This is a genomic window from Streptomyces sp. NPDC096048 (genome assembly GCF_044763415.1).
Lineage (GTDB): Bacteria > Actinomycetota > Actinomycetes > Streptomycetales > Streptomycetaceae > Streptomyces.
Window position 1 is genome coordinate 171,889 of sequence record NZ_JBIWGG010000011.1, and the last position, 57,671, is coordinate 229,559.

The following is a 57,671-nucleotide window of genomic DNA, read 5'->3' on the forward strand; positions in this document are numbered from 1 at the left end:
CCGTTGGCCTTCAGCTCCTCGACCTCGCGGCCGATCACGGCGGCCCGGCGGGCGACCTCGGCGTCGTCCTTGCCGACGCAGGCGACGAGGGCGTTGGAGTAGGTCAGCGCGTCCGCCCCGCGGCCGGCCTGCTCGGCGGCGGCCCGGACCCGGCCGAACTGGCGCTCGGTGTCCTCGACCGAGGCGAACGGCATGTTGAACTCGTCGGCGTACTGGCCGGCCAGGCGCGGGGTGCGGGTGGCCCCGTGGCCGCCGATGAGCACGGGCACCTTCGGCTGCGCGGGCTTGGGCAGCGCGGGCGAGTCGGTGAGGTCGTAGAACTTGCCGTGGAAGTCGAAGGTCTTGCCGGTCTCGGTGGCCCACAGACCGGTGACGATGGCCAGTTGCTCCTCCAGGCGGCCGAGCTTCTCCTTCGGGAAGGGAATGCCGTACGCCTTGTGCTCCTCCTCGAACCAGCCGGCGCCCAGGCCCAGCTCGACCCGGCCGCCCGACATCTGGTCGACCTGCGCGACCTGGATGGCGAGGACGCCGGGCAGCCGGAAGGTGCCGGCGGTCATGAGGGTGCCGAGCCGGATGCGCTTGGTCTCACGGGCGAGGCCGGCCAGGGTGATCCAGGCGTCGGTGGGTCCGGGGAGGCCGTCCACGGAGCCCATGCGGAGATAGTGGTCGCTGCGGAAGAAGGCGTCGAAGCCGAGGTCCTCGGTGGCCTTGGCCACGGTGAGCAAGGTGTCGTATGTGGCCCCCTGCTGGGGCTCGGTGAAGATACGGAGATCCATGTCTCCATCCTGCCTGCTCGGCGGGGGAGCGTCGGACAGGCTCCGCCCGTCGGCCCGGCGCGTTCCCGGCCTCCGGCGGGTGAATTCGCGTCGACTCCGGCCCGGTGCGGGGTCGGTCCGGTGACCGGTCCGGACGGTGATCGTTTGCCGGGGCGGAGCCGGATCGCCCGGCGCCCGCGCCGGCCGTGTGCGCCGGTGCGTCACCGGTGCCGGGCTCCCCGTGGGGGCCTCGGGGCCGAGGAGGCCGTCATGTCCGAAGAGACCGTGCCGCAGGAGGGCGGGGCGGATGCCCGGCCGACGGGGCTGCTCCAGCGGATGGAGGAACTCATGGCGGCGCTGAACGCGGACCTGTCGGCTCTGGACGCCGACCTCCGGTCGGCCGGGGACCAGGGGCCGCCGTCGGGGGCGGGGGGTCGCGCCGACTGAGGCGGGCGGGCGCGCCGACTGAGGCGGGCGGGGGTGCGGTCGGCGGCTCGCGGTGTCCTGGCTAGCCGGCCTCCCGCTCCGGTAACTCCGCGTCGCGGTCCGCCAGTCTGCGCAGCATCTCCATGACCCGGTCCCTGGACTCGTCCGCCGCGTCGATCGCCTCCATGCACTGCCAGTACGTGGCCTCGTCGTCCGCGGCGCAGGCGACGCCGACGAGGGCTATGCCGGTCTCGCCCAGCAGGGTGCCGAGGCGCATCAGGGCCTGGCGGGCGTCGCCCAGTTCGGTGAGCTGGGCGGCGCGCAGCTCGCCCGGGGCCAGGTCGGGGGTGTGCAGCACCCCGCAGCCGCGGCCCGCCAGCTCGGTCAGTCCCAGTGCCTCGCCGCGCAGTTCGGGTGGTCCGGAGACCGCCAGCCGGCTGCCGATCGCCTGCGCCAGAGCCTGCACCTGCCACACCTCCGTCAGGATGTCCGGCACCTCGCCGCCGGCTGCCAGGGCGCGTCCACTCGTCACGATGAGCCGCACAGCGTCCATGCGCTGCCCCCGTCTGTTTCCGACGCGCTCAGGGCGCGTCCGCCCGAACTCCGTACTCCACTACCCAGAGTGAGGGCGTGTGGGACGAAAAGCCAGAGGAAGACCGAAATCTTCGGACAACAAATTGATTTCTGGCCCGTTCTCAACTGCGGAGAGTGATAACGGAGTGAGAGACTCCTCTCTCCCTCGCCTCTCGGCGCCGGTCAGCCCTCCCGGTCCTTCCGCACCGGGAACCGGAGCTCGTTCCGGTCGATCTTCGCCTCCAGCGCGGCCAGTGGATCGACGTCGAGCACCTCGCAGAACTGGAGCAGATACGCCAGCACGTCGGCGACCTCGTCCCGGACCCGGTGCGCGGTGTCCGGGTCGGCCATCACGCGGGCCGACTGCTCGGGCGTCAACCACTGGAAGATCTCGACGAGTTCGGAGGCCTCTACGCTGAGCGCGGCGACGAGGTTCTTGGGCGTGTGGTACGGCTGCCAGTGCCGCGCCGCCGCGAACTCGGCCAGCCTGCGCTGCAACGCCACGAGGTCCCGGGCGGGGTGAGGGTGATCGGTCACGGCACCAGGTCTACCACCGTGACGCCCTCCGCCCCGGCCGCCCAGGTGGCGTCGGCGACCGCCGCGACGAGGCGGATGTGCCCGCGGTCGCACATCCGGGCCGCCAGCCGGAGCAGTTCCGCACGCTGCCGCACGTCCAGGCCGCGGTCGAAGCCGTCGGCCAGGACGGTGAGCGTCTGCAACGCCGCGGGCACCTCGCCGGCCGGGTCGACCTCCAGCACGCCGGGGCCGGTGAACAGCACCAGGGCGAGGGCGAGGTAGCGCAGCTCGCCGTAGCCGAGGCGGGCGAGGCCGGTGCGGATGCCGTCGCCCCGGTCCAGCAGCGCGCGCACCACCCCGCCGGCGACGGGCTCGGCCAGGACGTCCGCGACGGGGCCCGCACATCCGGCGTGTACCGCCGCGACGAACTGCGCGTGCCGCCTCCCGCACTCGGCGCGGGTGCGCCACAGCACGTCGGCGAGGTTGTCGCAGCCGCCGAGCAGGCGCCCGGAGCCGGTGGGCACGGGCTCCCGCATCCGGCCGGGCCGCGGATCGCAGGCGAAGACGGAACGCAGGGCGACGACCATCTGCTCGGCCGCGGCCAGCACCCTGCGCTGCCCGTCCGTCTTGCCGGCCACCCGCAGCGGCAGCAGCGGGGTGCCGAGCCGGTCGTCCGGCAGCGGGGCGCGGGTCACGGGCGCGGACCCGGCCGTGTGCCAGGCCGCCTGCACGGCACGCCGGCCGGGGTCGCGCAGGGCCGTCTGCAGCAGGACGACGCCGTCCGCCGTCAACCGCTCCCCCACGATGCGCAGTTCCGGTTCGGCCTGTACGGCGACGTCCAGGTGCACCGGGCCCGCGGCGCCGTCGGCCGTGCAGCCGATGCGGAAGCCGCGCCGGTGCTGGGCGTCGGGCCGGGCCCGCTCGGGCACGCAGGCGACCGGGTCGGGGAACACCGCGCCGAGCTGGGCGCCACCCCCGAGCCGGGCCAGCGCCTCGTACGCCAGGAGCGCACTGGTCTTGCCGCAGCCGCTGGGCCCGGCGAGCACGGTGAGCGGCCCGAGCCGCAGTACGGCGCGCCGGTGCCCGGCGAACGCGGACAGCCGCAGCTCCGTGATGCGGGGCCGGTCCGGGTGGGGCGGGGCGGGAGTGGCGGACACCGTTGACGCAGTTGACGCGGCCATATGCGGACCGTAGAAGTCCGACGCATGGCGAACCGTTCCACCCGGAGGACGTTCCTACGATCGGGGGACGGGACCGTCAGGGCCGGGGCGCCCGTCACACCTGGGAGGTTCGGGAGGCGTCCGCGACGGCCGGCGCCGCGCGCCCCCGTCGCCCCGTCACCCCCCGGGGACCTCCGCCGCGTCCTCCATCAGCCCGTTCACCTCGGTCCCGGCCGGTGTCAGCAGGAAGATGTTGCGGTCGACGCGGTGCATACCGCTGGCCAGGCCGAAGACGACGCCCGTACTGAAGTCCAGTACCCGCTTGGCGACCTCGCTCTCGGCGCTGGTCAGGTCCAGCAGGACCGGAATGCCCGCCATCAGGATCTCGGCGACCTCGCGGGCGTCCGCGAACACATTGACCCGCAGAACGACGAAACGGCGACGCGTCTCCGTCTCCGCCTCCGGCATCGCCCGGTGGCCGACCGCGGACGGCCATGCGTCACGCCCGCGCAACGGAACGACCTGGGCGAGCCCTTCCCACTGTTCATCGGTGACGTCGTGGCTGTTCACCGGCTCCCCCGATCTCACTCGCCTTCATTGCCTGCACCAGCCAATTCTTACGCCAAGTCACCCGTTCGGCCCAACAGCGACACGGTTCGCGACGCTCCGTGTCCGGTGATTGCCGCCGCGACCACCGGGGTACTCAGCGACGGCCGCTCCGCACGCGCGGGCGCCCCCTAGCCGTGCCGACACCCGAAGGAGAGCTCATGGGTGCGCTGGACCTGCCCGGACCCGTCACTCGCGAGGGGGCGGCGCCGCCGGTCGACACCGTCTCACTCCGAGCCGCCCTGCGCGAACGGGTCGACGGTGAGATCCGATTCGACGCCGGGAGCCGGGCGGCGTACTCCACGGACGCCTCGAACTTCCGGCAGACGCCCATCGGCGTGGTCGTCCCGCGCACCCCCGAGGCCGGCGCGGAGGCGGTGGCCGTGGCCCGGGAGCACGGTGCGCCCGTGCTGTCGCGGGGCGGCGGGACGAGCCTGGCCGGGCAGTGCACCAACGCGGGCGTGGTGCTCGACTGGTCGAAGTACTGCACGCGCGTGGAGTCGGTGGACATCGACGCCCGCACCTGCGTCGTGCAGCCGGGGATCGTGCTGGACGACCTCAACCGGCAGCTCGCGCCGCACGGCCTGCGCTACGGGCCCGAGCCCGCCACCCACGCCAACTGCACCGTCGGCGGCATGATCGGCAACAACTCCTGCGGCGCCACCGCGCAGGCGCACGGCAAGGTCGTCGACAACATCGCCCGCCTGGAGGTGCTGCTCTACGACGGCACCCGCTTCTGGTGCGGCGAGACGAGCGACGAGGAGTACGCCGAGATCGAGCGCCAGGGGGATCTGCGGGCGACCGTCTACCGACGGCTGCGTGCCCTGCGCGACACCTACGCGGACGAGATCCGCCGCCGGTTCCCGGACATCCCGCGCCGGGTCTCCGGCTACAACCTGGACTCGCTGCTGCCGGAGTACGGCTTCGACGTCGCCGGGCTGCTGGTCGGCAGCGAGTCGACGCTGGTCACCGTCCTGCGGGCGGAGCTGGAACTGGTGCCGGTGGTGAAGGAACGCACCCTGGTGGTCCTCGGGTTCGACACCATCGACAAGGCCGCCGACGCGGTGCCCGACATCCTGCCGCACGAGCCGATCGCGCTGGAGGGCGTCGACGCCCGACTGGTCCGCGACGAGCGGATCAAGCACCTCAACGAGAAGGCACTCGCCGAGCTGCCCGACGGGAACGCCTACCTGCTGGCGCAGTTCGGCGGCGACACCGTCGAGGAGGCGGACGCGCGGGCCCACCGGATGCTCGACGGGGTGCACCGCTCCGAGCACGACGCGGACTGCGCGTTCCTGAACGATCCGGCGAGCGAGCGGGCCCTGTGGCAGGTCCGCGAGGCCGGTCTCGGCGCCACCGCGCACATCCCGGGCAAGCCCGACACGTTCGAGGGCTGGGAGGACTCGGCGGTCGCCCCGGAGAAGCTGGGCGACTATCTGCGGCGGCTGCGCGCGCTGTTCGAGGAGTTCGGCTATCTGAGCGAGACGGGACCCAGCCTGTACGGGCACTTCGGGCAGGGCTGCGTGCACACCCGGATTCCCTTCGACCTGTACACCGCGGACGGGGTGGCGACGTACCGGAGGTTCATGGAGCGGGCGGCGGACCTCGTCGTCGAGTTCGGCGGCTCGCTGTCCGGTGAGCACGGGGACGGGCAGAGCCGGGGTGAGCTGCTGCCGCGGATGTTCGGGGACGGTCTCGTCGAGGCGTTCGGGCGGCTGAAGGCCGTCTTCGACCCACTGGACCGGATGAACCCCGGAAAGGTCGTCGCGCCGTACGGACTGGACGAGAACCTGCGCCTGGGCGGCGACTGGGCCCCGTACGAGCCCCGCGACCTGCACTTCCGGTTCCCGCACGACGGCGGTTCGTTCTCCCAGGCGGCCAACCGGTGCGTGGGCGTCGGAAAGTGCCGGCAGCACACCAGTGACGGCACCGTGATGTGCCCGTCGTACCAGGTGACGCGGGAGGAGGAGCACTCCACCCGGGGCCGGGCCAGGCTGCTGTTCGAGATGCTCGACGGGCACGGCGACGGCGCCATCGAGGACGGCTGGCGCTCCGAGGCGGTCAAGGACGCCCTGGATCTGTGCCTGGCCTGCAAGGGGTGCAAGAAGGACTGTCCGGCGGACGTGGACATGGCCACCTACAAGGCGGAGTTCCTGTCCCACCACTACGAGGGCCGGCCGTGGCGCAGGCCGCGCTCGGACTGGTCGATGGGCTGGCTGCCGGCGCTCGCCCAGGTGGTGGGCCGCACTCGGCTGGCACCGGTCGTGAACGCGCTCACCCACGCCCCGCTGCTGTCGAAGGCCGCCGTGCTGGTCGCGGGGGTGGCGGACCGTGAGGTGCCGCTGTTCGCGGAGCGGACGTTCGAGCAGTGGTTCGCGTGCCACGAGCCGGAGGGCGACGGGCGGCGCGGGACTGTGCTGCTGTGGCCGGACACCTTCACCAACCATTTCCACCCGCACATCGGACGGGCGGCGGTACGGGTGCTGGAGCAGGCCGGCTGGCGGGTGGAGCTGCCGGCCGAGCCGCTGTGCTGCGGGCTGACCTGGATCTCCACCGGGCAGCTCGGAATGGCGCGGAAGGTTCTCGGCCGGACCGTGCGGGGCCTGGCGGAGCACGTGCGGGCGGGCGGCCTGGTGGTGGCGCTGGAGCCGAGCTGCACGGCCGTGTTCCGGGCGGACGCGGGCGAGATGTTCCCCGGTGACCAGGACGTGCGCCGGCTGGCGGAGCAGACGGTGACGCTGTCCGAGCTGCTCACCGAGCACTCCCCGGGCTACGAGCCGCCGCAGGTGCCCGACCGGTCCGCGAAGGCACTGGCCCAGGTCCACTGCCACCAGCACGCGATCATGGGCTGGGAGGCCGACCGGGAACTGCTGCGCCGGGCCGGGGTGGACGCCGAGCGGCTGGACTCCGGCTGCTGCGGGCTGGCCGGCAACTTCGGCTTCGAGCGCGGCCACCTGGACGTCAGCGAGGCGTGCGCGGAGCGGGTGCTGCTGCCGCGGCTGCGGGAGGAGGACGAGGCGACCGTCGTACTCGCCGACGGCTTCAGCTGCCGGACGCAGATCCACGAGTTCGACAGCGGCGGCCACGAGGGCGTGCACCTGGCGGAGCTGCTGGCCTCGGCACTCCCCGGCGCCGCGGCCGACACGGACGTCCCCGGCAGCGCGTACGGCACCGCGCCGGGCGCCCGGCCGGTGGCCCCGGGGCGCATGGCCAAGGCCCTGGCCCTCGCGGGCACGGGGCTGGCCGCCGTCGGCGCGGCGGCGGCACTGGCGCGAGGCCTGCACCGTCGCTGAGTCCTCACGTGCCGGGCGCCGGGGCGCCCGGCCGCGGAGGTTCAGGCAGCCTGCTCCTGGCTGCTGGCCAGCGCCCAGATCACGAACACGTCGATCGCCATCATGATCACGGCCCAGACGGGTGCGTACGGCAGGAAGAGGAACTGGGCGATCAGGCTCAGCGAGGCCAGGAAGATGCCCGCGAAGCGTGCCCAGGCCATGCCCTTGAGCAGGCCGTAGCCGGTGACGAGGACCACCGCGCCCAGGATGACGTGGATGATGCCCCAACCGGTGAGACTGAATTCGTAGACGTAGCTGCCGACACGGGCGTAGACGTCGTCCTCGGCGATGGCCGCGATGCCCTGGAGGACGGCGAGGGCGCCGTTCAGCAGCATCAGTACGCCCGCGAAGACGACGCCGCCGGTCACCCAGCCGCTGGTGCGGTCCGTCGGCCGCGGGGCGCCGGTGCCGTGCGTCGGGCTGCCGGGAGAAGGTGCGGCGTGCTGGCTCATGAGCGGAGTCCTTTCCGGTGTTTCCCCGTACGGGCCTGCCCCCGCCGGCACCGCGTGACGCCGACAGGTCACTCCGAGCCTGCGGGTGTCCGCCCCGCGCGGCCATGCGGGTCCGCCGCACGGGTGAACCGGACCCGACCGCGCCGCGGCGCCCGGTCCCCGGAACGGAACGGTGCGCGTGCGGCCCTCCCCCGCCTCGCGTTTACTGAGGCGCACATGCGAACGCGCGCGACGGACCGTCGGACCAGGAGGGCCCGTGACCACTCAGCCCGCGCCGGCGAACGCGGTGCCGGCCCGGGCCGAGCAGTCCCTGCGGCGCACCCTGCTCAGCCCCGGCTACCTGCGGCTGTTGCTGCTGTGCGTGCTGCTGGGCGTTCCCATCGCGCTGGCCTGCTTCTTCTTCGTCGGCCTCCAGCACGAGTTCCAGCACTGGGTGTGGTCGTCACTGCCCGAGGCCGCCGGGTACGACGCCCCGCCCTGGTGGTGGCCGCTGCCCGCGCTGGTGCTCGCCGGGCTGATCCTGGCGCCGATCGTGACCCGGATGCCGGGCGGCGGCGGCCATCTGCCGGTGAACGGGCTGGGCGGCGCGCCCGTCGGCCCCCGCGCGCTGCCCGGCGCCGTCCTGGCGGCGCTCGCCACGCTGCCGCTCGGCGTGGTGCTGGGCCCCGAGGCCCCGCTGATGGCTGTCGGCAGCGGGCTCGCCCTGCTGGCGGTGCGGCGGGCGGGGGCGGCGGGGGACCCGAGGGCGAGCGCGATCCTGGCCACGGCCGGCTCCACCGCCGCGATCTCCACCATCCTCGGCGGGCCGGTCGTCGCGGCCGTCCTGCTCATCGAGGGGGCGGGGCTCGGCGGCGCCCAGCTGGTCGCCCTGCTGCTGCCCTGTCTGCTGGCCAGCGCGGCGGGCGCCCTGGTCTTCACCGGGTTCGGGGAGTGGACCGGCCTGAAGATCGGCGCGCTGGCCCTGCACGACGTGCCGCCGGGCGCCAACCCGGACGCGGGCGACTTCCTGTGGGGCGTCCCGACGGCGGCGCTGATCGCGGTGCTGATCACGCTGGCCCGCGAGCTGGGCCACCGGACCGTCTCCTGGACGCGGCACCGCACGGCCCTGCGTACCGTCGCCTGCGCCACGGCGGTCGGCGGCTGCCTCGCCGCGTACGCCCTGATCACCGGCCGTTCCCCGGCGGAGGCGGCGCTGTCCGGTCAGGCGACCCTCGCGCAGCTCGCCGCGCACCCGCACGCCTGGCCGGTGGGCGCGCTGGTCTCGCTCGTCGCCTGCAAGGGGCTGGCCTGGGGCATCGCGCTGGGCAGTCTGCGCGGCGGCCCGATCTTCCCGGCCGTGCTGCTGGGAACGGCGACGGCCATGGCCTGCTCCGGCCTGCCCGGCTTCGGCGCGACCCCGGCCCTCGCCCTCGGCATCTCCGCCGCGGCGGCCGCGGTGACCGGGCTGCCGCTGGCCAGCGCGGTGCTGGCGGTGCTGCTGGTGGGCGGGGACGCGTACGACCAGATGCCGCTGATCGTCACGGCGTCGGTGGTCGCCTTCGTCGTCACCCAGCTGGTACGCCGGACCGAACCGGGGGCGGAGGCGCAACCGCCGGAAGCGGCGCCGGGGACGGCACGGTGACGGAGCGCCGGGCCACCACCACGCGGACGGACGGCGCCCGATGGCGTACCGCCTGGCGCACGGCCCGGCCCTGGCTCACGCGGGCCGGCATCGCGGCGGGCACGGTCGTGGCCTACTTCCTCCTTCCCCTCGACCATCTGGGCCCCGGGCGTCCGGTACTGAGCTGGCTGCTGTTCGCCCTGGTGTTGACCTTCGTGGCCGTGCTGCTGCTCCGCCAGATCCGCCACGTCCTCGTCGACCGCCCGGAGACCCGGCCGGGTGTGGTCATCCCGCTGCTGATCATCCTGTCCGTGCACGCCTTCTCGGCCGCCTACTACGCCCTCGCCAAGCAGCCGGGCGAGTTCACCGGCCTGCGCACCCGCGTCGACGCGCTGTACTTCACCGTGGTGACGCTCGCCACCGTCGGCTACGGGGACATCACCCCGCGGGGTCAGGCCGCGCGGGTCGTGACGGTTCTGCAGATCGTCTACAGCTTCGTCTTCCTCACCGCCGCCGCGACCGCGCTGACCACACGCGCGCGCGACATGGTGGTCCGGCGGACCGAGCGGGACCGGCGCGGCTGACGGGGCCGTGCCGAGGCCCACCGGCCCGGAGGCCCGCTTGTCACTGCCCCGGTGGGAGCACTACTGTCGCCACGCCTTGGTGAACGGGAAATCCGGTGTGATGCCGGTGCGGCCCTCGCCACTGTGAATCGGGAAGTCCGGCTCCGGCCCTCGCGGGCAGCCACTGGATCCTTGCGATCCGGGAAGGCGGAGCACGGGCGGTGGTACCCGTAAGCCAGGAGACCGGCCAAGGCGCGTCGTCCATCCACGAGGTGCTGGAGAGGGTCTGCTGAGCCATGCACATAGCCGAGGGCTTTCTGCCACCGGCGCACGCGATCGCCTGGGGTGTCGCGTCCGCGCCGTTCGTCGTCCACGGAGTACGGTCACTCACCCGTGAGGTCAGGGAGCACCCGGAGAGCACCTTGCTCCTCGGCGCCTCCGGAGCCTTCACGTTCGTTCTGTCGGCCCTGAAGCTGCCGTCCGTCACCGGCAGTTGTTCGCACCCGACCGGCACCGGTCTGGGCGCGATCCTCTTCCGTCCGCCGATCATGGCGGTGCTGGGCACCATCACCCTGCTCTTCCAGGCGCTGCTGCTGGCGCACGGCGGGCTGACCACACTCGGCGCCAACGTCTTCTCGATGGCGATCGTGGGACCCTGGGCCGGCTACGCCGTCTACCGGCTGCTGCGCCGCTACGACGTGCCGCTGATGGTCGCGGTGTTCTTCGGGGCGTTCGTCGCCGACCTGTCGACCTACTGCGTCACCAGCGTGCAACTGGCGCTGGCGTTCCCGGACCCGAGCAGCGGGTTCCTGGGCGCGCTCGGCAAGTTCGGGTCCATCTTCGCCGTCACGCAGATCCCGCTCGCGGTGAGCGAGGGCCTGCTCACGGTCATCGTGATGCGGCTGCTGGTGCAGTCCAGCAAGGGCGAACTGACCCGGCTGGGCGTGCTGCTGACCAAGGCCGGCAAGAGCAGCACCGACGAGCCGGAGGCGGTGGCCCGATGAGCCGCGACACGAGGATCAACGCCCTGCTGCTGCTCGCCGTGGCCGCGCTCGCGGTGCTGCCGCTGGTGCTGGGTCTCGGCGACCACAAGGAGGAGCCGTTCGCCGGTGCGGACGTCGAGGCGGAGACGGCGATCACGGAGATCGAGCCGGACTACGAGCCGTGGTTCTCGCCGCTGTACGAGCCGCCGTCCGGGGAGATCGAGTCGGCGCTGTTCGCCGTGCAGGCCGCGATCGGCGCGGGCGTACTCGCCTACTACTTCGGGCTGCGCCGGGGCCGGCGGCAGGGCGAGGAGCGGGCCGCGGCGGCGCCGCGGGGCGTCCCCGAAGGGGACTGAGTGCTGCCGATCGACGCGGCGGCGCACAGCAGTCGCTGGCGCCGCCGCCATCCCGTGGACAAGGCCGTGCTCGGGCTGGGGCTGACCGTCCTCGCGATCTCGCTGCCGCCCTGGCCGGGCGCGGCGCTGGTGCTGGTGACGGCGCTCGCCGTGCTGCTCGGCCCGGCGGGTGTGCCCGGGCGCCGGCTGTGGCGGGCGTACCGCGTGCCGCTGGGCTTCTGCGTGACCGGGGCGCTGCCGCTGCTGGTGCAGGTCGGGGGCCCGGACGGGTTCCTGACGGCGGCGGACGGCGGCCCGGTGCTCGCCGGTGAGCTGCTGCTGCGTACCTCGGCGGCCTCCCTCGGGGTGCTGCTCTTCGCGTTCACCACGCCGATGTCCGACCTGCTGCCCCGCCTGGTGCGGGCCGGCGTGCCCGCGCCGGTGGTCGACGTGGCGCTGGTGACGTACCGCATGAGCTTCCTGCTGCTGGACTCCGTGCGCCGGGTGCGGGAGGCGCAGGCGGCGCGGCTGGGCCACACCACCCGGGCCGCCGCCTGGCGTTCGCTCGGCGGACTCGGCGCCACGGCGTTCGTACGGGCCTTCGACCGGGCGGCACGGCTCCAGTCGGGGCTCGCCGGGCGCGGCTACGACGGCACCCTGCGCGTCCTGGTGCCCGAGGCCCGCGTGTCCGTGCCGTTCACGGCGGCGAGCGTCGCGCTGCTGGCGGCGCTGGCCGCCCTCACCCTCGTACTGGAAAGGCCGCTGTCGTGAGCGAGACGATCGAGAGGGGGGAGGCGGCCGCGTCGTCCCTGGTCGCCCTGCGGGGCGTGTCCTTCGCGTACGAGGAGGGCCCGGACGTGCTCACCGGTCTGGACTTCGCGGTGCGCGAGGGGCGTGCGCTCGCGCTGCTGGGCCGCAACGGCAGCGGCAAGACCACGCTGATGCGGCTGCTCAGCGGCGGACTCCGGCCGCGCGCGGGGACGTTGACGGTGGACGGGGAGCCGGTGACGTACGGCCGCAGGGGGCTGACCCGGCTGCGGACCACGGTGCAACTGGTGGTGCAGGACCCGGACGACCAGCTGTTCGCGGCGTCGGTGTCCCAGGACGTGTCCTTCGGGCCGTTGAACCTGGGCCTGTCCGGCGCGGAGGTCCGCTCCCGGGTCGAGGAGTCGCTCACCGCGCTGGACATCGCGGCGCTCGCCGACCGGCCCACCCACCTGCTGTCCTACGGGCAGCGCAAGCGGACCGCGATCGCCGGGGCCGTCGCGATGCGCCCCCGGGTGCTGATCCTCGACGAACCGACCGCCGGGCTGGACCCGGACGGCCAGGAGCGGCTGCTCACCACCCTGGACCGGCTCCGCGCGGCCGGCACCACCGTGGTGATGGCCACCCACGACGTCGACCTGGCCCTGCGCTGGTCCGACGACGCCGCCCTGCTCACCCCGGCCGGCGTGCACACCGGCCCGACGGCCCCGACGCTGGCCCGCGCCGAGCTGCTGCGGCAGGCCGGGCTGCGGCTGCCGTGGGGCGTCGCGGCGGCCCGGCTGCTGCGCGCACAGGGCCTGCTGACGGACTCGGCGACGGGCCCCCGTACGGCGGAGGAGCTGGCCGCCCTGACCGACTGACGGGGGTGGGAGGCGGGGCGACTCGACCGCTACGGCATGCTCGTCGCCCTCGCCCAGTACGGGGGCTTCGGACAGCGTGATCGTCGCCCGGCTCGGCGCGGCGCCGGGGGCACACATGCCGTACGGGCGGCTCCCGTACGGGGACGCGAGCCGCGGCTCACTCGTCCGCGACGCCCTCCGCGGTCGCCGTCGGGGCCACGTCCGCGACCACCGCCCGGGCCCGCTCCTCCGGTACGCCGGCCGCGATGAGCTGGGCGGCCGCGACGCGGGTGCCGTCGTCCTCCAACGCGCCGGTGTTGACCTGCTCCAGCAGCGCGACCGTCATCGCCTCCAGGCCGGCGCTCAGTACGGCGGGCGGCAGGTGGCCGGGGAAGACGCCGTCCCGCTGCCCCCGCTCCAGGATGGCGGTGACCTCGGCGCGGGCCGGGGCCAGGATCTCGGACACCCGCTCCACGCCCAGGTCGTGCCGGGCCAGCGCCAGCAGCATGCGGTAGCGGTCGCCCACCGGCCACATCAGCAGCACGAAGTGCGCGAGCGCACGCTCGGCCGGCTCGTCGGGCCCGACCCGCTCCGCCCCGGCGGCCATCGCGCTGCGCAGCACCTCGGACGCCTCCTCGGCGAGGGCCTCCAGCAGCGCCGCGCGCCCCGGGAAGTGGCCGAAGAGGGTCCGCCGTACGACACCGGCGGCACGGGCCAGTTCCTCGAGGGTGGTGTCCGGGTTCCGCCCCAGTTCCCGGCGGGCCGTGGCCAGGATGCGCGCCCGGTTGGACCGCGCGTTGCGTCGCTGCGGCTCACGGGCAACGGACTTGGTCACGGGGAACCTCGGGGGCGGGAAGGCGGGGCTGCTGGGGCGTCCATTCTGGCACGGTGCCCCCGGCCCCGGCCCGACCGGTGGCGCACCCTCCCGAGCGTCAAAACGGCACTCTCGTGACCGACGGCCGCGCGGCCGGCGGCTCCGCTACCGGTCGCCCGCGCCCGGGTCGCCTCCGTCCGAACCGTCCGAACGGTCAGAGGCGTCCGGACCGTCCGGACCCCTGGACGCCCGCCGTGCGGCGGCGAGCGCGGCGAGCACCGTCCCCACCGCCACGACCAGCAGCCCGCGCACCCACACCTCGGCCTCGATCTGCGTGGCGAGCGCCACGCAGGACAGGGCGCCCAGCACGGGGAGGACGGTCGGGGCACGGAAGTGGTCGGCCTCGCCCTGGTCGCGGCGCAGCACGAGTACGGCCGTGTTGACCATGAGGAAGACCACGAGCAGCAGCAGGACCAGGGTGGACGCCAGGGTGGCGACACTGCCGGTCAGGGCGAGCAGCATCGACAGCAGGGTCGTGACCGCGATCGCGGCCCACGGCGTGCGGCGGCCGGGCAGCACCTTGGTCAGCGCGGCGGGCAACAGCCCGTCCCGGGCCATGCCGTAGGCCAGGCGGGAGGACATGATGCCGGTGAGCAGCGCGCCGTTCGCCACGGCGACGAGCGCGATGGCGCTGAACAGCCGGGTCGGGACGCCGCCGGCCGCCTCGACGACCTCCAGCAGCGGCCCGCTCGACCCGGCCAGCCGGGCGGTCGGCACGGCCACGGACGCGGCGAGACCCACCAGCACGTACACGGCGCCCGCGGTGGCGAGGGCCCCGAACAGGGCGCGTGGGTAGGAGCGCCGGGGGTCGCGGGTCTCCTCGGCGACGTTCACGGACGTCTCGAACCCGACGAAGGAGTAGTACGCCAGTACGGACCCGCTCAGTACGGCCGCCGCGGCCCCCTTCTCCGGCGTGCCGAGCTGCCCGAGCCGCGCCACGTCGCCGTCGCCGCGCAGCAGGAGCCAGGCGCCCAGGACGACGATGACGAGGAGGCCGCCGACCTCGACGACGGTGGCGGCGACGTTGGCGCGGGTCGACTCCTTGATGCCCCGCGCGTTGACCAGCGCGAGCAGGGCGAGGAACAGCACGGCGACCAGCCCGACCGGCAGCGTCACGAAGGCGGAGAGGTAGTCGCCCCCGAACCCGCGGGCGAGCGCGGCCACGGAGACGATGCCGGCGGCGAGCATGCAGAAGCCCGCGACGAAGCCGGCGAACGGCCCGAAGGCGCGGGTGGTGTAGTGGGAGGCGCCGCCCGCCCGCGGGTACTTCGTGGCCAGCTCGGCGTAGGAGGCGGCCGTCAGCATCGCCAGCAGCAGCGCGACGACCAGCGGCACCCACACCGCACCTCCGGCGTCGGCGGCCACCTGCCCCACCAGGACGTAGACCCCGGCACCGAGCACGTCGCCCAGGATGAAGAAGTACAGCAGCGGGGTGGTCAGCGCGCGCTTGAGCGCCGGGCTGCCCTGCCCGTCCGCAGGTCGTTGCTCTCCGAGTCTCGCCATGGCGTCCCAGGTTTCCCGCAGGACGGGAAACACGCCATGATCTCGCCGCTCACCGCGCCGGGAAAGCGCTCGGGTGGGTGGCATGTGCCACCCACCCGATGCGTCGACGCGCCGCCCTCAGCTCTGCGGACGGCTGCCGTGGTTCGCGCCGTTCTTGCGGCGGGCCTTCTTCTTACGACGTCGCTTCGAGGACATCGAACTCTCCTCTCCCTTGGCTTTCACGTACTATCCACCGGTTTGTCACCGCGATGGATCACAGAGCCCCTTTCCCGTCGACGCGGCGGCAAACACCCCGGCGCGAAATGCACACGGGTGGCTCACGTCACGGCTGTGGTGCCGGGGCATCCCAGGTGAACGGCGACAGGCTGCCGGCGGCACAGCGACTCGGCGTCTCCCGCACGACGACCTACCGCGAGATACGGGCCTACGGCGTCACGCCGCCCGCGCGCCGTGGGGTTTCGGCGGCCGGCCCGTCGCGCGGTGGCGGAGGTAGACGACTCTCGAGTTGAAGGTGCGGGTCTCGACGAGTTCGAGATCCACCCGGCGCTCGTGCCGGGGAAAGAACGGAATGCCACCGCCGACCAGCACCGGGTAGACCACGGCCCGGTACTCGTCGATCAGGCCCAGCGCGGCCGCCTCGGCGGCGAGGACCGCGCCACCGATCGCGATGTCGCCCTCCCCCGGTTCGGCCCGCAACCGCTCGATCTCCTCCGCCAGACCGCCGGAAGCCAGCCGGGCATTGCCCCGCACCGCCGACAGCGTGGTGGAGAACACCACCTTCGGGAGCGGGTTCCAGAGCGCGGCCCACTCGAGCCCGGAGTCGTCGAGCGACGGGTCCTGATCGGCGGTCTCCCAGTACAGCATCGTCTCGTACAGCCGTCGCCCCAACAGGTGGACGCCGACCTCGCGGATCTCGTCGATCCAAAAGCGGAAGACGTCGTCGTCCGGCGCCGTCCAGTCGAAGTCTCCGTCCGGCCCGACGATGTAGCCGTCCAGTGAGACGCTCATCGAATAGGTCACGCTGCGCATCGGAAGCCCTCCTCAGCCCTCCTCGGTGACGGGTCGACAGTACGACCGCCGAACACCGCGCGACCGTCGCGACTCGTGGGGTCCTCCGGGCCGAGTCACCTCACGGGATCATTCGTCGAGGAAGCCTCGGTACCAGTCCGCCGCCGCCGCCAGCCGTGCCAGCGGGCCGGGGCCGGGGTCGCACCCGGCCCGCCGCCAGATGGAGTCGCTCCGGTACCAGTGGTCCTGGGCCAGCAGGTGGAACTGGCGGGCGCTCAGGCCGCGCGGGTCGGCCGCGAAGAGTTCCAGGCACTCGTCCCAGGTGCGCGCTTCGCTCGGCCAGGGCGGGAGGATCTCGAGTTCCGCGAGGGCCTCCATGAGGTCGCCGACACGTACCGGCCGGGGATGGCTGGCGTGGACGACCTGGGGCCCGGGAAGCAGGGGTGCCAGCGTGGTGCGTGTGATCAGGCGGGCGAGATCCGACACGTCCACCAGAGAGAGCTCGGCGTCGCCCCCGGCCCAGCGGTAGGGGACGGATGCCAGGAGCCGGGCGAGCGCCGGAACCACCCAGCGGTCACCGGCACCGAGCACCAGTCCGGCGCGCAGGACGAGACCGCCGGCCTCGAGCGTGTGACGTTCGCCGGCGAGGCGCGTGGTGCTCGCGGCCGAGACCGGGGCGGGCACCAGGTCCTCGACATCCTGGCCGGAGTGCGGGCCTGCCCCGTAGACCGCCGAGGTGGAGAGGTGCACGAAGTGCCGGACGCCCGCGGCGGTCGCGTCCTGCACCAGGGCGGCCGTGCCCTCCTCGTTCACCTTCCCGCACTGCTCGGTCGTACCGGAGACGAGCGAGGCGAGGTGCACCACGACGTCGGCGTCGCGGCACACTCCGCGCAACGACGCGGGATCGGTGAGGTCCGCCGGCGTCCAGCGCACGCGGTCGTCGGCGGCGCCGGGCGGCCTGGTGCGCCCCACCAGGCGCAGCTCGACTCCGTCGTGCTCCAGGAGTTCTCCGACGGTCCGGCTCCCCACGAATCCGGTGGCGCCCGTCAGTACGACGCGTACCGGATTCACGAGTGCTGCCCCCTGCTCGCGAGTGCGCCGTCGAGGGTGAGGCGGGCATGGACGTCGGGCGGGGCGAGGGCAGGCAGGAGGTAGCGCCACAGGGCGGTGACGCGCTCGGTGAGATCGGCGCGCCCCGTGGTGATCTCGGACATCACCTGGGTGCCGGTGAACGCCCCCACCAGCGTCCGGGCGAAGTCCTTCTCGTCGACCTCCGGGCGCAGTTCACCCGCCTCTCGGGCGACACGTAGTTCCCTCTCGAACAGCTCGGCCCACCAGGCGTAGATCGAGTCGTCGTGGCGGGCCGGGCCACCCGGGTCCACCGCCAGCCGGACCCCGGCACGGAGCATCCGGTTGTGCTGCAACTCGACCGCCAGCATGCGCGTCACGTCCATCAACTGCTGGAGGCCCTGGGGTTCTTCGGGCAGGTTCAGGTCGGAAGCCTGTTCCAGCATCACGGCGCGGGCGAGGTCCTCCTTCGACCTGAAGTGGAAGTACATCGCGCCATGGGTCAGCCCCGCCTTCTCCAGGATGCGGGTGACGCCCGCGCCCGAGTAGCCCGCCTCGTCGAAGACTTCGGCCGCGGCGCAGATCAACGCTCTGCGGGTACGGACCGCGCGCTCCTGTGTGCTGCGAGTCACGTTCAAGATCACCAAGCTCTCTCGACAAGAAACAGATCAATCTCTATGTTATTTCGAGATCAGACATCGCTCAACTACCGCGGCGATGTGAACTCATACGGAGGAGAACGGATCACGTGCCCGCACGCGAAACTGTCGGCAACTGCATCGCTGAGCCCGTCAGGGGCCGGGTGCCACAGCACTACGTACACAAGACGAACGCCTCCGAGGTCTACCTGAGGAGCTGGACCGGGTTCGGCGAGGACCGCTTCCGGATAGAGGCGCTGTGGCCGGACGCCCACCCCTTCTACCGGGCGGCGGACAGTCTCGACCCGCTGCTCCTCTCCGAGACGATCCGGCAGACGTTCCCCCTGCTGTGCCACGCCGCGTACGGAGTGCCGCTCGGCGACCAGCTCATCTGGGAGCGGTTCTCCTACCTGATGCTCGAACCCGCCGACGCTCCCGCGCGCGGACGGGACGTCGACCTGCACGTGCGGTGCTACGACATCTCCTACCGCGGCAGCCGCCCCACCGCACTGTCGATGTGGGTGACCGTCACACGGGGCGGCGTCCCGGTCGCCCGGGCCGAGACCCGGTTCGCCGTGCTGGCCAAGCGGGTGTACCAGCGCCTTCGGGGCGCGTACGCGGACATCCCCATGGCGATGAGGAGTGCCGTGCCCGTGCCCCTCCCCGTCCCCGTACGTCCCGCGAGGTTCCACCGCGCGAGCATGGACGACGTGCTCCTGACAGCCCCGGACGCGGACGGAGCGCAGTGGCTGCGTGTCGCCACCGACCACCCCGTCTTCTTCGACCACCCGGTGGACCACGTGCCGGGGATGCTCCTGCTGGAAGCCGCGCACCAGGCGGCGATAGGCGCGAGCAGCGCCCCGGGCCCGGCGGGAACGGGCGCGCCGGGGGCCGAGATCGTCTCGCTGTCCTGCGCTTTCGAGCGGTACGTGGAGCTGAACTCGCCCTGCGCGCTGATCACCGAGGAGCTGCCCGCGGACGCGTCCGGGAACCGGCGGACGGCGGTGAAGGCCGTACAGAACGATCTGGTGGCCTTCACCGCCGAACTCACCACCACCGCGCCCTCGGCCCCTGCGATCCCCTCCCTCCGGCAGGCGCCCTGTGGGGCCGCGGGAGCGTCACGAGGCGGCGCCCTGTCATGACACGCCAGTTCGGGGGATCTGGCCGGCCGCCGCAGCACCCGTCCGCGACGCGCCTCTCCGACATCAGCCTGCGCCATCTGAACGCCTTCCTCGCCGTCGCCGACGCGCTGAGCTTCACGGACGCGGCCCACCGGCTCTCCAGCAACCAGCCCGCGCTGACCCGCTCCGTCCAGCGCCTCGAAGAGCACATGGGCCTGCGCCTGTTCCACCGCACGACCCGTCAGGTGTCGCTGACCCCGGCCGGCGAGAAGCTCCGCGAGGAACTCCTGCTCCTCCTGCCCCTGTTCGAGAAGGCCCTGCGGCCCGAGAGCACCGGCGCGCCCCTGCGCCTCGGGTTCTCCTGGCTGCTGCCGGACGTCTGGGTCCACGACGCGATCAACAGGTTCGAGGAGGAGACCCGGGTGCGCGTGGAGCTCAAGGGCCGGGACGACATCGGCGCCGGGATCGCGACCTCGGCGCTGGACGTGGCGATCCTGCGGGGACACGCGCACCGGGCGGGCATCCGCGCGACCAGGGTCAGCAGTGAGCAGTACGTGGCGGTGGTGCCCAACCGGCACCCCCTGGCCGCACGGAGCCGGCTGGACTGGAGTGAACTCGCCGAGCACACCGTGATCGTCAACGAGGCGGTGGGGCCCGTCACGGAGGGCGACTGGGGCGTGAGGCTGCCCCGGATCGCCCTGCGGTGCCACAACTTCGACGAGTGCATCGAGTCCGCGGCCGCCGGTAAGGGCCTGGGCGTGGTGCCGGAGCTGGCGCTGCGGCGGACGGTGCACCCCTCGGTCACCTTCGTTCCGCTGCGGGGCGGGCCCCGGGTTCCCGTCTCGCTGATCCAGCCGGTCCAGGGGAGCCACCCGCTGGCCGGACGGTTCGTCCGCATCGCCCAGGAGATCCTGGCGCCCGGCTACCGCCGGGACTTCACCCCGGGGCTGCGGCACGCCCGTCCCCTTCCCCACTGAGCCCCGGCACCCGCTGTGGGGGTGCCGACCCTCCGGTCGGCACCCCCACAGCCGCTCTCCCGGCGTACGGCTAGTGCCGCCCCGCCCGGGGGGAGCCACCGATCGTGCGGGGCCGTTCCAGGACGGCCGGGTTCACCGGGTACTCGGGCCGTTCACCCGACAGCACGCGCAGCACCGCCGACACCGCGTCCCGGCCGGCCCGCTCCTGGGCCTCCTGTGTCCCGGCGCCCAGGTGCGGGGTGGCCAGCACGTTCGGGAAGTCCAGGAGCGGGTTTCCCACCGCGGGTTCGATCTCGAAGACGTCGAGCGCCGCCCCTGCCAGACGCTCCTCCTTCAGGGCCACGGCCAGGGCCGTCTCGTCGACGATGCCGCCGCGTGCGGTGTTGACGAGCAGCGTCGACGGCTTGGCGAGGCGCAGTTCCCGGTCGCCGATGAGCCCGGTCGTGGCCGGGCTCTTGGGCAGGTGGACGGTGACGACGTCACTGCGGGCCATCAGCTCGTCGAGGTCGGTCAGCGTCACCCCCACGGACCGCGCGTGGCTCCGCGCAACGTAGGGGTCGTACGCGATCGCCTCGACCTCGAAGGCGGCCAGCCGGCGGGCGACCAGGGTGCCGACGTGGCCGAGCCCCACGATCCCCACGGTGCTGCCCGCCAGTTCGACGCCCTGATGACGGGCTCGTTCCCAGCGCCCGGCACGCAGCGCGGAGCCGGCCGGCACCACCTTCCTCATGAGGGTCAGGATGAGTCCGATCGTCAGCTCGGCGACACTGAGGACGTTGGACAGGGGCGCGTTGGCGACGAGGACGCCGTGCCGGGTGGCCGCCTCGACGTCGACGTTGTCGAGGCCGACGCCCGCCCGTGCGACGACCCGGAGCCGGGGTGCGGCGGCGAAGGCGGCCTCGTCGACCCGCGTGCCGCTGCGGATGAGCAGGGCGTCGGCCTCGCGTAGCGCCGTGTGCAGGGCGACCACGTCGCGGCCGTCGCACGTCCTGACCTCGCAGGCGTGCAGGTCCTTCAGTGTCTCGGGGTCCAGTGGATCGGCCACGACGACGACGGGCTTGCGCACAGGCTGTTTCCTTTCGTGCGGGCGAGGGGCGGAACCGACGAGCGGCGAGGGGCCTTTGCCGGTCGATGAGGTGTGCGGGCCTCCGCCGGCCGGGCGGGCGCGAGGGCCTCGCCGGCCGGGGACGGGCCGGCCGCGGCGGAGGGTGTCACGCGGTGGCGGGAGCGAACGTGCGGGGCAGGGCCTCGGACTCCCAGATGGCGTCGAGCGCGCGGGCGAATCCCGCGATCTCCTCGTCACCGTGATGGGGCGTGGGAGTGACCCGCAGCCGCTCGGAGCCCACCGCCACGCTCGGCGAGTTGATCGGCTGCACGTAGTAGCCGTGCTGGTCCAGCAGCCGCCGCGCCACGTTCTGGCACTTGACCGCGTCCCCGACCAGTACGGGCACGATGTGGGCCGCTTCCGAGACGACCGGGATGCCGTGGTCGCGCAGCAGCCCCTGCAGCAGAGCCGCCTTCCGGACCAACTGGGTGCGCTCGTGCTCGGAACGCTTGAGGTGGCGCACCGCGGCCAGCGCTCCGGCCGCCACGGCCGGCGGCAGCGACGTGGTGAAGATGAAGGCCCCGGCGAAGCTGCGGATGGCGTCCACGACGGACGCCGGTCCCGCCACGTAGCCGCCGGCGGTGCCGAACGCCTTGGCCAAGGTGCCCTGGACGACGTCGAACCGGTCGGCGATGCCGAGTTCGGCGGCCTTTCCGGCCCCGTGCGGGCCGTACATGCCGACGGCGTGCACCTCGTCGAGGTAGGTGAACGCGCCGTACTGCGCGGCGAGTTCCGCCACCCGCTCCAGCGGGGCGACGTCGCTCTCCATGGAGTAGACGCTCTCCAGCGCGATGATCTTGGGCAGCGAGGGGTCCGTACCGGCCAGCAGCTCCTCCAGGTGATCGATGTCGTTGTGCCGGAAGACGTGCTTCTCGGCACCGCTGTGCCGGATGCCGGCGATCATCGACGCGTGGTTGAGCTCGTCCGAGAGCACGACGCAGTCCGGCAGCCTGCTGCCGAGAACCGTGAGCGCGGCGTCGTTCGCCGCGTAGCCGGAGGGAAAGATCAGCGCCGACTCCATGCCGTGCAGATCGGCGAGTTCACGCTCCAGCCGCACGTGGTAGTGGTTGTTGCCGGAGATGTTGCGGGAGCCGCCGCTGCCCGCGCCCGTCTCGTCCACGGCCTTCTTCATGGCCTCCAGCACCAGGGGGTGCTGCCCCATTCCCAGGTAGTCGTTGCTGCACCAGACGCTGATCCTCCGGCCGTCCCCGGGGCCGAACTTCAGCGCCGCGGGGAAGGCGCCCGCCCGCCGTTCGATCTCCAGGAAGGTGCGGTACCCGCCCTGTTGTTTGAGGGCGTCTATCTGTGACGAGAAGAAGTCTACGTAGCCGAACATGAAATCTCCCGTGAAATATAGCGACGTCGATTACTTGTCGCGCCGCACCGAATCTAGAGGGGCTCGGACGCGCAGGGAAATACCGAATCCACGACCTCATGGGGTATCCGTATAACAAGAGGTCACAGCAGGGCCGGCGTCAGTTATTCACGAACCGCATAGGCGAGCGGGACTGCCATTTCTCTTTCATTCCGCAGGCTTCTAAAGTCTCTCGACATGAGTTCCCAGGACGACTTGAAGCCGCGCTCGGCAACGGTGGAGGACATCGCGGAGCTGGTACGTCTGCGGGCCTTGCTGCTCAGTTCGGGGACCGCGGTGTACGCGGCACGCGACGAGGCGGAGGACAAGGCGTGGAAGCGGGACTACCGCACCTGGCTCGGCCGGGTTCTCACGGCGGCCGACGACCAGGTGCACGTCGCCGTGCTCGGCGAGCCGGATGAGCTCCTCGCCTGCGCCGTCGCCGTGGTGGACCAGCGCGCCCCCACGGTGGCCTGTCCCAGCGGGCGTTCGGGCTGGGTGCAGGCCGTAGTGGTCGATCCGGCTGTGCGGAAGCAGGGCCTGGGGGGCCTGGTCATGGACCACGTGCTCGGCTGGCTGCGCGGGGCCGGCGCCGACGCGGTGGCCCTCCAGACGACAGCCGTCGGCGCACCGCTCTACCGGAAGCTGGGGTTCCAGCCATCCGGCGAGGAGCTTCTTTCACGCCCTCTCGGAGGAGGCCAGACATGAGAGTCCTGATCGTGGGTCTCGGCTATGCCGGTACCCGGTTCCTGAACGCGTTCTCCCGTACCGCCGCGGAGACCGAATTCGCCTATGTGGGCCGCAGCCCGAAGGAAACCTCGCTTCCCTATTACGGTTCCACAGCCCGGGCCCTCGCAGAATTCCGGCCCGACGTGGTGGTCGTGACGGTGCCGGACATGGCGCACGCCGAGATCCTCTCGGAACTGGACGGTTATCAGGGGTTCGTACTGGCGGAAAAGCCCTTGGCGCTGCCCGGCGAGGACCTGGGGCAGATCGAGTCCCACCTGCGCGCGGTCTCCGGGTTCTGCATGGACCTGGTGGAGCGGTATTCCGACGCCACCCGGGCCCTGCGCACCCATGTCCGGGAACGGGACCTGCGACTGGTGCGGGCGCACTTCACCTGGGGCAAGGACCGCATCAACGACCACCGTCCGACCAGCGGAGTGCAGAGCGAGGTGATCCACCCGCTGGACCTCGTCCAGTGGATCGCCGGCCGCGGCGCAGCGCTGACGCTGGATTCCGTGCTCGGCACCCGGTCGGACTTCTCCGTGTCGGGCGACGCCGTGCTCGACAGCGTCGCGCTGTCCGCACGGCTGGACGGTGGCAGGGTCACCGGATACAGCAGCTTCGTCAACATCACGCGCTCGCGTGCGATCGACTTCGTCTTCCGCGACCCGCAGGGGGAGTTGAGCTACGCCAGCGCCGTGTACGACACACCCGCCTGGGACGCCGACCGGCTGCGCGTGTGGCGCCGGACGTCCCTGGGCGACGAGGTGTTCCGAGAGGTCGACACCCGCGAGGAGCCCGTACCGGCCGAGGCCCGCACCATCGTGAAGCTGAGCCGCATGGCCGAGGACGTCACGGAGTTCGTGGTGCGGGGCCGGCCGCCCGCGTCGCCCTTTCCCGGACTGGCGGACGCACTCTCCCTCCAGCGCCTGCTGAACACGATGGACGCGCAGGTGGACGCGGCGGCCCCGGTCGCCTACTTCCCGGCAGGGCGCACGGTGCTCCAGGAAGCCGACCTGGAACGCCTGGGCTGACGGCTGACGAGGCCCGGCCGCCAACCGCCTCCGGCCCCCTCGAACACCTATCCTCGCCCCCCTCATCACCCCACGCAGAGAAACACCCACAGACAGACACAGGGAGACACCATGTGCGGAATAGCAGGCTGGGTCAGCTATGCCCAGGACGTACGCCTGGAACAGGGCACCCTGGAGGCGGTGACCCAGACCATGGCCTGCCGCGGCCCCGACGCAGGAGGCATGTGGACGGACCAGCACGCCGCCCTCGGACACCGCCGGCTGTCCATCATCGACCTGGACGGCGGCAGGCAGCCCATGGTCGCCGACGGCGACGGCCGCGAGCTGGCCTGCCTCACGTACAGCGGCGAGGTCTACAACTTCAAGGAGCTGCGCGCGGACCTGATCTCCCGGGGCCACGCGTTCCGTACGCGCAGCGACACCGAGGTGGTCGTGCGGGGCTACCTCGAATGGGGCGAGGGCATCGTCGACCGGCTCAACGGGATGTTCGCCTTCGCCCTGTGGGACCTGCGCACGCAGACACTGCTGCTGGTGCGCGACCGCATGGGCGTCAAGCCGCTCTACTACTTCCCCACTGCCGACGGCGTGGTGTTCGGGTCGGAGCCCAAGGCCCTTCTCGCCCACCCGTCGGTGCCCCGCCGGGTCGGCCAGGACGGTCTGCGCGAGGTCCTGGAGATGGTGAAGACCCCCGAGCAGGGGATCTTCAGCGGCATGAACGAGGTGCGTCCCGGCCAGTTGGTGCGGGTCGACCGCTCGGGCCTCACGAAGCGCACGTACTGGGCGCTGGAGGCCCGCGAGCACACCGACGACCTGGCGACCACGGTGGACACGGTCCGGGGTCTGCTCGAGGACATCGTCGAGCGCCAGACCGTCTCGGACGTGCCGCTGTGCTCACTGCTCTCGGGCGGCCTGGACTCCTCCGTGATCACCGCGCTGGCCTCGCGCACCCTCGCGGGCCGGGGCGAGGGCCCCGTCCGCTCCTTCTCGGTCGACTTCGAGGAGCACGGCGCCGACTTCGTCGTCGACCCGGTGCGCGGCTCCTCCGACACCCCGTTCGTGCACGACCTGGTCAAGCACGTGGGCGCCGACCACAGTGAGATCATCATGAACAGCGGCGAGCTGGCGGACCCCGCGCTGCGGGCCAAGGTCCTCCAGGCGCTGGACCTGCCGCCCGCGTACTGGGGCGACATGTGGCCCTCTCTGTACCGCCTCTTCCAGTCGGTCAGGGAACGCTCCACCGTCGCGCTCTCCGGCGAGTCCGCCGACGAGGTGTTCGGCGGCTACCGGTGGTTCTTCGACAACGAGGCGGTCGGCGCGGACACGTTCCCCTGGCTCACCTCCGCGACGGGTAAGTACTTCGACGGCAAGTCGCTGTTCGACCCCGGTCTCATCCAGAAGCTGGACATGCCGGGCTTCCTCAGGGACAGCTACGCCCAGGCGATCTCGGAGACCCCCGAGCTGACCGGCGAGGACGCCGTCAACCGCCGTATGCGGCAGATGAGTTACGTGAACCTCACCCGTTTCGTGCAGACCCTCCTGGACCGCAAGGACCGCATGAGCATGGCGGTCGGCCTGGAGGTGCGCGTCCCGTTCTGCGACCACCGGCTCGTCGAGTACGTCTTCAACACCCCCTGGGAGATGAAGTCGTTCGACGGACGCGAGAAGAGCCTGCTGCGCGCCGCCACCAAGGATCTCCTGCCCGAGTCGATCGTGCAGCGGGTGAAGAGCCCTTACCCGACCACCCAGGACCCGGCGTACGAACTCGGCCTGCGCGCCTCCCTCCACGAGGTGCTCGCCGACTCCTCGTCCCCCGTGCTCCCGCTGCTCGACAACGCCGCGGCCAAGGCCCTGCTGGACCGTCCGGTCGGGGACATGAGCGCGCAGTACGACCGTTCGGGTCTGGAGATGGCGCTGGGACTCAACTCCTGGCTCTCCGCCTACGACATCGAACTGGCCCTCTGACCCGAGCCTCCGCCTGCCGCACGGCACCCACAGCCCCGACGCCCGCCCCCCGCGCGAGCCCCCCGTCAGTCGCGGGGGCGGGCGTCGGCCGAGGTGTAGCCGCACTTCACGGCGAAGCCGAGGAGCTGGTCCAGCAGACCGGGAAACCGCGCCTCCAGCTCCTCCAGGCGCAGCGAGTTGTAGCAGCGCGTGCCCTCGGACCGCACCCGCAGCGTGCCCGCCTCGCGCAGCACCTTGAGGTGGTGGGTCATCGTCGACTTGGCCAGGGATCCGCCGAGTTCACCCGCGGTGCGCTCGGCGCCGTCCGCGAGCGCGACGGCGATGCCCAGACGGGTGGGGTCGCTCAGCGCGAACAGCACGTCGGGCAGGCAGACGTCTTCGATCTCCGGGTGGAAGTAGTGGCGCACCCCTCAAGAATCGCACAACCGCTCACCCCGCCTCCTGCTCCCGTCCCTGTCGCACGTGGCCGGAATCCATCGTTCCCGTTTGCCCTGCCGCGCCCGACCCCGCAATGTACCGATGTACCGGAAGTTTCGAACAATGGGGAATCAGTGAAACTCGTCTACCTGCTCGGCCTGGGCGCCTTCGCACTCGGGCTCGACGCCTACGTCACCGCGGGTCTGCTGCCCTCCATCGCGGCGGACTTCGACGCCAGCGTCTCCTCCACCGGCCAGATGGTCACCGCCTTCACCCTGGCGTACGCCATCGCCTCCCCGATCTTCGCCACCCTGCTCTCCGCCTCTCGCGTACGCACCGGACTGCTGGCCTCCCTGGCCGTCTTCTCCCTGGCCAACGCGGGCTCGGCGCTCGCCACCTCGCTCCCGGTGCTGCTGATCACCCGCGCCTTCGCGGGCGTCGGCGCGGGCCTCTACCTCGCGCTGGCCGCGGCGGCCGCCGCCTCGCTCGTCGAGCGCGAGCGCCGGGGCCGCGCCCTCGCCGTGATCATGGGAGGCATGAGCTCGGGCACCGTCCTCGGCGTGCCCGCCGGCGTCTACATCGCCCAGCACTCCAGCTGGCGCGCCACCCTGTGGCTGGTCACCGGCATCGGCGTCGTCTCGCTCGCCGGACTGCTGCTGCGCCTCCCGCAGCTCCCCGCCACCGAGACGGTGAGCCTGCGCCAGCGCGCCCAGGTGGTCACCGACCCCCGGGTCGCCTCGGTCGTCGGCGTCTCCCTGCTCGCCGCCGTCGCCAGCCTCGGCCTCTACACGTACTTCGTCCCGGTCATGGCCACCGGCGCGATGGGAAGCGTCGACAACATCACCCCGTACCTCTGGGCCTGGGGCATCGGCGGCGTACTCGGCAGCATCCTCATCGGATCCCTCGTCGACAAGGTCCGCCGGCCCGCCACCCTGGTCGTCGGCATCCTGGCGATCCTCACCCTCTCCCTGCTCGCCTTCCGGCTCACCGCCTCCATCACCCCGCTGCTCGCGCTGATCCCCATCGCCGTCTGGGGCGCGGTCGGCTGGGCACTCCAAGTCCCCCAGCAGAACGACCTCCTCGCGGCACGCGGGGAGCGCGGCGGCCCGGTCGCCGTCGCCCTCAACGAGTCCGCCCTCTACCTCGGCAGCGCCATCGGCTCCGGCCTCGGCGGTGCGGCCTTCGCCTTCGGCTGGAGCGGCTCCGTACTCCCGCTCTGGGCGGCGGGCTTCGCGGCGGCCGCGCTGCTCCTCCAGCTCACCGCCGTACGGGCCGCGGCGAAGCGGACCACGGCCTCCGCCGAACCGGGCACCGCGCTCGCGGCGACGTCCACGACGGACTGAGCACACCGACGCCTCCCCACGGCCGCTGAGCCCTGACCGGTTTCGCGGCCACCGAACGCGGTGGCCCCGTGGCCGGACCGCCCGATGAGCGAAGCGGTCGGCTGTCGGGTTCGTTCGAGCGCCGAGGGGTGGCGGCCCGGGCGGGGCGAGCGCCGGTCCCGGCCTACAGGTCGTGCACGGCGTTCGTCACGAGCTCGCGTGCGTACGCGGCGTCCAGCCGGCCGGGGCGGAAGAGGACGCGGTACATGATCGGCGCCACGACACGGTCGATCAGCAGTTCCGTCTCGGGCACCGGCTCCCCCCGCCGCACCGCACGGGCCAGCACGACGTCGATCTGCTCTGCGGCATACGCCGAACACTGACCGGCGTTGGTGCCGTCGGGGTCGCCGAGCAGGGCGTCCCGGATGTAGGCGCGCCCGGGCGGCGAGGCCATCTCGTCGAGGAACTGTTCCGCCCACGCGTCGAGATCGGCCCGCAGGCTTCCGAGATCGGCCGGATCCGTTTCCGGGCGCAGCCGTTCGACCGCCACGTCGGACAGGAGTTCCTGCAGGTCGCCCCAGCGACGGTAGATCGTGGAGGGGGTCACGCCGGCCCGAGTGGCCACCATCGGGACCGTGAGCGCGTCGCGGCCCGCCTCCGCTACGAGTTCACGTACCGCCGCGTGGACGGACTCCTGTACGCGTGCGCTGCGCCCGCCGGGGCGGGCCATGGGCTTGGGACTCATGCGATCCACCTTAATGCGAATTCGTAGCTTCTAAGCGGTGGGCGGCGTCGGCGACCCGCAGGGCCACGCGTCCGGGCGCCCGGGTACGGCGGACGCCCCCGCGGCAACGCGACCGCCCGTCGGCTGGAGTCCGGCTCCCCTCAGGCAGCGAGGGGAGCGAGCCGCCCCGCGCCGGCCACCGACTCCTCGTAGACCCGGCCCACTCGGAGCACCGTCGCGTCGTGGAAGGCGCGCGCCATCAGCTGCATACCGATCGGCAGTCCGGCGCGGTCGTGTCCGACCGGCAGGGTGAGGGCCGGGACGCCGGTGATGTTGGCGGGGGCACAGAGGCGGACGTAGCTGTCCGACACGGCCTCGGTCGTGCCATCGCCCCACTCGACGGCTTCCTGCCCCGCCTCGGCGGCGGTCATCGGCACCGTCGGCGCGGCGAGGACGTCGACCGCGTCGAACAGACGAGCCCAGGCGTCTCGCATCAGGGTGCGGGCCCGCTGGGCGCGGAGGTAGTCGCCCGCGGAGGTGAGTTCGCCGGCCTCCAGCAGGATGCGGACGTCCGCCGCGTACAGGTCGGGCGTGGCCCGCAGGGAACGCTCGTGGTAGGCGGTGGCCTCGGGGACCATCAGCCCCCACTGCACGGCCTGGATGTGGCGCGCCATCGGGATCTCGACGTCGACGAGCTCCGCCCCCAGCTCCGCCAGCCGCTCGATCGCGCCGCGTACGGACTCCTCGACCTCGGGCGTGACCCGGTCGAAGTAGTGGTTCCGCGGTACGCCGACCCTCAGTCCTCGCAGGTCGCCTCCCGGGAAGCGGTCCGGCGTGGGGCCGGACACGCTCGCCGGGTCGCGCGGGTCGTGGCCGGCGGTCGCCGACAGCACCAGCGCGGCGTCCTGGACGGTGCGGGTGAGCGGGCCCACGTGGTCCAGGGACCAGGACAGCGAGGTCACGCCTGTGCGGGGGACCAGGCCGTAGGTCGGCTTGAGGCCCACCACGCCGTTCAGGGCCGCGGGCACCCGGATGGAACCGCCCGTGTCCGTCCCCATGGCGAACGTCGCCCCGCCGGCGGCGACCGCTACCGCCGAGCCTCCGCTGGACCCTCCCGCGACCCGGCCGTGGTCCCAGGCGTTGCTCGTCTGCGGCGTGGTCAGTCCGTAGGCGAACTCGTGCGTGTGCGTCTTGCCCAGGAGGACGGCCCCGGCGGCGCCGAGCCGTTGGGCCACCTCGCTGTCGTGCTCCGCCAGGTGCCCTGCCCGGACGTGCGAGCTCGCCGTGGTGGGCAGCCCCGCCGCGTCGATCAGGTCCTTGAGCGCCATGGGGATCCCGTGCAGCGGCCCGCGCGGTCCGCTTCCGGAGATCTCCCGCTCGGCGCGGACCGCCGCGGCCAGGGCCGCGTCGGCGGCGACGGTGACGTAGGCGCCCAGCCGTCCTTCGACGGCGGCGATACGGGCGAGCACCGATTCGGTGAGTTCGACGGGGGACAGCCCACCTGCGCGCACCGCACGGGAGGCTTCGGTCAGCGACAGCTCAAACGGTTGCATCGGTGTTCCCCTGGCCGGCTCGGTAGGAGGACGCGGGAGGGGTCTCGCCGAAATCGAGCTCGCGCAACGTGCTGATCACGGAGTGGATGTGGTTGGCCGTCATGGCCACGTCCACGTGTCGGCCGTCCCCGAGGGGGAGCCCCGCCCGCAGCGCCCCTCGGGCTGCCTCTTGGGGGGTGAGTTCGCTGGTCATGGCTTCCTTCCGGATGTGTGCGGCGCGACGGGCGGGGGATGGCACAGAACCCCGGCCACCGCAAAAGCGAATCATTTGCTTTAGTCGACCGTAGGGCCTACGGTGACTTAAAGCAAACCAATCGCTTTTAGGCGGGAGGGGCCTTCATGCCAGGGAGGTGACCTGGACCGCGAGCGCGCCCAGCACCCGCGTGCCGCAGACCGCAGGGCATCGCGACCGGCCCGGCGCCGAGCAACCACACATCCGCCTCACCCGACACGCCCGCTCCGGACATCTCCGTCACGCGCGGCCCACCACAGGTAAGGAACATCGCCTTGTCCACCTCATCGCGGACGACCGAGCCCACCACTCCCCCCGCCCCTTCGTGGACGGTGGGCGACCACACCGTACGACGTGTCGACGAAGTGCTCCTGCCCGCCCGGACCGGTCCATGGCTGCTGCCCGGGGCAACCACCGACCTCGTGCGCCGGACTCCCTGGCTGAGCCCCGAATTCGCCGACGAACAAGGCGTCCTGCGCCTGGCGAGTCACAGCTTCGCCGTCGAGGTGGACGGCATGCGGGTACTGGTGGACACCGGCATCGGAAACGGGAAGCCGCGCGCCAACCCCGCCTGGCACAACCTGAACAGCGACTACGAAGCACGGCTACGGGCGGCGGGCTTCGCGCCGGAGAGCGTCGACGTCGTGGTCCTGACCCACCTCCACGCCGACCACGTCGGGTGGAACACGCGCGCCGAGGGCGACGCCTGGGTGCCCACCTTCCCGAACGCGCGCTATCTCACCTCACGCGCCGAGTGGGACTACTGGGCGGGTGTGGACATGGAGGAGGCGCGTCGGCAGATGTTCCGGGACTCGGTCCATCCCGTGCGGGAAGCAGGTCTGTTCGACCTCATCGATGTCGCGGACGAGGGCACGGACGTCGCGCCGGGCATCCGTCTGCTGCCCACCCCCGGCCACACACCGGGACAGGTGGCGGTGGAACTGAGCAGCCGTGGCGAGACCGCACTGGTCACCGGCGACAGCATCCACCACCCGGTCCAGCTGGCACATCCGGAGCTCAGCAGCTGTGTGGACATCGCTCCCGAACTCGCTGCCAGGACCCGCGACCAGGTGCTCGGCTCACTGGCCGGTACGTCGACTCTCCTGCTCGGCAGCCACTTCCCGCAGCCGACCGCCGGACACGTGCGACGCGAGGACGGCGGATACCGACTGGTCCCGGCTCCCTCGGGAGCCACGCCCATCGGCGGCTGAAGCGGACCGGAACGCCCGGGGACGTGCCGCGCACCGAGTCGCACCGAGTCCGTGCGGGTGACGTCCGGGCCGTCCGCGACCGGACGGCCCGGGAGCCGGAACCGTCGTCATCGACCCCGTCCGCGGAACCCCGCGAAGCCTGCGCGGTTGTCTGTGCGGAATCAAGACCGGTTGTGGTGTGGCGAGGTCAGGTAGTGCTGACGCAGCAGTTCCTTGCCGTAGTCGTTGCCGTTGGGGGTGCGGATGATCGAATGGACATGGAGCTGGGTAGGGTCGCCGCCCTGGGTGGCGCCGTACGCGCCGGCGAGCGGGCCGGGCCCCTGGCAGTCGACCTCGACCCAGACGACGGGGCTGTGCACACGGACGTAGAAGGCCGAGTCGTCGGCGATCCCGCCGGCCCAGGTGACATAGGTGTCGGCCACGTGCCGGGAGATCTCAGCCATCCTGGCCCTGGCCACGTCGGCCTTGGCGCGGCTGACGAACACCTCGACGATGGCGAGAAGCCTCTTCTTCTGCACGGTGGTCAGCTTGTCCCCGCGCAGGCCCTCGTACGCCTGCACCGCGTTGTCGGAGAACGCCCCCGCCTTCATCGACTCGTTCGAGGAGGCGATGGCGACCTTCCGCTGAGCCGCAGTGAGGGAGTTGATGAAGGCCAGACTCGCGGCGACCTCCTCATGGCAGACGGTGACCGTCTCGCCGTCGACCTTCATCGATGTCGGTTCCGAGCCCCAGAAGCAGGGGCTCATCACGACCTGGTCACCAAGGACGAAGTAGTTGATGACCAGGTGGTGGCCGTCGAACTGGAACCCCCAGGGTTCCGTGGCGGACGGGGTGCCCATGACGGTCCAGAAGTAGGCGTCCTCGTTGAAGGATTTCGTGTTGCCGATCGCCTCACCCGCCGCCTGGTTGATCCTGCGGATCCTCTCCGTGGTCTCCAGGCCGTCGGCGCTCAGCGCCGCCTTGAGCAGTGCGGAGCCGAGGGCCTTCTGGGCATCGCTGAGGTCTGCGAGGGAGACTCCCTGGCGTTCGTAGGAGTCGACGTTGCTCCACAGGCGCCACTCGGTCGAGTGGACGGTGAACTGGGTCGACGTCCTCTGATCGTCGGTGAGGCCGGCGAGGAACGCCTTGGCGGCGCTGATGACGGGAGCGGTGGCGACACCGGTCGAGTGGATCGTGAACAGGTCGTCGACCCGCCTGCCGTCGGTGGTCAGGCCGAAGAAGTCCTCGGTGACGGCCTGGTTGCCGGGACCTCCGGCACCTCCGGGAGCGCCGCTGGGGGCACCGCTGGGGGCGCCGGTGGCGCCGGTGCTGTCGTCGGCGAGGGCCGCCCAGGCTCCCGCGCCGCCCATCGTCGCCACAGCGGTGGCTCCGGAGGCGAAAAACACTTTGCGCATGAAGGTGCGGCGGCTCGCGTGGGCCCGGCGCCCGGCCTCCCGCTCGGGCTCGTGCGCCTCGGTCTTCCCCGCGTCGAGCTCGGTCATCGTCACTGACTCCCCTGGTCATGGCCCGGCCCCCTTGGCCGGTCGCCTGACGACGACAGTGGACGATCAGCCTGAGAGTGCGCTGTGTCGGAACCCGTGACCAGTGCGCGCAGCGGCCGTAGCGGCGCATCTGACCTGGCTTTCTGTGGTTGTACTTAGAGTGCGGAGAGCACGTGTTCGAGGTCGGGACTGCTCGGCGCGTGGAGGCCGTGGACGACCAGTTGGTCGGCGGGCCGGCGGGTCTGCGGGCCGGGCTCGGGGCCGAAGGCTTGTGACGGACCGGCGAGGGAGCGTCCGCGGGTTCGATGGTCAGGTTGACTCCGTCGCAGCCGTCGGGCCGCGAGGAAGAAGGGCAGGGCCTGGGTGGCGGCCTCCTCGGACTTCTCCTCCCGACCCGCACGGATGTCGATCAGGGCGATCCGGGCGGCCGCCGCTCCGTCACCAGTTCTTGTACCGCACGTCGCCGAGGTCGCAGAAGGTGCAGCCGGTGCTCAGGAAGTCCTCCGTGCGACGGAACTCCTCGTCGGCCAGGTGCCACCGCAGCCAGGCGGTGATGATGTGCTGGCCGTTGCGGGTGGCGAGGATGTGGTCGGTGCCGTCGAGGATGTTGAACCACACCGGCACATCGGTGTTGGTGTAGTCGCGCTCCATGTTCGCCGTGGCGAAGTCCTCGTCGCCGCCTATGTACAGGGCGGGATTGCGCAGGCTGTCCGGGCCGTTGCCGTCGAAGGAGCCACCGGCCACGTGGACGGTGGTTTCCAGCCGCTGCTCGTCGGCGACGTCGAACGTCCCGATGGACCCGCGGGAATGCCCCCCGAACGCGACCTCGTTGACGTCGAGGTCCTGGTACAGCGGGCTGCCCGGCCTGGCGTTCTCATCTTCCAGCCAGTCGAGGGCGTCGACCATGTAGTCGCCGTTGCTGGAGGAGACTTCGCTGTAGACGACGAACCCGTGCGAGGCCCACTGCCTCAGCATGTCCTCGTAGTCGGCGGGGTCGGACCCCGCGCCCGGGCCCCAGACGAGGATCGGGTGGTCCACACCGTTCTGGCCGGCGTTCGTCGGGTGCACCAGCCAGCCGTCGTCGCCGGGGCCGGCGGAGCTGTCGACGGTCACCGCGAACGGTCCGGGTCCGGTGACGTCGTCCACCGGGGGCAGCGACCCCGCCGGCGGGTCGGTCGGGCCCCCGTCGCCCCCGGCCTCGACGAGCACGTCGTCGACGGTCAGCGTCTCCAGAACGCTGCTGGCATCCAGCGAGAACCGCAGGCGCAGCGTGTGGTTCTCGACCGAGTCCGGGAGGCTGAACGACGCCGCGCCCGTGGCGGTACGCGCCGATTCCAGCGTGGTGAACGAGCCGCCGTCGACCGAGTAGGCCACGGAGAAGGACTCACCGAGATCCAGTCCGGACGCCGCCCGGGTGTAGGACACCCTCACGTCGCTGTACCCGCCCAGGTTGATCGCCGCGGAGGTGATGGACGGGTCGGACAGCAGCGATCCGCTCAACCGGGCACCATAGGTTCCGGTACTGACAGAACCGGAGGCGGTGAAGGTGCCGAGCCCGCCGGAGAAGTCCTCACCGTAGACCGGGGTGGCGGCGGAGGCGGGGGACGTGAGAGCGCCCGTCGAGCCCATGACCATGATGCCGAGGGCCACCGCGCCGAGCGCTCGCAGGCGCCCGCTGATGTGAGACATGTCTGAGATCACTCCTGACCGCGCCGATCGAGTGCGCCGGCGCATCGATGTGGCGGTCGCGCGAGTTGTGCCTGCTACCGATCGCCGAAGACCGCTCTTGAATCAGTCGCGGTCCATGTAAGCCGGACCTCGGGACGAGGGCATCGGTACAATCACCGGTGCGGGAGCCGCTCCGATGACGTCGCGGGTGGCGCTCCGGCAGAAGCGCTGGGCACCGCTCCCGCTGCGTGGAGGTGGCCGCCCGCCGCCCCTCCGCCTTCTGGCTCCAGCACGCACCGAGCCGGAACCCATACCGGGGCTCGAAGTACTGACTTGCCCTCACCCGGTGACCCGCTCGTCGCCCATTCGGCCCGCCCCGTCCACCTCACCCCGCATCCGCCGCGCACGTCGGACGACGTGCCGCACAGACCCGTCAGTTCGAGCGTGTGCTCGACACGGGCACCGGCGCGCCCCCGCCGCGCCTCACGTGTGCTTCGGCGAGCAGGAGGTAGCTACTGGCGGTCCAGGTGTAGGCGCGGTCCCGCAGGCCCGTTCCGGTCAGGGCGTCGAAGTTCTCGGCGAAGCCATGGTTCTCGCACAGGGCGCGGAAGCGGGCGCTGATCTCGTCCGCCAGCCGGTGCTGTCCGGTGCGGCGCAGCCCGTCCTCGATGAGGACCGTGGCCGGGGCCCAGATCGGGCCGCGCCAGTAGCCGTCGGAGAGGTAGTGCGGGGAGGTCGGCAGTTCGGTGGCCAGTCCGTACGGGGTCAGGTGGGCCTCGATGCGGGCGGCCAGCACACCGCTGACGTCATCGGGCAGGTGCTCGCCCAGCACGATGGGCATCAGGTCGAGGAGGCTGTCACTGTGCCAGGTGTTGCCGCTGTCAACTCCTCGGGCGACGAACCGATCGCCGCTCCAGAGCTGGTCGAGCATCGCCGCCTGCGTCGTCTCGGCGGCTCGCGTCCACCGGTGGGCATCCTCCGGAATATCCAAGTGAGTCGCGAGATCAGCCAGTTCGCGAAGCTGGAGCACGAAGAAGGCGGCCAGGTCCGCGGTGACGACCACGCGTTCGGGGTCGAAGGTGGTGGCGTTGTCCCAGCCGCTGTCGTTGCCGTGCTGGTAGTGGGGCAAAGCGGCCCCGGGTGCACGTCGTCCGGTGAGCCAGAAGTCCGTCCAGCGTGTCAGCCTGTCGTACGTCTCAGCCAGCTCCGCCGGGCCGGGCGGCATGCTCAGCCGACGTCGCAGGTGGCCGAACGCCCAACCGTGGATCGGCGGTTTGACGAAGTTGCGGAGAACCTCGGAGTGGGTGACCGAGTCGGGCAGTGCCCCGGCCCCGTCCTGGTGGTCGAAGGGCAGGTGATACTGGTCCCACGCCAGTTCGGGCTGTCCGGGTGCCAGAGCCAGGGCGTTGAAGCAGTGGTCCCAGCTCCAGACCTTGTCCATCCAGTGCTTGGACATGAGGACGCCGGGCCGGGTGACCAGCCCCGCAGGATGGACGGTCGCGGACCACACGACGTAGACGGCGAGTTCGGCGGCCGGGGTGGCGGACGACCGCCAGGGGGCCACCGTGTCGAGGAAGTCCGCGAAGGAACTCCGCGCGGCTTCGACGATCTCGTCGAAGGCTGCCGCCCGGGCGTACGCGGGGCGGGCGGTGTCGAGTTCCTCGATCGCGATCTCCCATGAGCCGTCCGCGTCGGCGGCGACGGTCAGGCCGCGGTCACGGCTGCCCAGGGCCTGGCTGCCGAAAGTATCGGTGACCGTGCCGGAGAGCACGGTGACGCGGTAGCGGCGGCCTGTCTCGTACGAGGTGAACACGTATGCGTCGGCGGACGCGTCGTGGAAGAAGTAGGTGCCGCTGAACGGGGTCAGCATCCGGGCCGCCGCGGAGACGCGCAATGGCAGCCCCGCACCGCGCAGGCGCACCGTGTCCGGTGACTCGTAGGCGAGATCGACACGGTCGGCGGCGCCGATCCAGCTCAGCAGGCTCGGCGTCGCCGCCACACGGGTCTCGGCCCGTTCCCCCGTCGCGGCGTCCAGCGGCACAAGGCGCAACACGGCGTGCATGCCGTTCTGGTGCGAGACGAGGTGGAGGTCCTCGGCCATGGTCCTCTGCGACAGCACCGGGGAGATGTCGAACCAGGAACCGTACGTGCTGAACGGGATGTCCTGGACGGAGAAGGCCGGACCGGGTCGGGCGGCGGTCATGAGATGTCACTCGTTTCTCGGGCAGGGGGCGCCGGCCGTCCGGCGGACGGGCACGGCCGTGGCGAGGGGGAAGGAGTGGTGAAGGAGGTCAGTCCTTGACGGCACCGGCTGTCACACCGGCGGCGACGTAGCGCTGGGCAAGGACGAGGATGACCGCGGCCGGCAGCGAGGCCACGACCGCGGTGGCCATGATGGCGTTCCACTCCTGGTTGTTGTTGCCGATGTAGTGGTAGATGCCGAGGGTGATCGGCTCGTGGGGGCCGCCGTTGACCAGAGTTCCGGCGAAGACGAAATCGGACCAGGACCACAGGAACGCGAACAGGGACACCGTGACGACGGCGTTGCGGCTCATCGGCACGACGATCGACCAGAAGGTACGCAGGGGCCCGGCGCCGTCCGTCTTCGCCGCCTGCATCAGCTCGCCGGGGATGCCGGACATGAACGCGGTGAAGATGAGCACCGCGAAGGGAACGGCCAGGGTCGAGTCGGCGACGATCAGGCCGGGGACGGACTGGAGCAGGCCGAGACTGAGGTAGATGGCGTAGAAGCCCATCGCCATGATGATGCCGGGAATCATCTGGGCGACCAGCAGGACGAAGCCGAGGACGCCGCCGCCGCGCGGGCGCAGCTTGGCCAGGGCGTAACCGGCCGGAGCGGACAGGGCCACGGTCAGGACGACGGTCCCCAGGCCGATGACGAGGCTGGTACCCAGATAGGGCAACTGCTCGGCGAGGACGGTGCGGTAGCCGTCCAGGGTGCCGTCGACGGGAAACAGGTCCGGTGGGCTCTTGCGCATGTTCTGGTCGCGTGTCAAGGAGACGTTCAGCATCCAGTAGACCGGGAAGAGCATGATCCCGGTCAGCAGCAGACCGACGGCCGTCTTTCCCCAGGTACGCCTGCCTCTTCCCCGGGTGGGCCTGGTGTCTCCCCGCGTGTGCGTGGTGTCTCCTCGCGTGTGCGTGGTGTTTCGGTTCATGACCATCCCTGCTTTCGCTGCACCCGGATATACACCAGTCCGAAGACCAGGGCGGCCACCACCAGCAGGTTGCCGACGGCCGCGCCCGGGCCGAAGGCAGGAAGCAGGTTGCCGAATCCGAGTTGGTAGGACCAGGTGGCGAAGGTGGTGGAGGACTCCGCAGGGCCGCCCTTGGTCATGATCCAGATGATGTCGAAGACCTTGAGCGTGTAGACCAGGCCCAGGAGCAGGGTGATCGCGGACACCGGGCGCAGCAGCGGGAAGGTGATGCTCCAGAACCGCCGCCAGGCACCCGCCCCGTCCAGGGCCGCGGCCTCGTACAGCCCTGCCGGAATGGACTGCAGGCCGCTGTAGAGCACAACGAGGTTGAACGGTACGCCGATCCAGATGTTCGCGATGATCACCGAGGTCAGCGACCAGCTCGGCGAGGTCAGCCAGTTCACCGGGGCGATGCCCATCCCGTGCAGAGCGGCGTTGACGATGCCGGAGTCGCTGTTGAGCATCCACGACCAGGTGGAGGCCGACACGATCAGGGGCAGCAGCCAGGGCACCAGGAACAGGGCCCGCAGCGTGGCGGAGAGCCGGAAGTGCTGGTGGAAGAAGACCGCGAGCGCCAGCCCGATGGCGTACTGGAAGGCCAGGCACACCACGGTGAAGAGGACGGTGTGGAGCAGGGCGGGGAGGAAGGTCGCGTCGGCGAGGACGGTCCTGTAGTTCTCCAGGCCCGTGAACGGGGCATCGCCCTGGACGAAGGAACGGACGGTGTAGTTGCGCAGGCTCAGGTCGATGTTGCGGTAAAGGGGGTAGGCGTAGAAGAAGATGAGGTAGAGGGTCACCGGGGCAAGGAAGGCCCAGGCGGCCCACTGCTGGGATCTGGGGCGGCGCCGGGTCCGGGACGGTGCGGCAGGGGCCGCCTCGCCGGCGCCGGTCTCGGACCCTGAGAGCGGCATTTGTGTCATGTGACTCATCAACAGTCCCTGACGTCCGGCTACTTGGCAGCGGACTGAGCGGCGGCAAGCGCGTCCTTCGGAGACTTCGAGCCACTGAGGGCGGACTGGACTGCCTTCCACAACTGCTCGGAGATCTTCGGGTACTTGGTGCCCAGATCACCGCTGGTGCGGCCCTTGGCCGCCTTGACCGCGTCCACCCACGGCTCGAGCTCCGGGTCGGCTGCCATCTGCTTGCCCTGCACCTCGGCGGTGGGGGCGACGTAGGAGAGGGTTGTGTCGGTGTCGTACAGGTTCTGCGTGCTGGTCAGACAGGCCGCGAGCTTCTGCGCGGTGGTGTAGCGACCGGCGTCGCCCTGCACCGGGAGGGTGACGAACTCTCCGCCGATCGGGGCCGCGGCGCTGCCGCCGTCGGAGCCCGGTATGGGCAGGACGCCGTAGTCGAATCCCGCCTTCTTGGCGTTGGCGAGCTGCCAGGTGCCGTTCTCGGCGAACGCGTAGTCGCCGGTCGCGAACTCCTGCCAGCTGGTGGTCTGGGTGTTGTTGAGCACGGAGTTGGGGGCGTAGCCCTTGCCCAGCCAGTCCGTCCACAGGGACAGCGCGGAGACGGCCGCGGAGGAGTCGATGTCGGTCAGTTCCGCGCCCGAGCCCCAGAACCACGGCAGGAACTGGAAGCTGCCCTCCTCCGTGCCGATCGCGGAGAAGGTGATGCCCTTCTTGCCCGCCTTCTTGACCTTCGCCAGCGCCGCCGTCATGGTCGGCCAGTCCTTGACCGAGGCGATGTCCACCCCGGCCTCCCGCAGGACCTCCTTGTTGTAGTACAGGGCAAGGGTGTTGGCGCCGATCGGAGTGCCGTAGGTCTTGCCTTTCAGCCGGCCGGCCTCGAGCAGGTTGGGGTCCACGCCCGAGGTGTCGAGCTTGTTCTCGTCAGTGGTCGTGAGGACGCCGGCCTCGGCCAGGGTCGACACCACCGGGTTGTCGACGATGAGGACGTCCGGGGAGTTGTCCTGCTGCGCGGCAAGGAGTGCCTTGTTCGCCAGGTCGCTGGTGTCGAAGCCGGTCCGCTTGATCTGCACATCTGCCTCGGCACCGCAGTCATCAAGGAGCTTGTCCCAGGCCGAGCCTTCGGCGAACTGCGGGTAGGGGTCCCAGACGGTGTACGTGCCGGCGTCGGCTTCCTTCGCCCCGGTGCCTCCCGAACCGCAGGCAGTGGCGCTGAGGGCGACGACCAGGGTGGTCGCGGCCGCGGTCGTCAGACGGCGCTTTCTGGCGGAGCTGTTCATCGCGGGTTCCTTTGTCTTGAGCATGCGGGTGCCGAGGGCGGTGAGCAGGTGGAGAACGCGGGCATGCCGAACGGCGCGGGTGACCGGTTCGGGTGTCCAGTGGTCTGACGCGTAGGGGGCGATCAGGGCGTACGGGGCCCAGTGTCCGCCGGGGGTGTGGCGCCGGCCGGCCCGGTGCTGGCCCGCAGGGACACCGGTGGTACGAGGAGGTGGTGCCGGGGCGGTGCGCCGGGGTTGTCGAGCCGCTCGACCAGGAGGTCGACGGCGAGACGGCCCAGCTCCGCCGCCGGTACGTCCGCAGCGGTGAGCTGCGGGGTCACCGTCTGGGCCCAGCGGCTGGCCACGACGCCGGTGACGGAGAAGTCACGCGGCACATGGCGGCCGGCCTCGACCAGCCCTCGGTAGAGGCCGCCGAGCGCGGCCTCGTTCAGGGTGACCAGGGCCGTGGTGGCCGGATCGTCGTGCAGGATCTGTTCCAGACACGTCTGGCCCGAAGCGGGGTCGTCCCCACAGCAGTACGTCCGGACCGTCAGCCCGCGTTCGGCCGCGGCCTTCGTGAAGCCGTCCAGGCCGCGGTGCGCGGACTCGTACCCGCTCCGCAGCAGGTGCTCGGGGCGGTTGACGAAGGCGACCCGGCGGTGCCCGAGATCCGCCAGATGGTGCACGCACGCCTCCACCAGCGCGGTGTGGTCGAGGCCCGCCCACCAGCCGCCCTCGGGACGCGCGGTACGGCCGATGGCGACGAACGGAAAGTCCACAGCGGCCAGATGGTCCACCCGGTCGTCCTCGAGACGGATCTCCATCAGGATCGCGCCGTCGACCCGCCGCTCCCCCAGCAACCGCTGGAAGGAGCGGTCGCTGTCCACGCCGCTGGGGGACAGCAGTACGTCGTAGTCGCAGGCCGCAGCGGCCTCCACCACACTGCCGATGAAGTCCAGTTGCATGCCCGTGTAGTGGTTCCCGGCCGGCGGGAAGACCAGCCCGAGCGTGCTGGTCCGCCCGTTGGCCAGGGCGCGGGCGCTGGCGCTGGGTTGGTAGCCCAGCTCGTCCACGACCTGCTGGATCCTCCTTCGGGTGTCCTCCGAGACCGGACGCTTGCCGCTCAGCGCGTAGGACACGGTGCTCCGCGAGACACCGGCCCGGCGGGCGATCTCACCGATGTTCACGGCGACTCCTTCGTCGAACCGGTTCGCATGAAGCGAAGTTAGGAATCGCCGGAGCGGCTGTCAATACTCGGGACGCAACTCACCAAACCCCATGAGGGATAAGGACAGTTCCTTGTGTCGGGGGGATTGCTGGCCGCTTTGCCCGGTGCTAGCTTCGCCGAACCGGTTCGATGAAGCGATCCCTCCGCCGAACCGACGGGGCAAGAAGCCCCCTGCGCGATCCACCTCCACCCCGGACCCGAACCCGGAACCCGAACCCGGAATCCGGAGCCTGGAACTGCCTTTCCGCTCCTCGGAGCGCAGCCGACCGAACGGGTTCGGCGTACTCCTCCCCAGGCTCTCCGCACGGAACGGCATGTGGACGAGCTGCCGACCGAGGAGGGCCGACCGGATCCCGGAACCCCTGACTGAAGGATCGAGGACGCAATCCATGCCATCCGCTGACAGATCCGCCCGGCGCCGAAGCTCGGCCGCCGTGGCCCTGGCTCTCGGCGCGGGCCTGCTGGCCACACCCGCCGCGCCGGCGCAGGCGGCCGACGTGCCCCGGCCCGCCGCTCACTACACCTTCGACCAGGACGACCTCGCCTCCGGAAAGATCAGCGACAGTTCCGGCCACGGTCTGACCGCGAGCCTGCTCAACGGATCCGGCGCGCAGTCCGTCACCGGCACCGGCGGAGGCAGGGCGCTGGCTCTGCCGGGCGGGGCGCCCGCCTCCGACGGTACGTACGTCCGCCTTCCTCGCGAAGTGGTCGGCGGAGCGGACGACCTGACGGTGTCCGCCCGCGTGAAGTGGGGCGGCGACACGTCGGCCTGGCAGCGGATCTTCGATCTGGGCAGCAACGACACCAAGTACCTCTTCGTCACCCCGTCCAACAGCAGCGGCCTGATGCAGACCTCGGTGACCACCGGTGGAGGAGGCGCGGAGGCGCAGAACCGCGGGTACGCGATGCTGCCCGCGGACGAGTGGCGGACGGTCACCGTCACCCTCGACTCCACCGCGGGCCGGGTCACCACCTATCTCGACGGTGTGGTGGTCTCCTCCGCCGCGACCAGCATCAAGGCCAGGGAGCTGCTGGGCACTTCGGCCACGACAGCCGGCTACATCGGCAAGTCCTTCTATCCGGACCCCCTGTTCAAGGGGGCCATCGACGACTTCACCGTGTGGCACGCGGCGCTCAGTGCCGAGCAGGTGGCCGGTACGGTCGGAACCCTGCCCACCCTCGAGGAGCTCTCGAAGACGTCCTTCGAGGTCCGTACGACGTCCGGCACCGCTCCCTCCCTCCCCGCCGCCGTCCGCTCCTCCTTCTCCGACGGCTACGACCGCGACACACCGGTCACCTGGGACGACGTACCGGCCGACAAGTACGCCCGGCCGGGAGCGTTCACCGTGGCGGGAACAGCGGCCGGGCGCGCCGTGGAGGCGGCCGTCACGGTGGTCCGCGAGGGGCAGCTCACCGTCGACCTCGGCTCGGACACCGGCGCGTTCCACGGCGGCGCCTCCGGCACCCTCTACGGCGTGTACGGGCCGGACGTCCCCACCAACAACCTCATGGAGGGCATGGGCCTGCGCACGGTCTCCACGAAGGCACAGGACGGCCCGCAGCACCCCGGCGCCGACGCCCTGGAGGTGGTCAAACCGCTGGCCGACGCCACCGACGGTGACGTGTACATCTACATGACCGACATCCACCGCGGCTTCCCGTACCAGTGGCCGGGCGACACCCCCGAGCAGAAGCTCAAGCTCTACCGGGAGAAGATCGTCAAGCAGGTCGACCAGGTTCTGCAGCTGCCGAAGGAGTACCAGGACAACATCGTCTTCGTGCCGTTCAACGAGCCCGAGGGCAACATGTTCGGTACCGGCGAGTGGAGCTACAACAAGGTCAGCTGGCTGAACGACCCGGACGACTACTTCGCCGCCTGGGACGACTTCCACCGGCTCATCAGGAGCAAGATGCCCGAGGCCCGCATCGCGGGTCCCAACACCAGCATCCTCTTCGACCAGGTGAAGGGCTTCCTCACGCACGCCCAGGCCGCCGGTACTCTTCCCGACGTCATCACCTGGCACGAGCTGAGCCACCCGGAGGCGGTGCGCGACAGTGTCGCCAGGTACCGGGGGTGGGAGAAGGACCTCTTCGAGGGCACCGCCGAGGAGGGTACCCAGCTCCCCGTCAACATCAATGAGTACGCGTTCAACTACCACACCTCCGTGCCCGGCCAGATGATCCAGTGGGTGTCCGCGATCGAGGAGTCCAAGGTCGACGCCGACATCGCGTACTGGAACATCGACGGCAATCTCTCCGACTCCGCGGTGCAGTCCAACCGCGGCAACGGCCAGTGGTGGCTGCTCAACTCGTACGCTTCGATGAGCGGGCACACGGTGAAGGTGACCCCGCCGTTCCCGGGCGAGAACTACACCATGCAGGGCGTCGCCACGCTCGACGAGAAGAAGAGGCAGGCCCGGCTGCTCTTCGGCGGGTCCACCGGCAAGGGCCACATCACCTTCGACAACGTACCGGAGAAGCTCTTCGGCGACCGGGTGCACGCCTGGGTGCGGGAGATCGAGTGGAGTGGCCAGCTGGGAGACTCCCCCGGACCGCAGCTGCTCGCGGAGCGGGACGTGCGGGTCGGTGACGACGGCACGGTCGTCGTCGGCTTCGGCGACGGCGGACTGCCGAAGCTGAAGGAGTCCTCGGCGTACGAGATCATCCTCAGCCCGGCCGGGAAGGCCGCCGGCACACAGTCACCGTCCACGCGCTGGAAGTCGTCGTACGAGGCGGAGGACGCCGCCCACACCGGGTCCGGTTACTCGAAGAACGGCCCGGAGGGTTCGCCCCGAGACGTGTCGAAGTTCTACACCTCCGGCGGCTACGACGTGGGGGGCCTGCGCACCGGCTCGGACCTCACGCTCGACTTCACGGTGGACGTGCCCGAGGACGGCACGTACGACCTCAGTGTCTTCGCCAACTCTCTCAACACCTTCGACAAGGTGAAGGAACAGGGCCCCACCAACGTCTTCCTGCGCGTCGACGGCAAGGCGGCCGGCGAGCAGGAGCTGCACCTTCCGCTCGGCTACAAGTGGGTGGTGTGGGACCACACCGACACCAAGGTGAAGCTCACCAAGGGCAAGCACACCCTGACGCTCGCCGCGAAGAGCGCCGACGGCAAGCGCGCCACCCGGGGCGATGCCATCGTCGACCGCCTCCTCCTCTCCCTCCCCGGGACTTCGGCCACCGCCCAGGTGTACGAGGGCGAGCTGGCCTGGCCGGCCGGCGGGGCGCGCACCGTGTACGAGCTGCCGGAGCAGGCCGGGACCCCCGCCACCGGCTCCGGCGCGGTCCGGCTCGGGAAGGGGCAGACCGCCACGTTCTGGGTCCATTCACCCGCCGACCGCGAGGCCACCCTCAAGGTCGACACTCTCCGCGGCGCGAACGCCCGGCTCACCGTCAACGGTCACGATGTCCTGCGCCTGTCCCAGGGCGGGAACAGCGTGGCGGTCTCCCTCTCGGGCGGCGTCAACAAGGTGACGGTAACCGGAGGTTCGTCCAGCACGCTCGTGGACCGGCTCACGGTCACGCCCACCCAGGGCGCGCTTCCGACTCGTACGTACGAGGCGGGCGACGCCGAACTCGCGGGCTCGGCCACGCTCGCCCCGCTCTCCCTGGCCACCGGCGGCTCTGCCGTCACCGGCATCGGCGGCGAGCCCGGCAACGGCAACACCGCGACGTTCACCGTCGGCGCCGACCGGGCCGGCCTGTACGCGCTGCGCGTCCGCTACTCCAACCCCGAACAGTCCGAAGCCACCCACTACAACCCGGACCCGCTCGGCCGCCACGCCGACATCACCGTCAACGGCGAGCAGATACGCCGCGTCGGCTTTCCGCACAGCTTCCACCGCAACAATTTCTGGGAGCTGACCATCCCGGTCCACCTCAAGAAGGGACAGAACACGGTCTCCTTCAGCTCCGAGGAGTTGCCGAACTTCGACGGCACCACCTACGCCTCGGACACCTTCCCCGGCGTACTGCTTCGCTCCCGCTACGCGCCGCTGATCGACCGGATCACGGTCGCGCCGTACGCGCGGAAGGTGCGATGAGGCCGTCACCACCAGCGGCACGGTGACCCGCACGGTGGTCGGGCAGCAGGGGCGCCCTGCCCTCACCCTGTCCGGCAGGGCGCACCCGCTCGACCATCGATGCGCAAGCAGGCGCCCGGGACCGACACAGTCGGCGGTCCCGGGCGCCGGCCTGATCGACGTCATGGGCCACGACCGAGACCCCGTCCGTCAACGACCGCCACCGCGCCACCGAAGGCCGCTCGGCCGGCTTCGCCGTACGTCCCTCACCGCGGTGCGACAGCCACCGAAATCGCCCCGGGATCGCCCCAGTGACCAGAGCAACGCGACCGGCCCAGGGCCCTGAGGCGCTCGTACATCTCCTCGTACTCGTCCGGGGCGTTCTTCTTGAACTTGCGGTGCGGCGGTGTGATCACCCGGCCGCCGGTCTGAGCGCCCAGGCCCTGGTAGTCGGCGTCGGCGAGGATTTCCACCGCGGGCCCGTCTGCCAGGAGCTTGACCAGCCCAAGCTGGCGGGCGTGGGTGATGTCCGCGCAGCTGCCGGGCCTGGTCGGGCTGCAGAAGAGCAGGCGGCCGTCCCCGTCCGTGACGACCATGGTCTTGACCGCGTTCTGCTTGTTCTTGCCGGAGATGAATCTGTCCCGGTCTTTGCGCCCGGCGGCCGGCCGGCGGACCCGGATCTCGGTGCCGTCGATGATCCCGGTCTTCCCGCTGGCGCCCAGATGGTCGATGGCCTCTGCCAAGGTCCGCAACCGCACTCCGGGACTGACGGTGCAGCCGCGCTCGGCCAGCAGGGGCCGCACCTCACCGACGGCGCGGGTGATGGTGGAGCGGTCCACCTCGAACCAGCAGGCCAGCACGTCGTGGGTGACCCCGTGTCGGAGGTGCACGAGGGCAGCCAGGAGCCGGTCGACGAAGACCAGCCGGTGCTTGGCGCCGACACCGATCGCCCGCTTCCGCGACCTGGACGCAAGCCTGTCCTGGTGCCGTTCATGCCACAACGGGTCGAGTTCAAACGCGAGTTCAGCGATCACGTCGGCCGACAGGCCCGTGATCCTCCGGTCGCTGATGATCGCTGTACGAGACGTGATCCTCACCACACGACCATGATCAACGATCAGAAGCTCAACGCCTCACCGCTTACCGTGCACGAGCTCGTCAGGCGAAAGGTGCTGGGAGGCGACCAGCATGGTCAGGCTGGCCGCCTCCCGTGGAAATTCAGGAGATGAACTTCATTACGCTCCAACCGCCGGTCCCGACGACTGCCGGTGGACCGACCTGACCAGTCCGCCGGCCGGGTACGAAGTGGAGTCCGGCTGTGGAGTTGGAGGTCGTGGTCCACAGGTCGGGGATTCCGTCGCTGTTGGAGTCTCCTGTAGCGGTGATCAGCGGGCGAGCGGCGGTTGTCCAGCCGGTGGCGTAGGCGGTGCGGTTGGCCATGGCTCCCAGGGATGCTGGTTCGGTGCCAGCGGTGTCGGGAGTGCCGTCTCCGTCAGCGTCGCCACTGCTGCGACCATGGTAAATCCAGAGTTCTCCGTTGGAGGTGTCCCGGGCGATGAGGTCAGTGAATCCGTCACCGTCGATGTCTCCGGACGAGGTGATCTGCATTCGGGACCAGCCGCCGGTGCCGATCAGGTACCCGGACTGGAGTTTGTTGCCGAACCAACCCGGCAGAAACCAGAGTCGGTCGCCGATGACTGCGACGACGTCGGGATAGCCGTCGTCGCTGATGTCACCAACAGAGACAATCTGCCTGATGCCTGTCGTGTCAGTCGGGACGCCTTCCGGGTCAGCCAATACGGTCAGACGCTGGCGGGTGATATCGGTGAACTCTCCTTGTCCACTGTTGGGGTAGACCCACAATGTGCCATCACCATGGCGGGCGATCAGGTCTTCGTAGGGGTCGTAGGTCCAATCACCGCGGTGTGTCAGAAGCGCGGCGTCCCACTCGCCCTTGTCGGACAACGGCACCTTGGTAGCAACGGCACCGTCCCCGGTACCTCCATAGATGAGCAGATTGCCGGTGTCGTCAATGGCGAGCATGTCGGGCAGCCCATCCCCATTCAGATCGCCGGGCTTGTCGGCGATTTCGGGGCTCTTGACGTAGAAGCGGTAGGGGTAGATCGGACCGGCGTTGCCTCCTGCGTCATAGGCCCGTACATAGAGTGTGTGTGGGCCAGGCGTCAGGGGTGTGATCTTCTGCTTGACCGACCCGCCCTTGGTTGCAGGTTTGACCGAGTTGTTCGGCGGGGTGCGATCGAGCCCCCACCGGTATTCCACGGTGTCGGACACGCCGTTGGCGCCGAACTCGAACTCCCCCTCAGTGCGCGCCAGCGCTCCTTCGATGGCCTCCCCTGCCAGCGACTCGGGGTACAGACTGTCGGCCGAGGCGACCTTCGGTGTCACTGCCGGGGCCACGGGGTCGAAGCCGAAACGGCAGCCGGCCGCACCCACGGTTGGAGTCCAGTCGGAGGCCAGCGATGGGCTGGTGACGTCTTCGGCCTGGGCCTTCCATGAGAACTGACCGTTACTGGCGTCCTTGTATTGGCTGAGAAGGCTCTTTGGCACGGTGATCCGTGCTTGCGCGCCCTTGGTGTTGCTCTTGCTTACGGCGACCTTCACCCGCTTGTCGAAGAGGATGCCGGGCGCCACGTCGCTCTTGCCTGTGGCCCACAGGAGGAACTGGACGTTCACGTCGCCGCCGTCCGGGTCCCACACCTGAGCGGTCAGTGTCACGTCGGTGTTACCGACGGTCACATAGGTCGAGCCGTTGCCGCACGCACTGCTGCTCACCTTGGTGCTGGGGATGGTGTCGAGCGCCCACGGCGCCTTGGGGGGGCGGTTGAACTCGACGATCAGCTTGGCGTCCGGCTTGAACTTCTTCCAGCTGTAGACGTCTTTGTTGTCCTCAGCACTCTGCGGGGCACGGAGGCCAAAGGTGATGTTCGTCCATTCACCGGCTGCCGCCTTGACCGCGGCGTCCATGGCTTTGAAGTCGACGGCCTTGTCGGGACAGCCATAGGACTCGTTACCGTGGGCGTAGTCCCGTTTGTCCTGCCGTGTTGACCAGACGGGTTGGTTGTTCCATGTGGTGGACGAGTTGATGCCGCCGGTGAGGTACAGCTCCACTGGCTTGGCCGTGCAGGACCAGGAGTGGGTCTCGGTGATCTGGAACTGCGCGTCTTCGACCTTCACACCGCCCACGAGGAACTTGGAACTGATACGGAAGAAGGAGCGGGCCGTGCCTTTGGTCGATGACTCGTAGCCGACACGCGCCTCGCTGGTGGTGCCGCCGCTCCAGCCGGTTCCGTTCCAGTAACTGTCGTTCGGGTGTGGCTTGTAGGCGATGGTCCACGCTTCTCGTGTGCCGGTCATTCGCGGGTCGATGTACACGGGGTACGTCGTATCCGGGGCATCCAGCAGCTCTTGGTCGGGGGTCAAGCTGATGCGGCCGTCTGCGACCTGGACATCTACCTGGCTGCTCTTCGTGCCGGAGCCGAGTGGGTCGGCTTCGGCGCCGCTCGTGCCCTCGGCCGCACTCGCGGCAGCTGACTGCCGGGCGGGAGCTGCTGATGACTCGGCGCCGGAGGAGTCCCACATCCGGGCGGTGGAGGATGCGAAGAGTGTCTGACCGGCCGGGTTGACGGCCTTTAGAGATCCCGTACCGGTGTCCTGCCGCAACTCGAGGCCCTCGGTGCGCAGTCCGAAGTCGATCCGTTCGAGTTCAGGGTGGCTGGCGGCTTCGGGGGTTTTGACGATCAGCGCCTGGCTGAAGCCGTCCACGCTGGCCTGAACCGACAGATCCACATCCGGGAAGACGTCGTGGTAGGTCGCGACCGGCCCGTCCAGTGCCGGTTTCGGCAGCGGTTCCGGCCAGGCCAGCGAGAGCGTGCGGCCCTGGTCGACAAGCGTCACCAGGCGGTTGTCGCCGCCGGCGGAGAAGGACACGTTGCCGGCGGCTGCTTTGGGGACCACGCGGTCGGCGACCTCGGCGAGCGTGGTGTCCACCGGAGTCCACGTGCCGTCCCGCTTCACACGGACGGGCAGGGTGTGCTGGGTGTGGCGAAGGTTGCCATTGGGCAGGGCGTGCGTCTCGCTGGTCTCGGTGCGGGCGGTCTCGATCTCGACGGGTTCACCCGTACTGGCCGCTTGCTGAAGCGCACCTTCCTCGGCATCCGTCACGCTCGTCGCGGCGTCCGCTGCCGGGGCCGCTGACGCGGCCAGTGGTGTCACACCGAGCGTCGCGGCGGCGAGCGACGCCGCCAGCGCGCACCGCAGGAAGCTCCCGCCGCGGCGTCTTCTTCGTGGTATGTCACGCATGCGTAAATCCCCCCGGATCGTCGCTATACAAGCCTTTGTTGAGGTGGGTGGTATCGCCCGAACAGTACATGACCTTGGAAATGTCTTTTCCAGACATGCACAGCCCCGAGGTTGTCTGATTGCCTTCCCTTTGCTTGCCGACATGATCGACTCAATCTAATGTCTGATCGTTATCGCTCGGCCACGCTCAGATGCCGGCCGGACCAGGGTGAGGGGGGAGGTCCCTGGTGGACCAACTCATAAGACAATTGCGCCATGTGGCGCACTGGCACAGATCCGTGTCCATATTCGTCGGTCTCGTACTGTTCATCGGTTTGATACCCGACGATGCGAGCGCCGCCGACGGCAGCACCCGGATCTCCGATGTGAAGCGCGACCCGTCGGTCCCCGGCCGCGACTTCACCAAGAAGCGTCCCGGGGCCCGTGATGAGGCCGCTGGCAACTGGCGACCTACGGCAGCGAAAGTCTCCTCCCATACGTTCACCACGCTGGTGACCGACGCAGACGGCAAGCAGCCGAAGCCGACCCCGCTTCTCTCAGGTGGCGACGCGCTCCGCGACACGGGGGCAGCAGTCCGGGCACCGCTGGTCAAGGTGAAGCCAGTTGGCGCCGACAAGGGCCGGAAGGGGCTGGCCCCCGAAGCTGGCGCCCCTCAGCGACCGTCCGCAGTCTCTGGCAGTGCCGTTGAGGTAGAAGTCAAGGAGCTGTCCGAGGCCCGCAAGGTGGGCCTCCAGGGCGTGCTGCTCACCGCCACGCCCACCGCCACGGCCCTCGCCCCGGCCGCCGCCGGCTCGGTCGAGCTGGAACTCGACTACTCCTCCTTCAAGGACACCTACGGAGGCGACTGGGCCTCCCGGCTCCGTCTGGTCCAGCTCCCTGCGTGTGCGCTCACGTCGCCTACCAAGGCGGCCTGCCGTGCTGCCACGGAACTGCCTGGAGCAAATGACCCTGCCGCTAAGACGGTGAGCGCCACCGTCGATCTCGCATCGGCCGACGCACCGACCGTGCTGGCGGCGACCGCTGCTGCCTCCGGCCCTGGTGGCAGTCACGAGGCCACTTCCCTTTCACCGTCGGGTTCGTGGATGGCCGGATCCTCCTCCGGCGGCTTCTCCTGGACGTATCCGGTCGAGACGCCCGAGGTGCCCGGCGGGCCGCAGCCGGAGATCGCGCTGTCCTACTCCTCCCAGTCCGTGGACGGCCGCACCGCCTCCACCAACGCACAGTCCTCCTGGATCGCCGAGGGCTGGGACTACGACCCCGGCTTCATCGAGCGTCGTTTCCGCTCCTGCTCTGACGACAAGGCCGCGGTCGACGGCAAGAAGCCCAACAACACCGCCGACAGCGGCGATCTGTGCTGGGGCTCCGACCACGTGGTGATGTCCCTAGGCGGGAACACAACCGAACTCGTCAAGAAGGACGGCACCGACGAGTGGCGCCCCGCCGACGACGACGGCTCGCGCCTGCAGCGCAAGACGGGTGCGGAGAACGGTGGCAAGGACGGCGAGTACTGGGTTCTGACCACGACCGACGGCACGCAGTACCACTTCGGCCTGAACAAGCTGCCCGGGGCCCCCACCGGCACGGTCACCAACTCCGCTCTCACCGTGCCCGTTTTCGGCAACCACCCCGGTGAACCGTGCCACGCCACAGCGTTCATGGACTCCGACTGCGCCCAGGTCTACCGCTGGAACCTGGACTACGTCGTCGATCCCCTGGGCGATGCCATGACCCTGTGGTGGGCCAGGGAGACCAACTACTACGGCCAGAACATGAAGGCCGACCAGCAGGCGTCCTACGTTCGTGCCGCCCAGCTCTCGCGCATCGACTACGGACTGCGCGCCGACAAACTGTTCGGTGTCCAGCCCGCCGGGCGGGCGGCGTTCACCACCGCCGAGCGCTGCGTTCCGAACGCGACGTTCGACTGCGCCGCGTCCAAGCGGACTACGGCCAATGCCAAGTACTGGCCGGACGTGCCGCTGGACCAGGCATGTGCGTCCGGTGCCAAATGCACAGACAAGTACTCACCGACGTTCTGGACAACCAAGCGCCTCACGAAGATCAGCACCAGCGTGCTGTCAGGCACAGCCCTGAAGCCGGTCGACACCTTCACACTGGTTCACTCGTTCCCGTCCACTGGCGACGGAACATCACCTGCCCTGTGGCTGAACTCCATCACCCGCAGCGGACACGGAGCCGGCAGCACCGCCGACATGCCGAAGGTCACCTTCCTCGGCACCCAGATGGACAACCGGGTCGACGGCGTCGAAGGGCTGCCGCCCTTCTCCCGCTACCGCGTCTACGCCGTCGACACCGAAACCGGCGGCCGCATCGCGGTGACCTACTCACCCCGCGAGTGCCAGGCCCTGGAACCCAGGAAGATGCCGGCCTCGCCCGAGTCCAACACCATGCGCTGCTACCCGCAGTACTGGACACCCAAGGGCGCGCTGCAGCCGGTCAAGGACTGGTTCCACAAGTACGTCGTCACCGAGGTCCGTGAACAGGACCTCGTCACCGACAGCCCCACCAAGGTCACCTCCTACGACTACGCGGGCAGCCCCGCCTGGGCCTATAACGACAGCGAGTTCACCGAGAACAAGCACCGCACCTGGTCCCAGTACCGCGGCTACGAGCGGGTCCTGACGCGGCTCGGTTCCGGCGACGACGTCAAGCAGCTCACCGAGCACCGCTACTTCCGTGGCCTGCACGGCGACAAGCTCCCCTCCGGCACCCGCACCTCCGCAGTCCGGGACAGCCAGGGAACCAGCCATCCGGACCTTCCGCAGTACCAGGGGCAGATGCTGGAACAGATCACCTACGCATCCGACGGCGGCCCCATCGACTCGGCCACCGTGACCACCCCCTGGTCCGTGAAGACCGCCACCCGCACACGGGACGGCACCACCCCGCTCGAAGCGTGGATGACCCGGCCCGAGAAGGTCGCCACCCGCGAACGGGTCAAGGGCGAAACCTGGCGCACCTCGACAGAGACGACGAAGTACGACAGCTACGGCCTGCCGTACCAGGTCGAGGAAAGGACACTGGGCGGAAAGCTCCGCTGCTCCACGGTCAGCTACGTCCGCAACACGGGCGCGTACCTGATCGAGTCGGAGTCCCGCCAGAAGACGACCCTCGGTGCCTGTGGAACCACGGGCGGAGAGGTCGTCGAAGACACACGCACCCTTTATGACGGCCAGGCGTTCGGCGTGGCGCCCACCAAGGGTCTGCCCACACAGGTGCAGGAGATGAACGCCACCGGCGACGGTTACATCACCATCGACCGCACCGAGTACGACATCCACGGCCGCGAGACCGCGACCTGGGACGCGGACAACCGCAAGACCTCCGTGTCGTACACGCCGGCAACCATCGCGCGACCGGTGCAGCAGGTCTCCACCGACCCACTCGGGCACACCGAGACGACGCAGTTCGACGACGTGCGCGGCATGCCGCTGACCGAGACAGACGCCAACGGCAAGAAAGCCGTGATGGAGTACGACCCGCTGGGTCGTCTTCTGAGAGTCTGGGGAACCGACCGCAACGCGGCGACACAGACACCGTCCGCCACCTATGACTACACCGTGCGGCGCGACGGCCCCACGATCGTCACCACCCGCACCCTGAAGGACAACGGCCAGTACGCCGTGTCCTACGAGATCCTCGACGGCCTGCTGCGCGAGCGGCAAACGCAGGACGAGGCGGTCGGCGACGGCCGGATCGTCAACGACACCTTCCACGACACCGCCGGCCGCAAATGGAAGGAGAACGACGGCTACTACAACGACTCCGAACCCGAGCCGAAACTCCTCCAGGTCGGCGACCATGACGTCCCCTCCCAGAACCGCATCCTCTTCGACGGCCTGGGTCAGCCCACCACCGAGATCACCTACTACCGCGGCACCGAGAAGCTGCGCACCACCACCCAACGCGACGGCGACGTCACCACCTCGATCCCACCCAAGGGCGACACGGTCACCGCGACCTTCGAGGACGCCGAAGGCCGCGTCGAGCGGCAGCGTGAGTACACGAACACGGAACGCACCAAGTGGCGTGACACCGTCTACGAGTACGACGACCTCGACAATCTGGTGAAGGTCACCGCGCCCGGCGGCGCCGCGACCTCCTTCGAGTACGACAAGCGCGGCCGTCAGACAGCCGTCGTCGACCCCGACGGCGGCCGGACGGAGATGACCTACGACAACGCCGACAACGTCGTAGCCACCACCGACCCGCTCAAGCGGACCCTGGTTACCACCTACGACGCCGGCGGCCGCCCGACATCGCTCCGGGAGACCAGCGCGACCGGTCCCAAGCGCATCGAGTGGACCTACGACACCGTCGCCAAGGGCCTGCCCACCGCAGCCATCCGCTACGACAACGGCCGCGAGTACCGCGAGGAGGTCACGGAGTACGACAACGCGTATCGCGTCAAGTCCAGCCGGACGGTCATCCCCACCGAGGAGACCGGCCTGGCAGGTACCTACACGTACAAGTACGCCTACACCCCGACCGGAAACCTCGACTACGTCCAGGTACCGGGCGTGGGCGGCCTGGTCAACGAGACGGTCGTCTTCGTCTACAACTCCGACGACCTGCCCATCGCCATCGGCGGCTCGGCCCCGTACCTGACCAACGTGCAGTACTCGGCCTTCGGCGAGATCCTCCGCACCGATGCCGGACCTGCCGGCAAGAAGGTGTACGGCTCGTACATCTACGACGAGTTCACCCGCCGGCTCCAGACAGCCACCTTCGACCGTTCGGTAGCACCAGTCCGGATCAGCGAAACCAAGTACGGCTACGACGAAGCCGGCAACATCACCAAGATCTCCGACACCCCCGGCGGCGCGACACCCGACTCGGGCAAGACCGACACCCAGTGCTTCGTCTACGACCAACTGCGGCAGATGACCTCCGCCTGGTCGGCGAAGACAGACGACTGCACGGCCACACCCTCCAAGGACACCGTCGGCGGCCCGGAAGCCTACTGGCAGTCGTACGAATTCGACGCTGCGGGCAACCGCACCAAGCTCGTCGAACACGACACCACCGGCGACACGGCCAAGAACGTCACCCGCACCTACACCTACGGCAAGACAGGCGTCGGCGGCCCCAACGCACTGGCCGAGATCAAGTCGGTCGGCCCGCAGGGCGAACGCCTCAACACCTTCGCCTACGACAAGGCCGGCAACACCACCCAGCGCCAGCACGGCGGCACCACCCAGACCCTGGAGTGGGACGTCGAAGGCGAACTGCGCAAGGTCACCGAACCCCTAGAAGGCGGCGGTACCAAGGCCACGTCGTACCTGTACGGCGCGGACGGCGAACGCCTCATCCGCACCGCAGCCGACGGCAGCCGCACCCTGTACCTGGGCGATGCGGAACTCACCGTCAGCGCCGACAACATGACGAAGACGGCAGAGCGCTTCTACGCCCACCCTGACGGCATGACAACCGTCCGGGCGACCGGCGGCGTGCGCCAGCTCATGATCTCCGATCACCACGGCACGTCCCACACAGTCGTGGACATGGCCGACCCGGCCATGGGCGTCACACGACGCAAGTCGATGCCGTTCGGCGAGGAACGAGGACAGCAGCCCGCCTCCTGGCCCGGACAGCGGGGCTTCGTCGGCGGCACCGTCGACCAGGACACAGGGCTGACCCGCCTCGGAGCCCGTGACTACGACCCCGTGACAGGCCGGTTCATCTCCGTCGACCCCATGGTCGACTACGGCAACCCCGCCACGATGAACCCCTACGCCTACAGCAACAACGCACCGGCCACCTTCTCCGACCCCTCGGGCGAGTTCTTCCCGATCGTCATCGGCATCGCGGTCCGGATCGCGGCCCAGGCCGCCATCCGCGCGGCAGCCCGCCGCGCGGCGATCATCGCCGCCCGCAAGGCAGCCCAGGCCGCCGCCCGCCGCGCCGCCGCACTGGCCCGCAAGCGTGCCATCGAGGCCGCCAAGCGAGCCGCAGCCAAGGCCCGCCGAGAAGCCGCACGCAAGGCAGCAGCCGCCAAGCGAGCCGCAGCCAAGCGAGCCGCGGCACAGGCCGCGGCCAAGCGAGCAGCCGCCCGCAGAGCGGCAGCTCAGGCCAGGGCTCGAGCTGCCCGAGCCGCCGCGAAGAAGGCAGCCGCCCGACGAGCGGCAGCCCGCAAGGCGGCCGCACGTCCCAAGCCCCGCTCCAAGCCCCGCTCTCAGCCGAAGCCGCGCCCCAAGCCGTCCCAGGTGAAACGGGCAGCGAAGAACACGGCAAAGGAAGCACGCAACGAGGTCAAGGAAACCGCCCAGGAAGAAGCACAGAACGCAGTCTGCGAGACCAACAGCTTCGCGCCCGGCACGAAGGTCTTGATGGCCGACGGCTCCACCAAGCCCATCGAAAAGGTCAAGACCGGTGACAAGGTCATAGCCACCGACCCGAAGACCGGCCGCACCTCCGTTCAGACCGCCACAGCGACGATCGTTGGCAAGGGCACCAAGCACTTGGTCAGGGTGACCCTGTCCCTGCACGATGGATCCGACCGACATGGCACGAAGACCACTACGGTCACCGCAACCGCGGGCCACCCCTTCTGGGTTCCATCACTACGGGAGTGGATCGACGCCGGCGAGTTGAAGCCGGGCCAGTGGCTTCAGACGTCCACTGGCACGTGGGTGCAGGTCTCAGCCGTCGAGGCATGGACAGCCACGAAGGCTACGGTCCACAACCTCACCGTCACCGACGAGCACACGTACTATGTGCTCGCAGGCACAACTCCTGTCCTCGTCCACAATTGCGACGGTGAAGTTCACTGGGTTCAGGAGAACGCCCACATGAGCCCGCAGGCGCAGGCTTATGACAGCGGTGCCACGGGATCACGGGCCGGCCTTGCACCAGCCTTGCAGTACTACAAGCCCACGGGCAGCAAGCTGGCTCAGGTCAAGTTCGATGGCTTCGATGCTACGAACGGTGTACTGATCGACAGAAAGCTCGCCGTGACGCATCGCAACAAGACATACCGACAAGCCCTGAACCAGTCCCAGGCGCTGGAGCAAAACGGTTATTCGGGCAGGTGGGAAGTGCCCAACGCGACTGAAGCCCGGCGGGCCCGCAAGCTACTCGGCGGCCTTCTGATCACCAACATCAGAGTAAGGATTGTCCCTTAATGGAACTCACACACGTTTTGGTTCGGGCCTTCTCAAGCCTGGCCGTGTCCATCGACCTGGCCGATGATGACGACATCGATCCGGACGTCGCTTCGGACATCGTTGAACCGGTCGCCGCGCTGTTCAGGGACCTCTCCGAGCATGACCGCCGGGCGCTGGCCGCGATCATCGTCGAGGTCTCCGAACTGGAGAGCGATCCGGCTCGAAAGAGGTCGATGCTGGAGCTGCCGGAAGAGATCGGCCTACTCGAAGAAGAGTGACCCTGCGCGGCCCGCTCGGGCCCTGAGCTCGCAGCAAAATTTCCGCATGTCAGCAATTGACCAGCCTCGTCCACTGCCTGTGGGTGAGGCTGGTCTCTTTCCCGGTTCGCATCAAATCGAGTCACGGCTGACCTCTGACAGGAGTTCTAAAGGGTGGCTGGCGTGCTTGTCGGTGACAGGTACGTAGTAGGGGTTCGTTGAAAGGGGAGGCCGTCATGCTCGAGGAACGAATCCAGGATCTGTGGGCTCAAGCCGAACGACTCGGCAGACCCGTTGTAGCTCACCGGAAACCTGGAGTGTCGATCGACACCCTCGAGCAATACTTCGGCAGGAGCGTGCCGCCGGAGGTGGCGCTATGGTTCGGGTGGTGCAATGGAGTGGCGTACCACCCGAACCAAACACAGGATGATGCGGCATTG

Annotated in this window: 46 protein-coding genes and 1 riboswitch (2 of these 47 only partly in view); of the genes, 19 read left to right on the forward strand and 27 right to left on the reverse strand. The window is 70.4% G+C overall.

Annotated features, from left to right (window positions below):
• Positions 1–776, reverse strand: the 5' portion of a protein-coding gene (locus ACIQ6R_RS29110) for an LLM class F420-dependent oxidoreductase (protein WP_404224519.1). The gene continues 148 nt to the left of window position 1, outside the view; only the first 776 of its 924 coding nucleotides appear in the window; its start codon is at positions 774–776; the stop codon falls past the left edge of the window.
• Between the two features lie 249 nt (positions 777–1,025).
• Here ACIQ6R_RS29110 and ACIQ6R_RS29115 point away from each other — a divergent pair, with 249 nt between their 5' ends.
• Complete coding sequence (locus ACIQ6R_RS29115; protein ID WP_404224521.1) at positions 1,026–1,202, forward strand: hypothetical protein; 177 nt, start codon at positions 1,026–1,028, stop codon at positions 1,200–1,202.
• A gap of 61 nt (positions 1,203–1,263) precedes the next feature.
• Here ACIQ6R_RS29115 and ACIQ6R_RS29120 read toward each other — a convergent pair whose 3' ends face one another.
• The 4 genes from ACIQ6R_RS29120 to ACIQ6R_RS29135 form a co-directional block, all read right to left on the reverse strand.
• Positions 1,264–1,734, reverse strand: coding sequence for a DUF6099 family protein (locus ACIQ6R_RS29120; RefSeq protein WP_404181797.1), 471 nt, complete (start codon positions 1,732–1,734; stop codon positions 1,264–1,266).
• Positions 1,735–1,937: 203 nt separating this feature from the next.
• Complete coding sequence (locus tag ACIQ6R_RS29125; protein ID WP_404224522.1) at positions 1,938–2,291, reverse strand: nucleotide pyrophosphohydrolase; 354 nt, start codon at positions 2,289–2,291, stop codon at positions 1,938–1,940.
• Entirely contained in the window at positions 2,288–3,451 is a 1,164-nt protein-coding gene (locus tag ACIQ6R_RS29130; protein ID WP_404224524.1) for an ATP-binding protein, read from the reverse strand. The genes ACIQ6R_RS29125 and ACIQ6R_RS29130 overlap by 4 nt, the downstream gene beginning before the upstream one ends.
• A 156-nt stretch (positions 3,452–3,607) precedes the next feature.
• On the reverse strand, positions 3,608–4,000 hold the full coding sequence (locus ACIQ6R_RS29135; protein ID WP_404224525.1) for a cell division protein SepF: 393 nt from the start codon (positions 3,998–4,000) through the stop codon (positions 3,608–3,610).
• 197 nt (positions 4,001–4,197) lie between these two features.
• Between ACIQ6R_RS29135 and ACIQ6R_RS29140 the strand changes: the two genes are divergently transcribed.
• The gene (locus ACIQ6R_RS29140) at positions 4,198–7,329 is read left to right on the forward strand and encodes an FAD-binding and (Fe-S)-binding domain-containing protein (protein ID WP_404224527.1); all 3,132 of its coding nucleotides are present in this window, start codon (positions 4,198–4,200) and stop codon (positions 7,327–7,329) included.
• 41 nt (positions 7,330–7,370) lie between these two features.
• Here ACIQ6R_RS29140 and ACIQ6R_RS29145 read toward each other — a convergent pair whose 3' ends face one another.
• Entirely contained in the window at positions 7,371–7,820 is a 450-nt protein-coding gene (locus ACIQ6R_RS29145) for a hypothetical protein (protein WP_404181783.1), read from the reverse strand.
• Between the two features lie 256 nt (positions 7,821–8,076).
• On the opposite strand from ACIQ6R_RS29145, the gene ACIQ6R_RS29150 reads away from it, so the two are divergent.
• From ACIQ6R_RS29150 to ACIQ6R_RS29175, 6 genes are all read left to right on the forward strand, one after another.
• Complete coding sequence (locus ACIQ6R_RS29150) at positions 8,077–9,441, forward strand: chloride channel protein (RefSeq protein WP_404224529.1); 1,365 nt, start codon at positions 8,077–8,079, stop codon at positions 9,439–9,441.
• Between the two features lie 89 nt (positions 9,442–9,530).
• Entirely contained in the window at positions 9,531–10,004 is a 474-nt protein-coding gene (locus ACIQ6R_RS29155; protein WP_404224718.1) for a potassium channel family protein, read from the forward strand.
• A gap of 60 nt (positions 10,005–10,064) precedes the next feature.
• A riboswitch (cobalamin riboswitch) is annotated at positions 10,065–10,250 on the forward strand.
• Positions 10,251–10,279: 29 nt separating this feature from the next.
• Positions 10,280–10,987 carry an energy-coupling factor ABC transporter permease gene (locus ACIQ6R_RS29160; RefSeq protein ID WP_404181777.1) on the forward strand — a complete coding sequence of 236 codons (708 nt, stop codon included), beginning with the start codon at positions 10,280–10,282 and terminating at the stop codon, positions 10,985–10,987.
• A complete protein-coding gene (locus ACIQ6R_RS29165) occupies positions 10,984–11,322 on the forward strand; it encodes an energy-coupling factor ABC transporter substrate-binding protein (RefSeq protein ID WP_404224530.1) in 339 nt (112 codons plus the stop codon). The genes ACIQ6R_RS29160 and ACIQ6R_RS29165 overlap by 4 nt, the downstream gene beginning before the upstream one ends.
• Complete coding sequence (gene cbiQ, locus ACIQ6R_RS29170; protein ID WP_404181771.1) at positions 11,323–12,072, forward strand: cobalt ECF transporter T component CbiQ; 750 nt, start codon at positions 11,323–11,325, stop codon at positions 12,070–12,072.
• A complete protein-coding gene (locus tag ACIQ6R_RS29175; protein ID WP_404224531.1) occupies positions 12,069–12,926 on the forward strand; it encodes an ATP-binding cassette domain-containing protein in 858 nt (285 codons plus the stop codon). Before cbiQ ends, ACIQ6R_RS29175 begins: the two co-directional genes overlap by 4 nt.
• Positions 12,927–13,083: 157 nt before the next feature.
• Here the strand turns inward: ACIQ6R_RS29175 and ACIQ6R_RS29180 are convergent, their stop codons facing one another.
• The 6 genes from ACIQ6R_RS29180 to ACIQ6R_RS29205 form a co-directional block, all read right to left on the reverse strand.
• The gene (locus tag ACIQ6R_RS29180; protein ID WP_404224533.1) at positions 13,084–13,740 is read right to left on the reverse strand and encodes a TetR/AcrR family transcriptional regulator; all 657 of its coding nucleotides are present in this window, start codon (positions 13,738–13,740) and stop codon (positions 13,084–13,086) included.
• A 144-nt stretch (positions 13,741–13,884) separates the two neighbouring features.
• On the reverse strand, positions 13,885–15,282 hold the full coding sequence (locus tag ACIQ6R_RS29185; protein WP_404224535.1) for an APC family permease: 1,398 nt from the start codon (positions 15,280–15,282) through the stop codon (positions 13,885–13,887).
• A gap of 117 nt (positions 15,283–15,399) precedes the next feature.
• A complete protein-coding gene (locus tag ACIQ6R_RS29190) occupies positions 15,400–15,477 on the reverse strand; it encodes a 50S ribosomal protein bL37 (protein ID WP_370443954.1) in 78 nt (25 codons plus the stop codon).
• A gap of 237 nt (positions 15,478–15,714) precedes the next feature.
• Complete coding sequence (locus tag ACIQ6R_RS29195; RefSeq protein WP_404224536.1) at positions 15,715–16,311, reverse strand: dihydrofolate reductase family protein; 597 nt, start codon at positions 16,309–16,311, stop codon at positions 15,715–15,717.
• 108 nt (positions 16,312–16,419) lie between these two features.
• On the reverse strand, positions 16,420–17,361 hold the full coding sequence (locus ACIQ6R_RS29200; RefSeq protein ID WP_404224538.1) for an NAD-dependent epimerase/dehydratase family protein: 942 nt from the start codon (positions 17,359–17,361) through the stop codon (positions 16,420–16,422).
• Complete coding sequence (locus tag ACIQ6R_RS29205; RefSeq protein ID WP_404224540.1) at positions 17,358–17,990, reverse strand: ScbR family autoregulator-binding transcription factor; 633 nt, start codon at positions 17,988–17,990, stop codon at positions 17,358–17,360. The genes ACIQ6R_RS29200 and ACIQ6R_RS29205 overlap by 4 nt, the downstream gene beginning before the upstream one ends.
• Positions 17,991–18,106: 116 nt before the next feature.
• Between ACIQ6R_RS29205 and ACIQ6R_RS29210 the strand changes: the two genes are divergently transcribed.
• Positions 18,107–19,138 (forward strand): ScbA/BarX family gamma-butyrolactone biosynthesis protein, encoded by a 1,032-nt coding sequence (locus ACIQ6R_RS29210; protein ID WP_404224542.1) that lies wholly within the window; start codon positions 18,107–18,109, stop codon positions 19,136–19,138.
• On the forward strand, positions 19,135–20,094 hold the full coding sequence (locus ACIQ6R_RS29215; RefSeq protein WP_404181747.1) for a LysR family transcriptional regulator: 960 nt from the start codon (positions 19,135–19,137) through the stop codon (positions 20,092–20,094). The genes ACIQ6R_RS29210 and ACIQ6R_RS29215 overlap by 4 nt, the downstream gene beginning before the upstream one ends.
• A gap of 70 nt (positions 20,095–20,164) precedes the next feature.
• Here the strand turns inward: ACIQ6R_RS29215 and ACIQ6R_RS29220 are convergent, their stop codons facing one another.
• Together ACIQ6R_RS29220 and hemA are read right to left on the reverse strand one after the other, a co-directional pair.
• A complete protein-coding gene (locus ACIQ6R_RS29220) occupies positions 20,165–21,160 on the reverse strand; it encodes a hydroxyacid dehydrogenase (RefSeq protein ID WP_404224544.1) in 996 nt (331 codons plus the stop codon).
• A 145-nt stretch (positions 21,161–21,305) separates the two neighbouring features.
• Entirely contained in the window at positions 21,306–22,535 is a 1,230-nt protein-coding gene (gene hemA, locus ACIQ6R_RS29225; RefSeq protein ID WP_404224546.1) for a 5-aminolevulinate synthase, read from the reverse strand.
• A gap of 216 nt (positions 22,536–22,751) precedes the next feature.
• Between hemA and ACIQ6R_RS29230 the strand changes: the two genes are divergently transcribed.
• The 3 genes from ACIQ6R_RS29230 (at position 22,752) to asnB (ending at position 26,275) form a co-directional block, all read left to right on the forward strand.
• Positions 22,752–23,261, forward strand: coding sequence for a GNAT family N-acetyltransferase (locus ACIQ6R_RS29230; protein ID WP_404181738.1), 510 nt, complete (start codon positions 22,752–22,754; stop codon positions 23,259–23,261).
• Positions 23,258–24,313 (forward strand): Gfo/Idh/MocA family oxidoreductase, encoded by a 1,056-nt coding sequence (locus ACIQ6R_RS29235; RefSeq protein ID WP_404224548.1) that lies wholly within the window; start codon positions 23,258–23,260, stop codon positions 24,311–24,313. The genes ACIQ6R_RS29230 and ACIQ6R_RS29235 overlap by 4 nt, the downstream gene beginning before the upstream one ends.
• A gap of 111 nt (positions 24,314–24,424) precedes the next feature.
• The gene (gene asnB, locus ACIQ6R_RS29240) at positions 24,425–26,275 is read left to right on the forward strand and encodes an asparagine synthase (glutamine-hydrolyzing) (protein ID WP_404224550.1); all 1,851 of its coding nucleotides are present in this window, start codon (positions 24,425–24,427) and stop codon (positions 26,273–26,275) included.
• 65 nt (positions 26,276–26,340) lie between these two features.
• Here the strand turns inward: asnB and ACIQ6R_RS29245 are convergent, their stop codons facing one another.
• A complete protein-coding gene (locus tag ACIQ6R_RS29245) occupies positions 26,341–26,682 on the reverse strand; it encodes an ArsR/SmtB family transcription factor (protein WP_404181729.1) in 342 nt (113 codons plus the stop codon).
• A 144-nt stretch (positions 26,683–26,826) separates the two neighbouring features.
• Between ACIQ6R_RS29245 and ACIQ6R_RS29250 the strand changes: the two genes are divergently transcribed.
• A complete protein-coding gene (locus ACIQ6R_RS29250; RefSeq protein ID WP_404181726.1) occupies positions 26,827–28,035 on the forward strand; it encodes an MFS transporter in 1,209 nt (402 codons plus the stop codon).
• Between the two features lie 163 nt (positions 28,036–28,198).
• On the opposite strand, the gene ACIQ6R_RS29255 is transcribed toward ACIQ6R_RS29250, so the two are convergent.
• From ACIQ6R_RS29255 to ACIQ6R_RS29265, 3 genes are all read right to left on the reverse strand, one after another.
• Complete coding sequence (locus ACIQ6R_RS29255) at positions 28,199–28,759, reverse strand: TetR/AcrR family transcriptional regulator (protein WP_404224551.1); 561 nt, start codon at positions 28,757–28,759, stop codon at positions 28,199–28,201.
• Between the two features lie 140 nt (positions 28,760–28,899).
• Complete coding sequence (locus ACIQ6R_RS29260) at positions 28,900–30,291, reverse strand: amidase (RefSeq protein WP_404224553.1); 1,392 nt, start codon at positions 30,289–30,291, stop codon at positions 28,900–28,902.
• On the reverse strand, positions 30,278–30,484 hold the full coding sequence (locus tag ACIQ6R_RS29265) for a hypothetical protein (protein ID WP_404181717.1): 207 nt from the start codon (positions 30,482–30,484) through the stop codon (positions 30,278–30,280). Before ACIQ6R_RS29265 ends, ACIQ6R_RS29260 begins: the two co-directional genes overlap by 14 nt.
• A gap of 314 nt (positions 30,485–30,798) precedes the next feature.
• Here ACIQ6R_RS29265 and ACIQ6R_RS29270 point away from each other — a divergent pair, with 314 nt between their 5' ends.
• On the forward strand, positions 30,799–31,734 hold the full coding sequence (locus tag ACIQ6R_RS29270) for an MBL fold metallo-hydrolase (protein WP_404224554.1): 936 nt from the start codon (positions 30,799–30,801) through the stop codon (positions 31,732–31,734).
• Positions 31,735–31,895: 161 nt separating this feature from the next.
• Here ACIQ6R_RS29270 and ACIQ6R_RS29275 read toward each other — a convergent pair whose 3' ends face one another.
• The 7 genes from ACIQ6R_RS29275 to ACIQ6R_RS29305 all read right to left on the reverse strand — a co-directional run bounded on the left by ACIQ6R_RS29275 (position 31,896) and on the right by ACIQ6R_RS29305 (position 41,458).
• Entirely contained in the window at positions 31,896–33,215 is a 1,320-nt protein-coding gene (locus tag ACIQ6R_RS29275) for a DUF3500 domain-containing protein (protein ID WP_404224556.1), read from the reverse strand.
• Between the two features lie 438 nt (positions 33,216–33,653).
• Entirely contained in the window at positions 33,654–34,904 is a 1,251-nt protein-coding gene (locus ACIQ6R_RS29280; protein ID WP_404224558.1) for a hypothetical protein, read from the reverse strand.
• 412 nt (positions 34,905–35,316) lie between these two features.
• A complete protein-coding gene (locus ACIQ6R_RS29285; RefSeq protein ID WP_404224560.1) occupies positions 35,317–37,086 on the reverse strand; it encodes an amylo-alpha-1,6-glucosidase in 1,770 nt (589 codons plus the stop codon).
• 88 nt (positions 37,087–37,174) lie between these two features.
• A complete protein-coding gene (locus ACIQ6R_RS29290; protein WP_359977632.1) occupies positions 37,175–37,936 on the reverse strand; it encodes a carbohydrate ABC transporter permease in 762 nt (253 codons plus the stop codon).
• Positions 37,937–38,058: 122 nt separating this feature from the next.
• Entirely contained in the window at positions 38,059–39,012 is a 954-nt protein-coding gene (locus ACIQ6R_RS29295; RefSeq protein ID WP_404224562.1) for a carbohydrate ABC transporter permease, read from the reverse strand.
• Positions 39,013–39,050: 38 nt separating this feature from the next.
• Entirely contained in the window at positions 39,051–40,292 is a 1,242-nt protein-coding gene (locus tag ACIQ6R_RS29300) for an extracellular solute-binding protein (protein ID WP_404224564.1), read from the reverse strand.
• Positions 40,293–40,414: 122 nt separating this feature from the next.
• Entirely contained in the window at positions 40,415–41,458 is a 1,044-nt protein-coding gene (locus tag ACIQ6R_RS29305; protein ID WP_404224566.1) for a LacI family DNA-binding transcriptional regulator, read from the reverse strand.
• 430 nt (positions 41,459–41,888) lie between these two features.
• On the opposite strand from ACIQ6R_RS29305, the gene ACIQ6R_RS29310 reads away from it, so the two are divergent.
• Complete coding sequence (locus ACIQ6R_RS29310; RefSeq protein ID WP_404224567.1) at positions 41,889–45,551, forward strand: LamG-like jellyroll fold domain-containing protein; 3,663 nt, start codon at positions 41,889–41,891, stop codon at positions 45,549–45,551.
• A gap of 245 nt (positions 45,552–45,796) precedes the next feature.
• Here ACIQ6R_RS29310 and ACIQ6R_RS29315 read toward each other — a convergent pair whose 3' ends face one another.
• Both ACIQ6R_RS29315 and ACIQ6R_RS29320 read right to left on the reverse strand, forming a co-directional pair.
• Complete coding sequence (locus ACIQ6R_RS29315; RefSeq protein ID WP_404224569.1) at positions 45,797–46,627, reverse strand: transposase family protein; 831 nt, start codon at positions 46,625–46,627, stop codon at positions 45,797–45,799.
• 121 nt (positions 46,628–46,748) lie between these two features.
• Positions 46,749–49,850: an FG-GAP-like repeat-containing protein gene (locus ACIQ6R_RS29320; protein ID WP_404224570.1), complete on the reverse strand. Its 3,102-nt coding sequence runs from the start codon at positions 49,848–49,850 to the stop codon at positions 46,749–46,751.
• Between the two features lie 491 nt (positions 49,851–50,341).
• Between ACIQ6R_RS29320 and ACIQ6R_RS29325 the strand changes: the two genes are divergently transcribed.
• The 3 genes from ACIQ6R_RS29325 to ACIQ6R_RS29335 form a co-directional block, all read left to right on the forward strand.
• Positions 50,342–56,992, forward strand: coding sequence for a polymorphic toxin-type HINT domain-containing protein (locus tag ACIQ6R_RS29325; RefSeq protein WP_404224572.1), 6,651 nt, complete (start codon positions 50,342–50,344; stop codon positions 56,990–56,992).
• The gene (locus tag ACIQ6R_RS29330; protein ID WP_403871041.1) at positions 56,992–57,252 is read left to right on the forward strand and encodes a hypothetical protein; all 261 of its coding nucleotides are present in this window, start codon (positions 56,992–56,994) and stop codon (positions 57,250–57,252) included. Before ACIQ6R_RS29325 ends, ACIQ6R_RS29330 begins: the two co-directional genes overlap by 1 nt.
• A 215-nt stretch (positions 57,253–57,467) precedes the next feature.
• Positions 57,468–57,671, forward strand: partial view of a hypothetical protein gene (locus tag ACIQ6R_RS29335; protein ID WP_404224573.1) — the start only. 348 nt of this gene lie beyond the right edge of the window; 204 of the gene's 552 nt are visible here — the first part of the coding sequence; its start codon is at positions 57,468–57,470; the stop codon falls past the right edge of the window.

Coding starts and splice junctions, on each gene's coding strand:
- ACIQ6R_RS29115 (WP_404224521.1), top strand. CDS start 1,026: ATGTCCGAAGAGACCGTGCCGCAGGAGGGCGGGGCGGATGCCCGGCCG.
- ACIQ6R_RS29120 (WP_404181797.1), bottom strand. CDS start 1,734: ATGGACGCTGTGCGGCTCATCGTGACGAGTGGACGCGCCCTGGCAGCC.
- ACIQ6R_RS29130 (WP_404224524.1), bottom strand. CDS start 3,451: ATGGCCGCGTCAACTGCGTCAACGGTGTCCGCCACTCCCGCCCCGCCC.
- ACIQ6R_RS29140 (WP_404224527.1), top strand. CDS start 4,198: ATGGGTGCGCTGGACCTGCCCGGACCCGTCACTCGCGAGGGGGCGGCG.
- ACIQ6R_RS29145 (WP_404181783.1), bottom strand. CDS start 7,820: ATGAGCCAGCACGCCGCACCTTCTCCCGGCAGCCCGACGCACGGCACC.
- ACIQ6R_RS29160 (WP_404181777.1), top strand. CDS start 10,280: ATGCACATAGCCGAGGGCTTTCTGCCACCGGCGCACGCGATCGCCTGG.
- ACIQ6R_RS29165 (WP_404224530.1), top strand. CDS start 10,984: ATGAGCCGCGACACGAGGATCAACGCCCTGCTGCTGCTCGCCGTGGCC.
- ACIQ6R_RS29185 (WP_404224535.1), bottom strand. CDS start 15,282: ATGGCGAGACTCGGAGAGCAACGACCTGCGGACGGGCAGGGCAGCCCG.
- ACIQ6R_RS29190 (WP_370443954.1), bottom strand. CDS start 15,477: ATGTCCTCGAAGCGACGTCGTAAGAAGAAGGCCCGCCGCAAGAACGGC.
- ACIQ6R_RS29195 (WP_404224536.1), bottom strand. CDS start 16,311: ATGCGCAGCGTGACCTATTCGATGAGCGTCTCACTGGACGGCTACATC.
- ACIQ6R_RS29215 (WP_404181747.1), top strand. CDS start 19,135: ATGACACGCCAGTTCGGGGGATCTGGCCGGCCGCCGCAGCACCCGTCC.
- hemA (WP_404224546.1), bottom strand. CDS start 22,535: ATGTTCGGCTACGTAGACTTCTTCTCGTCACAGATAGACGCCCTCAAA.
- ACIQ6R_RS29230 (WP_404181738.1), top strand. CDS start 22,752: ATGAGTTCCCAGGACGACTTGAAGCCGCGCTCGGCAACGGTGGAGGAC.
- ACIQ6R_RS29235 (WP_404224548.1), top strand. CDS start 23,258: ATGAGAGTCCTGATCGTGGGTCTCGGCTATGCCGGTACCCGGTTCCTG.
- asnB (WP_404224550.1), top strand. CDS start 24,425: ATGTGCGGAATAGCAGGCTGGGTCAGCTATGCCCAGGACGTACGCCTG.
- ACIQ6R_RS29255 (WP_404224551.1), bottom strand. CDS start 28,759: ATGAGTCCCAAGCCCATGGCCCGCCCCGGCGGGCGCAGCGCACGCGTA.
- ACIQ6R_RS29260 (WP_404224553.1), bottom strand. CDS start 30,291: ATGCAACCGTTTGAGCTGTCGCTGACCGAAGCCTCCCGTGCGGTGCGC.
- ACIQ6R_RS29265 (WP_404181717.1), bottom strand. CDS start 30,484: ATGACCAGCGAACTCACCCCCCAAGAGGCAGCCCGAGGGGCGCTGCGG.
- ACIQ6R_RS29275 (WP_404224556.1), bottom strand. CDS start 33,215: ATGACCGAGCTCGACGCGGGGAAGACCGAGGCGCACGAGCCCGAGCGG.
- ACIQ6R_RS29280 (WP_404224558.1), bottom strand. CDS start 34,904: ATGTCTCACATCAGCGGGCGCCTGCGAGCGCTCGGCGCGGTGGCCCTC.
- ACIQ6R_RS29285 (WP_404224560.1), bottom strand. CDS start 37,086: ATGACCGCCGCCCGACCCGGTCCGGCCTTCTCCGTCCAGGACATCCCG.
- ACIQ6R_RS29290 (WP_359977632.1), bottom strand. CDS start 37,936: ATGCTCTTCCCGGTCTACTGGATGCTGAACGTCTCCTTGACACGCGAC.
- ACIQ6R_RS29295 (WP_404224562.1), bottom strand. CDS start 39,012: ATGCCGCTCTCAGGGTCCGAGACCGGCGCCGGCGAGGCGGCCCCTGCC.
- ACIQ6R_RS29300 (WP_404224564.1), bottom strand. CDS start 40,292: ATGAACAGCTCCGCCAGAAAGCGCCGTCTGACGACCGCGGCCGCGACC.
- ACIQ6R_RS29310 (WP_404224567.1), top strand. CDS start 41,889: ATGCCATCCGCTGACAGATCCGCCCGGCGCCGAAGCTCGGCCGCCGTG.
- ACIQ6R_RS29320 (WP_404224570.1), bottom strand. CDS start 49,850: ATGCGTGACATACCACGAAGAAGACGCCGCGGCGGGAGCTTCCTGCGG.
- ACIQ6R_RS29330 (WP_403871041.1), top strand. CDS start 56,992: ATGGAACTCACACACGTTTTGGTTCGGGCCTTCTCAAGCCTGGCCGTG.